This window comes from Pseudoalteromonas sp. SWN29, from assembly GCF_015864465.1.
Taxonomy (GTDB): domain Bacteria; phylum Pseudomonadota; class Gammaproteobacteria; order Enterobacterales; family Alteromonadaceae; genus Pseudoalteromonas.
Map to the genome: position 1 here is coordinate 1 of NZ_JADYXE010000036.1, position 49,945 is coordinate 49,945.

Annotated in this window: 46 protein-coding genes; 15 read left to right on the forward strand and 31 right to left on the reverse strand. The window is 39.7% G+C overall.

What is annotated here, in order from left to right:
- Positions 1 to 118 precede the first annotated feature (118 nt).
- The 8 genes from I6F53_RS13945 to I6F53_RS13980 form a co-directional block, all read right to left on the reverse strand.
- Positions 119 to 2,383: a xanthine dehydrogenase family protein molybdopterin-binding subunit gene (locus tag I6F53_RS13945; protein ID WP_197239943.1), complete on the reverse strand. Its 2,265-nt coding sequence runs from the start codon at positions 2,381 to 2,383 to the stop codon at positions 119 to 121.
- The gene (locus tag I6F53_RS13950; RefSeq protein WP_197239944.1) at positions 2,380 to 2,877 is read right to left on the reverse strand and encodes a (2Fe-2S)-binding protein; all 498 of its coding nucleotides are present in this window, start codon (positions 2,875 to 2,877) and stop codon (positions 2,380 to 2,382) included. Before I6F53_RS13950 ends, I6F53_RS13945 begins: the two co-directional genes overlap by 4 nt.
- Before the next feature lie 175 nt (positions 2,878 to 3,052).
- Entirely contained in the window at positions 3,053 to 3,808 is a 756-nt protein-coding gene (locus I6F53_RS13955; RefSeq protein ID WP_197239945.1) for a hypothetical protein, read from the reverse strand.
- Between the two features lie 55 nt (positions 3,809 to 3,863).
- On the reverse strand, positions 3,864 to 4,730 hold the full coding sequence (locus tag I6F53_RS13960; RefSeq protein ID WP_197239946.1) for a hypothetical protein: 867 nt from the start codon (positions 4,728 to 4,730) through the stop codon (positions 3,864 to 3,866).
- A 225-nt stretch (positions 4,731 to 4,955) separates the two neighbouring features.
- On the reverse strand, positions 4,956 to 7,586 hold the full coding sequence (gene metH / locus I6F53_RS13965; RefSeq protein ID WP_197239947.1) for a methionine synthase: 2,631 nt from the start codon (positions 7,584 to 7,586) through the stop codon (positions 4,956 to 4,958).
- A 9-nt stretch (positions 7,587 to 7,595) separates the two neighbouring features.
- Entirely contained in the window at positions 7,596 to 8,666 is a 1,071-nt protein-coding gene (locus I6F53_RS13970) for a homocysteine S-methyltransferase family protein (RefSeq protein WP_197239948.1), read from the reverse strand.
- Positions 8,656 to 9,603, reverse strand: a complete 948-nt coding sequence (locus tag I6F53_RS13975; protein ID WP_197239949.1) for a homoserine O-succinyltransferase — start codon at positions 9,601 to 9,603, stop codon at positions 8,656 to 8,658. The genes I6F53_RS13970 and I6F53_RS13975 overlap by 11 nt, the downstream gene beginning before the upstream one ends.
- A gap of 210 nt (positions 9,604 to 9,813) precedes the next feature.
- Positions 9,814 to 10,464, reverse strand: coding sequence for a porin family protein (locus I6F53_RS13980; protein ID WP_197239950.1), 651 nt, complete (start codon positions 10,462 to 10,464; stop codon positions 9,814 to 9,816).
- 329 nt (positions 10,465 to 10,793) lie between these two features.
- Between I6F53_RS13980 and ettA the strand changes: the two genes are divergently transcribed.
- The 5 genes from ettA (at position 10,794) to I6F53_RS14005 (ending at position 15,241) form a co-directional block, all read left to right on the forward strand.
- Positions 10,794 to 12,467, forward strand: a complete 1,674-nt coding sequence (gene ettA, locus I6F53_RS13985) for an energy-dependent translational throttle protein EttA (protein ID WP_197239951.1) — start codon at positions 10,794 to 10,796, stop codon at positions 12,465 to 12,467.
- Positions 12,468 to 12,602: 135 nt separating this feature from the next.
- Positions 12,603 to 12,968, forward strand: coding sequence for a PilZ domain-containing protein (locus I6F53_RS13990; protein WP_197239952.1), 366 nt, complete (start codon positions 12,603 to 12,605; stop codon positions 12,966 to 12,968).
- Between the two features lie 56 nt (positions 12,969 to 13,024).
- Positions 13,025 to 13,933 carry a histone deacetylase family protein gene (locus I6F53_RS13995; RefSeq protein WP_197239953.1) on the forward strand — a complete coding sequence of 303 codons (909 nt, stop codon included), beginning with the start codon at positions 13,025 to 13,027 and terminating at the stop codon, positions 13,931 to 13,933.
- A gap of 62 nt (positions 13,934 to 13,995) precedes the next feature.
- Positions 13,996 to 14,490, forward strand: a complete 495-nt coding sequence (locus tag I6F53_RS14000) for a TlpA family protein disulfide reductase (protein ID WP_197239954.1) — start codon at positions 13,996 to 13,998, stop codon at positions 14,488 to 14,490.
- An 85-nt stretch (positions 14,491 to 14,575) separates the two neighbouring features.
- A complete protein-coding gene (locus I6F53_RS14005; protein WP_197239955.1) occupies positions 14,576 to 15,241 on the forward strand; it encodes a hypothetical protein in 666 nt (221 codons plus the stop codon).
- 99 nt (positions 15,242 to 15,340) lie between these two features.
- Here I6F53_RS14005 and cyoE read toward each other — a convergent pair whose 3' ends face one another.
- The 17 genes from cyoE to I6F53_RS14090 all read right to left on the reverse strand — a co-directional run bounded on the left by cyoE (position 15,341) and on the right by I6F53_RS14090 (position 31,950).
- Positions 15,341 to 16,225 carry a heme o synthase gene (cyoE, locus tag I6F53_RS14010; RefSeq protein ID WP_165728490.1) on the reverse strand — a complete coding sequence of 295 codons (885 nt, stop codon included), beginning with the start codon at positions 16,223 to 16,225 and terminating at the stop codon, positions 15,341 to 15,343.
- Positions 16,226 to 16,234: 9 nt separating this feature from the next.
- Positions 16,235 to 16,573: a cytochrome o ubiquinol oxidase subunit IV gene (gene cyoD / locus I6F53_RS14015; protein ID WP_165728489.1), complete on the reverse strand. Its 339-nt coding sequence runs from the start codon at positions 16,571 to 16,573 to the stop codon at positions 16,235 to 16,237.
- On the reverse strand, positions 16,573 to 17,214 hold the full coding sequence (cyoC, locus tag I6F53_RS14020) for a cytochrome o ubiquinol oxidase subunit III (protein WP_165728488.1): 642 nt from the start codon (positions 17,212 to 17,214) through the stop codon (positions 16,573 to 16,575). The genes cyoD and cyoC overlap by 1 nt, the downstream gene beginning before the upstream one ends.
- Positions 17,211 to 19,199: a cytochrome o ubiquinol oxidase subunit I gene (gene cyoB, locus I6F53_RS14025; protein WP_197239956.1), complete on the reverse strand. Its 1,989-nt coding sequence runs from the start codon at positions 19,197 to 19,199 to the stop codon at positions 17,211 to 17,213. Before cyoB ends, cyoC begins: the two co-directional genes overlap by 4 nt.
- A 2-nt stretch (positions 19,200 to 19,201) precedes the next feature.
- A complete protein-coding gene (cyoA, locus tag I6F53_RS14030; protein WP_165728486.1) occupies positions 19,202 to 20,161 on the reverse strand; it encodes a ubiquinol oxidase subunit II in 960 nt (319 codons plus the stop codon).
- 318 nt (positions 20,162 to 20,479) lie between these two features.
- Positions 20,480 to 20,899: a hypothetical protein gene (locus I6F53_RS14035; RefSeq protein WP_197239968.1), complete on the reverse strand. Its 420-nt coding sequence runs from the start codon at positions 20,897 to 20,899 to the stop codon at positions 20,480 to 20,482.
- A gap of 1,162 nt (positions 20,900 to 22,061) precedes the next feature.
- Positions 22,062 to 22,274, reverse strand: a complete 213-nt coding sequence (nqrM, locus tag I6F53_RS14040) for a (Na+)-NQR maturation NqrM (protein ID WP_007376137.1) — start codon at positions 22,272 to 22,274, stop codon at positions 22,062 to 22,064.
- A 101-nt stretch (positions 22,275 to 22,375) separates the two neighbouring features.
- Entirely contained in the window at positions 22,376 to 23,407 is a 1,032-nt protein-coding gene (locus I6F53_RS14045) for an FAD:protein FMN transferase (RefSeq protein WP_197239957.1), read from the reverse strand.
- Between the two features lie 108 nt (positions 23,408 to 23,515).
- Positions 23,516 to 24,745, reverse strand: a complete 1,230-nt coding sequence (gene nqrF / locus I6F53_RS14050; RefSeq protein WP_166420124.1) for an NADH:ubiquinone reductase (Na(+)-transporting) subunit F — start codon at positions 24,743 to 24,745, stop codon at positions 23,516 to 23,518.
- A gap of 19 nt (positions 24,746 to 24,764) precedes the next feature.
- A complete protein-coding gene (gene nqrE, locus I6F53_RS14055; protein WP_002958896.1) occupies positions 24,765 to 25,373 on the reverse strand; it encodes an NADH:ubiquinone reductase (Na(+)-transporting) subunit E in 609 nt (202 codons plus the stop codon).
- Between the two features lie 10 nt (positions 25,374 to 25,383).
- Positions 25,384 to 26,016, reverse strand: a complete 633-nt coding sequence (locus tag I6F53_RS14060) for an NADH:ubiquinone reductase (Na(+)-transporting) subunit D (RefSeq protein WP_007584891.1) — start codon at positions 26,014 to 26,016, stop codon at positions 25,384 to 25,386.
- The gene (locus tag I6F53_RS14065; protein ID WP_165728484.1) at positions 26,016 to 26,768 is read right to left on the reverse strand and encodes a Na(+)-translocating NADH-quinone reductase subunit C; all 753 of its coding nucleotides are present in this window, start codon (positions 26,766 to 26,768) and stop codon (positions 26,016 to 26,018) included. Before I6F53_RS14065 ends, I6F53_RS14060 begins: the two co-directional genes overlap by 1 nt.
- Positions 26,761 to 27,963, reverse strand: a complete 1,203-nt coding sequence (locus tag I6F53_RS14070) for an NADH:ubiquinone reductase (Na(+)-transporting) subunit B (RefSeq protein WP_197239958.1) — start codon at positions 27,961 to 27,963, stop codon at positions 26,761 to 26,763. Before I6F53_RS14070 ends, I6F53_RS14065 begins: the two co-directional genes overlap by 8 nt.
- A 4-nt stretch (positions 27,964 to 27,967) precedes the next feature.
- A complete protein-coding gene (locus tag I6F53_RS14075) occupies positions 27,968 to 29,311 on the reverse strand; it encodes a Na(+)-translocating NADH-quinone reductase subunit A (protein ID WP_197181311.1) in 1,344 nt (447 codons plus the stop codon).
- Between the two features lie 363 nt (positions 29,312 to 29,674).
- Positions 29,675 to 30,868 carry an enoyl-ACP reductase FabV gene (gene fabV, locus I6F53_RS14080; RefSeq protein ID WP_197239959.1) on the reverse strand — a complete coding sequence of 398 codons (1,194 nt, stop codon included), beginning with the start codon at positions 30,866 to 30,868 and terminating at the stop codon, positions 29,675 to 29,677.
- A 104-nt stretch (positions 30,869 to 30,972) separates the two neighbouring features.
- Positions 30,973 to 31,284 (reverse strand): BolA family protein, encoded by a 312-nt coding sequence (locus tag I6F53_RS14085; RefSeq protein WP_165728481.1) that lies wholly within the window; start codon positions 31,282 to 31,284, stop codon positions 30,973 to 30,975.
- Positions 31,285 to 31,338: 54 nt separating this feature from the next.
- Positions 31,339 to 31,950, reverse strand: coding sequence for an alpha-ketoglutarate-dependent dioxygenase AlkB family protein (locus I6F53_RS14090; RefSeq protein WP_197239960.1), 612 nt, complete (start codon positions 31,948 to 31,950; stop codon positions 31,339 to 31,341).
- Between the two features lie 42 nt (positions 31,951 to 31,992).
- Between I6F53_RS14090 and I6F53_RS14095 the strand changes: the two genes are divergently transcribed.
- Genes I6F53_RS14095 through I6F53_RS14110 form a run of 4 tightly spaced genes read left to right on the forward strand, consistent with a single transcriptional unit; the run spans position 31,993 to position 35,749 of the window.
- Positions 31,993 to 33,135, forward strand: coding sequence for a methyltransferase (locus I6F53_RS14095; protein WP_197239961.1), 1,143 nt, complete (start codon positions 31,993 to 31,995; stop codon positions 33,133 to 33,135).
- Positions 33,136 to 33,696: a YajG family lipoprotein gene (locus tag I6F53_RS14100; protein WP_166420132.1), complete on the forward strand. Its 561-nt coding sequence runs from the start codon at positions 33,136 to 33,138 to the stop codon at positions 33,694 to 33,696. It abuts the gene before it with no gap.
- A gap of 2 nt (positions 33,697 to 33,698) precedes the next feature.
- Entirely contained in the window at positions 33,699 to 34,319 is a 621-nt protein-coding gene (locus I6F53_RS14105; RefSeq protein ID WP_166420133.1) for a peptidylprolyl isomerase, read from the forward strand.
- Positions 34,320 to 34,369: 50 nt separating this feature from the next.
- Positions 34,370 to 35,749, forward strand: coding sequence for an AmpG family muropeptide MFS transporter (locus I6F53_RS14110; protein WP_197239962.1), 1,380 nt, complete (start codon positions 34,370 to 34,372; stop codon positions 35,747 to 35,749).
- A 70-nt stretch (positions 35,750 to 35,819) separates the two neighbouring features.
- Here I6F53_RS14110 and I6F53_RS14115 read toward each other — a convergent pair whose 3' ends face one another.
- Entirely contained in the window at positions 35,820 to 36,059 is a 240-nt protein-coding gene (locus I6F53_RS14115; protein WP_007584874.1) for a helix-turn-helix domain-containing protein, read from the reverse strand.
- Between the two features lie 452 nt (positions 36,060 to 36,511).
- Between I6F53_RS14115 and I6F53_RS14120 the strand changes: the two genes are divergently transcribed.
- Positions 36,512 to 36,700 (forward strand): hypothetical protein, encoded by a 189-nt coding sequence (locus I6F53_RS14120; RefSeq protein WP_197239963.1) that lies wholly within the window; start codon positions 36,512 to 36,514, stop codon positions 36,698 to 36,700.
- Between the two features lie 49 nt (positions 36,701 to 36,749).
- On the opposite strand, the gene erpA is transcribed toward I6F53_RS14120, so the two are convergent.
- The gene (erpA, locus tag I6F53_RS14125) at positions 36,750 to 37,088 is read right to left on the reverse strand and encodes an iron-sulfur cluster insertion protein ErpA (RefSeq protein ID WP_002958911.1); all 339 of its coding nucleotides are present in this window, start codon (positions 37,086 to 37,088) and stop codon (positions 36,750 to 36,752) included.
- A gap of 321 nt (positions 37,089 to 37,409) precedes the next feature.
- Between erpA and I6F53_RS14130 the strand changes: the two genes are divergently transcribed.
- The 5 genes from I6F53_RS14130 to I6F53_RS14150 all read left to right on the forward strand — a co-directional run bounded on the left by I6F53_RS14130 (position 37,410) and on the right by I6F53_RS14150 (position 44,007).
- Complete coding sequence (locus I6F53_RS14130) at positions 37,410 to 39,092, forward strand: chloride channel protein (protein WP_166420136.1); 1,683 nt, start codon at positions 37,410 to 37,412, stop codon at positions 39,090 to 39,092.
- Positions 39,093 to 39,107: 15 nt separating this feature from the next.
- Entirely contained in the window at positions 39,108 to 39,542 is a 435-nt protein-coding gene (locus I6F53_RS14135) for a CopD family protein (protein WP_197239964.1), read from the forward strand.
- A gap of 114 nt (positions 39,543 to 39,656) precedes the next feature.
- Positions 39,657 to 40,673: an aspartate carbamoyltransferase gene (locus tag I6F53_RS14140; RefSeq protein WP_197239965.1), complete on the forward strand. Its 1,017-nt coding sequence runs from the start codon at positions 39,657 to 39,659 to the stop codon at positions 40,671 to 40,673.
- 33 nt (positions 40,674 to 40,706) lie between these two features.
- A complete protein-coding gene (gene hemL / locus I6F53_RS14145; protein WP_024589288.1) occupies positions 40,707 to 41,987 on the forward strand; it encodes a glutamate-1-semialdehyde 2,1-aminomutase in 1,281 nt (426 codons plus the stop codon).
- Between the two features lie 178 nt (positions 41,988 to 42,165).
- The gene (locus tag I6F53_RS14150) at positions 42,166 to 44,007 is read left to right on the forward strand and encodes a methyl-accepting chemotaxis protein (protein WP_166420139.1); all 1,842 of its coding nucleotides are present in this window, start codon (positions 42,166 to 42,168) and stop codon (positions 44,005 to 44,007) included.
- Between the two features lie 69 nt (positions 44,008 to 44,076).
- On the opposite strand, the gene mrcB is transcribed toward I6F53_RS14150, so the two are convergent.
- The 4 genes from mrcB to I6F53_RS14170 form a co-directional block, all read right to left on the reverse strand.
- Entirely contained in the window at positions 44,077 to 46,419 is a 2,343-nt protein-coding gene (gene mrcB / locus I6F53_RS14155) for a penicillin-binding protein 1B (protein ID WP_197239966.1), read from the reverse strand.
- 148 nt (positions 46,420 to 46,567) lie between these two features.
- Positions 46,568 to 47,797 carry an ammonium transporter gene (locus I6F53_RS14160; RefSeq protein WP_197181671.1) on the reverse strand — a complete coding sequence of 410 codons (1,230 nt, stop codon included), beginning with the start codon at positions 47,795 to 47,797 and terminating at the stop codon, positions 46,568 to 46,570.
- Between the two features lie 9 nt (positions 47,798 to 47,806).
- A complete protein-coding gene (locus I6F53_RS14165) occupies positions 47,807 to 48,145 on the reverse strand; it encodes a P-II family nitrogen regulator (protein ID WP_004587162.1) in 339 nt (112 codons plus the stop codon).
- A gap of 220 nt (positions 48,146 to 48,365) precedes the next feature.
- The gene (locus I6F53_RS14170) at positions 48,366 to 49,589 is read right to left on the reverse strand and encodes a response regulator (RefSeq protein ID WP_197239967.1); all 1,224 of its coding nucleotides are present in this window, start codon (positions 49,587 to 49,589) and stop codon (positions 48,366 to 48,368) included.
- Between the last annotated feature and the right edge of the window lie 356 nt (positions 49,590 to 49,945).

The window sequence follows — 49,945 nt, forward strand, 5'->3', positions numbered from 1 at the left end:
CAAAAGATGATAAGGGTATTGTGAAGCAACCAAAAGATCGGTCAACCGATCAAAAATACCTTAACTGATCGGTGTTAGCCATTTGGCGGTTTTTTTGTTTAAGCTGTAGGTTATTTAGCTACGCTTTTAATTGGTTACCAATCGGTAACTGCCTAATACGCTTTCCGCACGCTGCAAAAATAGCATTACATAATGCTGGCGCATAAACTGGTGTAGACGGCTCGCCTACTCCTGCTGGTGGTGCATCACTTTGTACAATTTCAACTTCAATCTCAAGAGGTGCGTCGCTCATACGCGGTACGCGATAATCATGAAAGTTACTTTGCTGTACGCGCCCTTTATCAAAGGTAATACCATCGCTGATTGCAGTTGTAATACCGTAAATAGAGCCACCTTGGGTTTGGTTTTTAACAGTGTCGGTGTTTACAACCGTACCCGCATCAATGGCAACCCACGATTTAATTACTTTTAAATCGCCAGCATCCGACACTTCTACTTCAACTACCGTAGCTACGTAAGTTAGAAAGCTTCTGTGTGCTGCTATGCCTAAACCTCGACCTTTAGGAAGCTCTCGCCCCCATTTACTCATGTCAGCCACTTTTTCAATAACATGGCGCAGTCTGCCAATATCTAGAGGATAAACCGCTTTATCGCCACCGTAATTATCGTATGTGGCATTTTGCTCAGTTACATCAACAATGCGACTCGGACCTATAGTGTCTAGTAAATAGTCTTTTTGGTCGCGACCGGCTTTGTGCGCAGCTTCGCCAATAAATGACTGAATAGCAAAGGCATGAAAAATATTTGATACAGAGCGCATCCAACCAATTCGTGCTTTGGCTTGCGCATCACCGTTTTCTAACTTCATATTAGGCGTGTTAATAGGGTTATCGGTAAATCCTAAGCGCAGTTCAAAGCTTCCCGGCGTAGTCGCCCCTTCTGAAAAGGTAGAGGTAATTGGTGAAAACGCGGTGCGATGTAAATACGATTCTATTGCGCCATTTTTATCTAGCGATGCTTCAATGTGCTGAGCCGAAACTGCATGGTAAAAACCATGTTGTATGTCGTCTTCACGCGTCCATTGCACGCGAATAGGCTTGCCTACTTTCATTGAAAGGTAAGCTGCTTCTGCTGAAAAGTCAGGTTTTGATTTACGCCCAAAACCGCCTCCCAACATGGTAACGTGAACATTAATTTTGCTCTCATCCATGCCAAGCATTGCCGCCACTGTTTTCATATCGGCTTGTGGATTTTGCGTAGCAGCCCATATATCAACACTGTCTTTGTTGTACATAGCTGTTGCACAAGGCGGCTCCATTGGTGCTTGAGCAAGATGCGGCGCATAATAATCAGCTACGAGTTTATTGCTCGATTTAGCCAATACGCCCATGGCATCGCCTTTATCACGTATGTTTGCCTGTGGAGTTTGTACTGTTTGTAATAATGACTTTTTAAATTCTTTTGAATTGTAATCGCCATTTTTGCCATCATCCCACACCACTTTTAATGCTTTACGCCCTTGCCATGCAGCCCATGTGTTTTTAGCTATAATCGCAATGCCGCCTTTTGGCTGAAACTGCGGCGCGCCTTTTGGTGCAGGTATTTCAATAACATCTATAACGCCATTTATCGCTTTTGTAGCACTGGCATCAAACGACTTAACAACGCCGCCTACGACTGGCGGGCGTTCAATTATAGCCACCAGCGCTTGTGGTTCGCGTACATCGGCTGCAAATATTGCTTTGCCTGTTACTAAATCGGCTAAATCTATGTGCGCCATGCCAGTATTAATATAACGCCATTCTTTGCGTGTTTTAAGCGTTAGTTTGTCAACTTCTGGTGGCGTTATTGTAAGCGCTAAGTCGATTAAATCTTTATAAGTAAGCGACTTACCTGAGCTGTGTGTAACAACGTGTTGATTAGCTGTACAGGTGTGTGGATCAACTTTCCAATATTTAGCAGCTGCGTGCTGCATCATGTAACGTACACTTGCGCCCATTTCACGCAGGCGCTGCATGTTATAGCGAATACTGCGCGAGCCATCGGTATTTTGATCGCCGTATTTAGGGTCGCCCTTACCCTGAATAACAATAACCTTATCCCATGCGGCTTCCATTTCATCGGCAACAATTTGTGCAATAGCGGTGCGAATTTGCTGACCCATTTCAGAGCGATGGCAGGTTATTTCAACCATGCCGTCTGGGCGCAGTGCAATAAATAAGTTTGCGCGTTTTGCCAGCTCAGATGGCTGCTCTAACACGCCAGCAAATGCTCTTGGCGCACTGCCAACAAAATAAGTACCCAGCACTAGCGCACCTAGGGCACTAGTTTTTAAAAACTTACGGCGGGTTAAATCAAAGTATGTATTATTTGCTTCGCTCATACTTCTTCCCCTAGTTCATTTGGGTCAAAATACTGCACGCCCGCAATAGTTTTAGCAGCCGATTTAATCGCTTTATGAATACGCGGATAAGTACCACAACGGCAAATATTGCCCGACATATTACTTACTATTTCATCGTCGGTTGGGTTTGGATTAGCCGCTAATAAACTCGCCGCTTGCATCATTTGGCCGCACTGGCAAAAACCACACTGCGGTACTTTATGCTCTATCCATGCTTGTTGCACGGGATGGTCGCCCTGCTCGCTTAGCCCTTCAATTGTAGTAATTGAACGCCCTGCTGCTGCCGCTACCGGTAATACACACGAGCGCTGAGCTACCCCATCAATATGCACAGTACACGCACCGCATTGAGCCATACCGCAGCCAAACTTAGGCCCTGTTAAATTCAATTCGTCTCGGAGATACCATAATACTGGCGTTGACGGATCGCCAGAAAACTCATGTTTATTACCATTAATGGTAAGCGTGATCATACTAAACTCCTTGGCAAAGCGCTTTTAAAGGACGGTTCCTTGTTGCGCGAGAACTATTTTAATTACTTACTACTTTTTAGCCTACCACTTAGATCTATTTTATAAAAATACTAATTATTAGAACGCTTAATTGTTAAAAACAGATCCACATTGTTTAATACACTAAAAATATACATTAATTAGCACTTACCACAGGCTCGTTTAACAACCGCTCATCGTCTTTATAAACTTCAAGCCAACCCGGTGGTGATGTATCGCAGCCAATAATAGTTACTTGTAGCACATAACTATAGCGACCATTTTTAAAGGTATAGTGATGATTCCCGCCGCTACCCTCAAATGTAATATCGCCATTTAGTAAAACCATATCAGGCTTGTCGCTTGGTTTTTTATTAATACCCCACACTGCATACCGATAATTATGAGCCCCTAAATCATCAACACGAATATGGTAGTTAGCTGTTTTCCAATCGAGTACTGGTTTTTCAAAATTATTGATACTTGCGTGCAAGGATTGCTTACCTTGTTCGATTAAGCTTTTAACAAGTGCCTGCTCTTTAGTATTTTGGGTATTTACAGCAATAATTTTACCGTCAGTATCTATCCACATAACGCCGTTATTTAGCATAATGCCGCGCCAACCAACTTTATCCCAATCGGTGTCAATGTTTGAGGCGGCAATCGCTGCCACTAACTCATCATTAAACACTTCATCAAAACGGTTAATAAACTCAGCTTCATTTTTAATGTCAGGTATCGGGTATAGTCGTTTAAGTGGGTAATAAACAAGCGAAACAATAGCTGCTTTATCGTTACCTTCAAAGGCAGCAATAACAGGCAAAACGCTCTCGTGATACTTTTGATCAAGAGCGAATGTGTTTGATGTAAAAAGTAAGGATAGGCACAGTAGAATGTGGCTTAGATATTTCATTTATAGTCCTTCAATTTGGGCTTTTATTATATTTCTAATACTTTGACCTAAAATCTTAGAACATACCTTTCTGCTGAGGCGCTTCTTTATGATCTGTAACTTTCGTAATGAGTTTTTCAATCTTCAAACCTTGCGGCGTTTTAGTCTGAATTATTTCCATTTCAACTATTAATAGATCCCCTTTACCAAACCGCTCTCCTTTATCTACAGTCTCAATAAATTCTCTATCAGTAATCTCTGCATAGAAACTGGATTGTCCATCAAATAATTTCCACTTATTTCCATCTTTAAAGGATGGTGATTCAATAGTTAAACCTGTTGTAATTGTATTTTTTGAAATTGGTAAATCGAAATCTAGAGGTTTAAAAAATTCAGCATCATTAGCCGAAGCTTTAGTTTGGATGTCAAACTTTGAAGATTTTAACTTTACTTCGCTTAACCCTTTAAGCAAAGGCTCTCTAATAAATGTATCCAATGAATTAGCTGCTTTTGGGTCAGAAAGAACATTTAGCGTTTGAATATGAAATACTTGAGTATGACCATTAGAGTTTTCAATATTAACTGTATTCGCATTACTATCTGGTGTGCACTGCTTCGGTTGATTGCCAGCTAAATGAATACACAACTTAATTGAGTCAGTAGCCAGAGTAATAAGGTCTTTGGGGGAGCTGGTGCAAAATAGTGCTCCAGAGGATAAACCTACAACCTGAAGTAAAAAATCAATATCAAATGATTGTCCTCTAAAACCTGATACATCCATACATAGCGATGCATCTTTACCATAAGCTTCTGTTGTAATAACGTTCATAAATTCATCTAATGCCAAAATATAGCGAGCAACATCTTTCGCTTTTAGTTGCCCTTTTTCAACTGCTGCACCGTAATATTCAAGAGATAGCTGATCTTCCGTAATTATCTGCATTATAATTCCTTAGTTAGAGTAACTAAAACTTAGTATCCTTTATGCTTAGTCCAAAACTAATACATAGACTACATGTTCAATCCATTTAATAGTCACATCTAATACCTATTATGTAAACAACTGAGTTATCGATATTTATTGTCATAACAAATATAAAGATACAAAATAAAAACGAGCCTAATTAGGCTCGTTTTTGTTTTAACTTATAGCTTACCGTTTATCTATTTACTCCGGATCATATCCTAAATTAGGCGATAGCCATCTTTCAGCTTCTGCTAGCGTCATATTGGTTCGTTTAGCGTAGTCTTCAACCTGATCCTTTTGTACCGCTGCTACTGCGTAGTACTTAGCTTCGGGGTGTGAGAAATACCAACCCGAAACAGCAGCACCTGGCCACATGGCGTATGAGCTAGTTAGCTGCATGCCAATGCGTTTTTCGGTATCGAGCAACTGCCAAATTTTCTTTTTCTCGGTGTGCTCTGGGCACGCAGGGTAACCTGGCGCTGGGCGAATACCTTGGTAGTTTTCGCGTATTAGCTCATCGTTTGCTAGGTTTTCGTCTGGTGCAAAACCCCAATACTCTTTACGTACTTTTTCGTGTAGGTATTCTGCAAACGCTTCTGCGAGCCTGTCGGCAACCGCTTTAATCATTATTTTGTTGTAGTCGTCTTGCTGTGCGTCAAACGCATTTGCTAAGTCGTCTTCTTCTAAACCGCCTGTTACTGCAAACGCGCCAAAATAGTCTGGTGTGCCTTTAGGTGCTATGTAATCGGCTAGGCAGTAGTTAGCAAAGTCGGTTTTTTCGGTTTGCTGACGTAAATGGCATGAGGTCGTTAATAACTCTTTGCGTGTTTCGTCTGTGTATATTTCTATGTCGTCCCCAACGCGGTTTGCAGGGAATAAACCTATTACGCCAAGTGGTTGCAAACTGCCTGCTTTTTCAAGGTCGTCTAACATGTCGTTAGCGTCTTTAAATAAGCTTTGGGCTTGCTCGCCTACGACTTCATCGGTCATTATGCGCGGGTATTTACCGGCGATTGACCACGTCATAAAGTATGGCGTCCAATCTATGTATTTACGCAAAGTAGCGATTGATACGTTTTTAAACTCGATCACGCCAAGCTTTTTAGGCACTGGTGGCGTGTAGTTATCCCAATCGAGTTGTGCTGCGTTATCGCGTGCGCGCTGGATTGTAACGGGCTTAGAACGTGGTTTTTTACGCGCTTGTTGCTCGCGTACTTTTACATATTCCGCTTGGGTTTTAGCTAAAAAGGCAGGTTTTAGCTCTTTAGATAACAAGCTTGATACCACACCTACTGCACGGCTGGCGTTACTTACGTACACTACGCCCTTGTCGTACTGTGGCTCAATTTTAACGGCAGTATGCGCTTTAGAAGTAGTAGCGCCACCAATCATTAATGGGAGCTCAAAGCCACGGCGTTTCATTTCTTTTGCTACGTGTACCATTTCGTCAAGCGATGGGGTAATTAAGCCCGATAATCCAATAATATCGGCTTTTTCGTCGATTGCGGTTTGCAGTATTTTATCGGCAGGCACCATTACGCCTAAGTCGATTACTTCGTAGTTATTACATTGCAGTACAACACCCACAATATTTTTACCTATGTCGTGTACGTCACCTTTTACGGTCGCCATCACTATTTTACCGTTAGTTGAGCCTTCTTCTTTTTCAAGCTCAATGTATGGGTCTAGGTAGGCTACGGCTCGCTTCATTACGCGCGCCGATTTAACAACTTGTGGTAAAAACATTTTACCTGCGCCAAATAAGTCGCCTACTACGTTCATGCCGTCCATTAGCGGCCCTTCAATTACGTGAATAGGTTTAGCTGCTGCGGCGCGGCATTCTTCGGTATCTTCATCTATAAAGGTAGTAATACCTTTAACAAGCGCGTGCTCAAGGCGTTTTGCAACAGGCCATGTGCGCCACTCTAAATCTTCTACTCGCTCAGCTTGCGCCATACCCGAGTATTTTGGTGCAAGCTCTACTAAACGCTCGCCTGCGCCTGAGTCGGTGTTAAGTATTACGTCTGTAACGGCTTTGCGTAACTCATCTGGTATGTCGTCGTAAACAGCAAGTTGGCCTGCGTTTACAATGCCCATATCCATACCCGCTTGAATAGCGTGATATAAAAACACCGAGTGAATAGCCTCACGTACTGGGTTATTACCTCTAAACGAAAACGATACGTTTGACACCCCGCCCGACACTTTACAGTGCGGTAAGTTTTGCTTAATACGGCGCGTGCCTTCAATAAATTCTACGGCGTAGTTGTCGTGCTCTTCAATACCGGTGGCTACGGCAAATATATTAGGGTCGAATATAATATCTTCTGGCGCAAAGCCAATGTCTTCTACCAATATTTTATAACTGCGCGCACATATTGCGAACTTACGGTCAGCGGTATCTGCTTGTCCGTCGGTATCAAACGCCATTACAACAGCGGCTGCACCAAAGCGTTTTATTATTTTAGCTTGGCGAATAAACGGCTCTTCACCCTCTTTTAGCGATATTGAGTTAACAATTGCCTTACCTTGAATACACTTTAAGCCTGCTTCTATTACTTCCCATTTTGAGGAGTCGACCATAATTGGTACGCGAGAAATATCAGGCTCTGAGGCTATTAAGTTTAAAAACTTAACCATGGCGGCTTTTGAGTCCAACATGGCTTCGTCCATGTTTATATCAATAACCTGTGCGCCGTTTTCTACTTGTTCGCGTGCAACTGTTAGTGCGGCTTCAAAGTCTTCTTCCATGATTAAACGTTTAAACATGGCCGAACCAGTTACGTTGGTACGCTCACCAACATTAGTAAATACTGCTATTTGCTGTGTCATGTTGGCTCCTTAGTTTAAGTTACAGGCTTCAAGGCCTGATAAACGCATACGTACTTCAAGCTCAGGTAAAGGGCGAGGTTTAACGCCTTCAAGCCCTTTTGCAAACGCGCGAATATGCGCAGGCGTTGTACCGCAGCACCCGCCTACTATATTAATAAAGCCCGATTTACCCCAATCGATAATTTCGGCTGCCATTTCAGGCGCTTCTAAATCGTATTCACCAAACTCATTAGGCAAGCCCGCATTAGGATGTACTGAGGTAAATGTTTCGCATACACGCGATAGCTCTTGCACATATTGGCGCAATAAATCAGGGCCAAGCGCGCAGTTTAGGCCGATTGATATAGGCTTAATGTGGCGAATAGAGTTATAAAATGCTTCGGTTGTTTGCCCCGAAAGCGTACGCCCAGAGGCATCGGTAATAGTCCCTGAAATCATTACAGGTAATTTACGCCCTGCTTGCTCAAAGGCTTCTTCTACTGCAAACGATGCGGCTTTTGCGTTAAGCGTGTCGAATATAGTTTCGATTAGTATTAAATCGGCGCCGCCTTCCATTAATGCAAGCGTTGACTCAACGTACGCAGTAACGAGTTTATCAAAGGTAACATTTCGGTAACCCGGATCGTTTACATCTGGCGAGATTGAACACGTTTTAGAAGTCGGCCCTAAAACACCCGCTACATAACGGGGCTTTTGTGGCGTTTTAGCACTAAATTCGTCGCACATTGCGCGTGCTAATTTAGCCGACTCTACGTTTATTTCACGGCTTAGGTTTGCCATGTCGTAATCGTCCATCGAAATGGTGGTCGAGTTAAATGTGTTGGTTTCGATAATATCGGCGCCCGCTGATAAAAACCCACGATGAATATCTGCAATTAACTCAGGCTTTGTGAGACTTAATAAATCGTTATTGCCTTTAATAAGTACATGCCAATCTTTAAAACGCTCGCCGCGATAGTCTTCTTCCTCTAGCTTATGATCTTGGATCATGGTGCCCATTGCGCCATCTAAAATTAAAATGCGCTCTTTTAGCGCAGCACTTATTTCGGCGTGTTTATTATTTAAAGCATTATTCGGCATAGTTGTTAGTCCTCACATCTTGGCTAACTAAATTAATATCATACGGTGTGGTTTGGTACACGTAGTAATTTAACCAATTCGAAAAAAGTAAAAAAGCATGGCTTTGCCACGTTTTTGAAGGTTGTTTGGTTGCGTCGTCGTCCGGGAAGTAATTTTCGGGTTTTGGTGCATCAGGGCTTTTTTTACAATCGCGTTCGTACTCAGCTTTTAAGCTATCTGCGTCGTACTCAGGGTGGCCAGTTATAAATACTTGGCTACCCGATTTATTTTTAAGTAAGTAAGCCCCTACTCGCTTGGAGCCCGCCAGCACTACTAGCTCATCACAGGCATTTATTTTATTTATATCAATGTGGCCATAACGTGAATGCGGTACTAGAAAGGTGTCGTCGAATCCGCGAGTTAATGCACCATGATCAAAATAACATTGGTGGGTAAACACACCACATAGCTTATCGTCTTTTAAATCACGCTTTAAATTATAACGGTGATATAAGGCTGCATGCGCAGCCCAGCACGAAAATAACGTAGAGGTGACATGTTGCTCAGCCCAATCAATAATAACTTTTAGCTCGTCCCAATACGCTACATCGTCGTACTCCAAATGAGCAAGTGGCGCACCGGTTACAATTAACGCGTCGTAATTGTTGTCTTTCACTTCAGAGAAATAACGGTAAAAGGTATCAAGGTGCTCTTCTGAATTACTGCTACTGCGATGAGTATCGAGTCGCAGTAGCTCTACATTTACTTGCAAAGGCGAGTTGGCAAGCAAACGAATAAACTGTACTTCGGTTTCTACTTTATTAGGCATTAAGTTTAAAATAGCCAAACGCATTGGGCGTATTTCTTGCGTTTTTGCACGAGTTTTTGGCATTACAAATACGTTTTCTTTACGTAAGCGTGCAATAGCGGGTAACTCGTCTTTTACTGTAATTGGCATATTTTTACTCCTGCTCATAAAAACCGAAAGTTAATTATGAACTGAAAGTAAAAAATATCAACCTCTAGATGTATAGATGTCTAAATGAAATTTATTCATTCTATTTAAATTGAAAAATATTAGGTGTTATGCAAAAGAGGTTCTACATATGGAGTGATTTGTTTTGATACTTTTGAAATAGCGCTACCAAACTTAGTAGCGCATACGTATTTAAAACCGATAGTTTACAGATAAATTAAGTGCGTAAATATCGCCTTCGTCTGTATCAAAATATTGATATTCAGCGCTTACCTGCCAGCGTTGAGTTAATCGATAGTCAATCCCAGTCCCGTACGTTACGCCGCCTTCGTCATAGTTTTGCTCAGTTATTAGCGTAGAATTTGTATCTGTACCTGTTATTGATTCTGCCAGGTTTTTTACGTCGTCTTCATTGTAACTTAATTTATTTCTACCATAGCCACCAAATAAAAACACATCAGCTCGAGATGAAATTGGATAATTAGCTTTTACAAATAGACTTGTTTGCAAATCAAGGCTTGAATCAATTTGGCTCTGAATCGGTTCTGAGGTTAACGAACCGTCCTGGGGGTTTTGAGTAAAAACAATTCCATTTAAAGGTGCTGATTCATCATTTAAACCAAAACCTACACGCCCTTCTAATGCAAAATATCGCGAAAACTGATAACCAAACCGTCCGTAAAGCGTTGTAAATTGTAGGCTATCACTTTCATGAACATCAATCTGTGTTGAGCCCATACCTACTCCATGGTAGTAGCCGTTTACGTGGAGTATTTCGGCTTGGCTTGAAAATGTATATAGCCCTAAAAGTAACGCGCTTAACTTTATAACTGTTGTTTTCATGTTCACTCCCTAAACGTTATTAATTTTAAATAATGTTGATGTTTTAAAAAGACTTGAGCTAGTCGCTTTTATAGTTCGCTTGTAGCTTATCACTTGTAAACATCTTGTTCCTTTTTTGTTTAAATTGAAATATATTTGAACAATATAAAACAATAGATTACAGAATCTTACATAATAGACATTCTGCAATCTCGGTATTTTTAACAACCGATAAAAGAGAATAACGTTAGCACAAACGAATAGTTCTACGCGTCATTCGTTGACTGTTTCACCTGTGAGCCACTACAATACAACATTGAAATTTTTATTATTATTTGAAGGCTCCTTTAATGGTTTTACCTGATAAATTTATATTCTCGATGAGTCGAGTATCTAAGGTTGTGCCTCCTAAGCGCACTATCTTAAAAGATATTTCGTTGCACTTTTTCCCTGGCGCAAAAATTGGTGTACTTGGTTTAAACGGTTCTGGTAAATCTACGTTACTACGTATTATGGCCGGTGTTGACCAAGATTTTGAAGGTGATGCACATCCTCAGCCTGGTACTAAAATTGGTTATTTACCGCAAGAACCAGTATTAGACGAAAGTAAAACAGTGCGTGAAATTGTTGAAGAAGCCGTTGGCGAAGTTAAACATGCACTTAGCCGCTTAGACGAAGTGTACAACGAGTACGCAATGGAAGGCGCTGACTTTGACGCACTTGCAAAAGAGCAAGGCGAACTTGAAGCAGTTATTCAGGCGCACGATGGTCATAACATTGACAACGTTTTAGAGCGCGCAGCTGATGCACTTCGCCTGCCAGAATGGGATGCTAAAATTGAGCACCTTTCAGGTGGTGAACGCCGCCGTGTTGCTATATGTCGATTATTGCTTGAAAAACCAGACATGCTTATTCTTGATGAACCAACTAACCACTTGGATGCTGAGTCGGTTGCATGGTTAGAGCGCTTCTTACACGATTACGAAGGCACTGTTGTGGCGGTAACGCATGACCGTTACTTCCTTGATAATGTAGCTGGTTGGATATTAGAGCTTGACCGTGGTGAAGGTATTCCATGGGAAGGTAACTATTCTTCTTGGCTTGAACAAAAAGATGCGCGCTTACAGCAAGAACAAAAATCTGAAAAAGCACGTCAAAAATCAATTGCGCAAGAGCTTGAATGGGTTCGTTCAAACCCTAAAGGTCGTCAAGCTAAGTCAAAAGCACGTATGGCTCAGTTTACTGAAATGCAGCAGTCTGATTACCAAAAACGTAACGAAACTAACGAGATGTTTATTCCACCTGGTCCGCGCTTAGGGGATCAAGTACTTGAAGTAACGAATCTTCGTAAGAGTTTTGGTGATCGCGTTTTAATTGACGACTTAAGCTTTAGCATGCCAAAAGGTGCCATTGTGGGTATTATTGGCGCGAATGGCGCAGGTAAATCAACGCTATTTAAAATGATCAGTGGTGAGCAAAAGCAAGACAGCGGTAGTATCAGTGTTGGTGAAACTGTTCACCTTGCGACCGTTGATCAGTTCCGTGATGGTATGGACGAAAGCAAAACTGTTTTCCAAGAAATATCAGACGGACAAGACGTTCTAAAAATTGGTAACTTTGAGTTCCCAAGCCGTGCATACGTTAGTCGCTTTAACTTTAAAGGTAACGATCAGCAAAAGTTTGTTAAAGACCTATCTGGTGGAGAGCGTAACCGCTTACACCTTGCTAAGTTATTAAAAGCTGGCGGCAACGTGTTACTACTCGATGAGCCAACCAATGACTTGGACGTTGAAACACTACGTGCTCTAGAGAACGCTATTTTAGAGTTCCCTGGTTGTGTAATGTGTATATCGCATGACCGTTGGTTCCTTGACCGTATTGCTACACACATTTTAGATTACCGCGACGAAGGTCAAATTAACTTTTTTGATGGTAACTACACTGAATACGAAGAGTGGCTTAAAAAGACACTAGGTGCAGCTGCAGCTCAACCTAAACGTATTAAGTACAAAAAAATTGGCTAATATTTATTAATGCTAATTTGAGCCCTGCATTTATGCGGGGCTTTTTTATGCCACCAGCATTGTCTGCACATATATTGTTAGCATGTAGTCAATTATCCGCTATGCTAAATTTATTAAAAACAATAAAGTTAAATTATGCAAAACCGTCGTCAATTTTCTCGCGTGTTATTTTCAACTACTGCCCAACTTGATTTTAATAACCATGAATACCCCTGTAAATTGCTTGATGTATCATTACATGGCGCGTTAATTACTAATTGTGATGCCTTTATTGGCAGCAAAAAAAGCCAAGCCGTTCTGTGCTTTACCTTGCCTCAAAGCGATATAGAAATTAAAATGGAAGTAGTCATCTGCCATATTGAAGCCGATCATATTGGCTTAAAATGTCATCACATTGATATAGACAGCATTACCTATTTAAAGCGTTTAATAGAGCTAAACTTAGCTGATGACGAGCTACTCCATCGCGAGCTCGCTATGTTAATTCACGAGACACAATAATAGACTCAATTGAATTAGTTGATTACCATAGGGCAAACTTTTTAACTTGTGAAAACATGATTTTAAATCCACATTTACCTTTGGTGTATCACCCTAACTACTCGTTTAGTTTCGATCCAAAGCATCGTTTTGCAATGAGTAAGTTTGCACATTTATATGCGCATGTTGCCGAGCTTGGTTTAATCGGCAGTAACCTGGTTGAGCCAATACTCGGTACGCCAGAGCCGCTTGAGCTAATACACTGCGAAAACTATATACATGACTTGTGGAATAATCGCCTAGATGAAAAAGCCATGCGCCGCATTGGTTTGCCTTGGTCAAAAGAGCTTATGGCACGTACTTTTACAGCTCCTCAAGGGACGCTTCAAACAGCTCGTTTAGCACTTAAACATGGTATAGCGTGTCACCTTGCTGGTGGTACACACCATGCACATACCGATTTTGGCTCAGGCTACTGCATGGTTAACGATTTAGCCTTTACCACGCAAACTTTAATTGAATCGGGTGAAGTAACTAACGTACTTATTTTTGATTTAGACGTGCACCAAGGTGATGGCACTGCGGCCATGTTAGAGCATCAGGCATATGCTTATACTTGTTCTATCCATTGTGAAAAAAACTTCCCCTTTAGAAAGTCCGCTAGCGATCTAGATGTTGGCTTAGCCGATAATATGAAAGACGATGAGTATTTAGGCATAGTTGACGACACACTGCAATTTTTGCTCAAAGAGTTAAATCCCGATTTAGTGCTTTACGATGCAGGCGTTGATATTTGGCAAGGTGATGGTTTAGGTAAACTCGACATTAGCTGGGATGGCATAGTTAAACGCGATCATTTAGTACTAAAACGTTGCCTTGAACACAACACCCCCGTAGCTACAGTAATTGGTGGCGGCTACGATAAAGATCACCTTCGCCTTGCTAAGCGCCATGGTATTGTTATTGAGCAAGCCGCTCGTTTTTAATGTGAAATAAAAATGTTAAATACTCGTTCTTATTTAATACATACAATAAAAACGAAAACACTATGAAACAACTCTTTTTTGCCATCACACTCACTTTATTAAGCTTTATAGTTAGCGCACAAGAGCAAGACGCTGAAGCAACATACCCTAAATTACCTGCATTAAATCTACAAATGGCCGATGGGTCTGCTCTCAGTACTCAAGATTTATTAGGTCAACCTTACATTTTACATTTTTGGGCAACGTGGTGCCCATACTGTAAAAAGCTACAGCCAGCACTTCAAAAAATTGATGATATGGGCTTAAAAGTTATTGCCGTGAGCTTTAAAGAAGATGACGATGCTACTCCCGCTAAAGCGCTTAGCGATAGAGGTTATACTTTTAAAACAGCCGTAAAAGCCGATGCAATAGCACAGCAATTAGGTATACGAGGCACACCTACTACATTGTTTGTAAATAAAGAAGGTAATGTAATTTGGCTGACTAATACGTCAAACCCAGAGGACGCAAACCTACATTTGAAGGCACGAACATTATTACACTCCATATCTGAGTAATAATATAGGTCTAAATTTAGTTTAAAAATATAAGTAATATAAACTTTATACTACAATTTAAGCTCATAAATTAATTGAGATTATAATGCGCCTACTACTTACTCTATTGCTCATTGCCATAAGTGGTTTTGCTACAGCGGAAGAAGAAAAGATAGAACTTCCACCGGTAGACCCCGCATACAATGCTGAGCACCCTATGGCTTTGCTAAATCAGGGTTCTAGTATTTTTGCTATTAATTTGCCAACGTATAAAGCACCACACGATGTGCAAGTAGTGTATAAAATAGAAAACCCTGATGTCGCTTTTTTAGAGCTGATACGTAATGCTGAACTTATAACTATGAAACCCCATCCATTTGATATTCAAAACTTAGTGGATGGGGCCGAGATAACTATTATCGCAGATGTATACGAGGGTGATTATAGGCAAGGTGGCAGTTTAATTTACTCAAATAGAGAAATAATAATGAGTGAAAAACTCTACTCTAGAAAGCTAAAAGATTTAACTGAGTCATCACAATGGCAAGACTACGACATGATTAAACTAAGCGGTACTGAGCGTATTTATATTCATAGAATTCAACAAGCGCCGAGCTATAACCATCTTATTTTTGTCGATTTAGTCAATGCTTGTATGCAAAAACTTCGTACATCAAAACGTGTACCGGCTGAAAACGAGCTTACTTATAAGTTTATTAACTGCGGTACGCTTAAACCACTTTATTACAATGCTGATGATTTTAAAAAGTAAAATAGCGAGTATACGAATGCTAAATCATTTCAATATTCAGGCATAAAAAAAGGCTCTTTCGAGCCTTTGGATTAACTTTGGAATGTTAAAGCTTTTAAATTAGGTAAGTGTTAATAGCTGTGGAGCAACGCTATGATAGTCAACAGCCATAGCAATACTTAACGCTGTAATATTAATGATAGAAAACGCGAACACTTTACGTGCCCAACTGGTTACATCAATATTTCGACGATACCCTCTTAGTGCCATTAATAACCACCAAAAACTGGTAATACAGGCAACAGCCATAAAAGCAGCGCCGGTGTATCCACTAATTGGCAGCAGCATTACAACTAAAGCGTATACAGCAATATAAAGTACGATATGGCGTTTTGCTTTGTCTATACCCTGCGCCACAGGTAATACTGGAATACCTGCAGCTTGGTAATCTTTAAAGCGGAAAATAGCGATGGCGTAAGAGTGCGGCATTTGCCACAAGCTAAACATAACCAGCAGTATTAACGCGCCCATATCGAACTGGCCTGTTACGGCGCAGTAACCGACTACTGGTGGTACTGCGCCCGAAAGGCTACCTACAAAAGTGCCATATACTGAGTTACGCTTCATGTAGAGGCTATAAACCCCTACATAAATTACGTAGCCAAAGGCTGCAAAAAATACCGCGGCTTGAGTGGTATAGGCGATAAGTAAACCAAAGCCCACAACACCCAATAAAATACCGTGACTAAGTGCAGCAAAGGCCGACATTTCGCCTGTTACTGTTACTCGCGTACGAGTACGCGCCATGGCTACATCTATGTCTCTATCTATAACATTATTGATAGCACAACCTGATGCAACCACTAGCGACAAACCAATTAATGTAGCAATCATTAACCATGGGTTTATATCACCGCGCGAGGCAAGTAAAAACCCGCCCGCTACGCTGATCAAATTGCCCATAATAATACCCGGCTTTGTCACTGATAAATAACGACGAAACATCTTCAACTCCTAGTACATCATCATTGCGTTAGATTCATAAATGATCCAAACAGATAACCCAACCACCATTACGATGATCAGAGCACTGAATAGGAATGAGAAAGTACTTGCACGGCCATCTTCGGTCGTAAAATTAAGGTGTAAAAAGTATTTTAAATGCACCCAAATTTGTACGATTGCTAAAGTAACAATGCTCCAAAGCGTTGTTGCCTTTGTGAAGTCGCCTTCCATTACCATCCAAAATGGAATGGCTGTCAAAATTACTGATAACACAAAGCCAATTAAGTAAGTTTTAACACTGCCATGAGATTCATCATGGTGCTCAGCATGTGTTTCGCTGTGGCTCATTACATTGCTCCCATTAAATAAACAACGGTAAATACACAAATCCAAACAATGTCTAAGAAGTGCCAAAATAGGCTTAAGCAGCTTAAACGCGTTACGGTTGCTTTACCTAGACCGCGTTTAGCAACTTCTATCATCATTATGGTCATCCAAATTAAACCGGCTGTTACATGTAAACCATGTAAGCCAACTAATGAGAAAAACGATGTTAAAAAAGCACTATGTTGCGGACCATGCCCGTTCACTATTAGGTGATGAAATTCGTATATTTCCATACCAATAAACACAGCACCTAAACAAAACGTAATAAATAACCAAGTAAGTGTGAGCGCCTTTTTTTGCCCTTGAGCGGCAATCATGGCAAAACCAAAGGTAATACTACTAATAAGTAGTGCAGCTGTTTCTACTGCTACAAAGTCGAGTTCAAAAATATCTTTACCCGATACACCACCGGCTGTGTTCATAAATAACACGGCGTAGGTTGCAAAAAATGAGGCAAATAATAAGCAATCGGTCATTAGGTATAACCAAAAACCGAATACGGTATCGCCCGATGTATCGTGATGATCATGCTCGTGCGCATGATCATCGTGAGATACAGACTCTAAATTTGCAGATTCTAAATTTGCAGAAAGTGTACTCACGCTTTTAGCTCCTTATTCCCACTTGAATTATATGCAGCTTCAATTTTTGCAATTTCATCAGGTTGTATATAGTAATCAACATCGCTGGCGTAACAACGTTTGATAAATAAAGCAATTGCGCCAATAAAACCAACAGCTGCTAACCACCAAATATGCCAGATCATCGCAAAACAAAATGCGGTTAAACTTGCTGCCATTAGCACGCCTGCTGATGTATTTTTAGGCATATGAATAGGGCTGTAGCTTGCCTTATCTTGGTAAGCTTGACCTTTTTCTTTCATGTCGGTCCATGCATCAATATCATCAATGTGCGGAATGGTAGCAAAGTTATACACTTGTGGAGGTGAGCTTGTTGCCCACTCAAGTGTGTGTCCGTTCCACGGATCGCCTGTTGTATCGTCAAGCGCTTCACGGTCTCTAAAGCTCACATATAATTGAACTGCTTGGCTAATAATACCAAACATAATAATGACAGCACCGCCTGCAGCAATGTATAGCCAAATGTTCCAATCAGGATTATTAGTGTGGTTTAAACGACGTGTCATACCTAAGAAACCAAGTACATACAACGGCATAAATGCAACGAAGAAACCGATAATCCAACACCAAAATGATGCCTTGCCCCATTTTTCGTTAAGCTTGAAGCCCATCGCTTTAGGGAACCAAAATACAAAACCAGCTAGGTAGCCAAATACAGCACCACCGATAATTGTGTTATGGAAATGTGCAATTAAGAATAAGCTGTTATGCAGTACGTAATCGGCACCAGGAATAGCAAGTAACACACCAGTCATGCCGCCTACGGTAAAGGTAACCATAAAACCAAGTGTCCAAAGTACCGGAACGGTTATACGTAAACGACCTCGGTAAATAGTAAATAGCCAGTTAAACAACTTAACGCCTGTTGGTACGGCAATAACCATGGTCATTACCCCAAAGAACGCGTTAACGTTAGCACTTGAGCCCATTGTGAAGAAGTGATGTAACCAAACAATAAACCCTAAAATAGAGATTGCACCGCTGGCGTAAACCATCGATTTATAACCAAATAAACGCTTACCTGCAAATGTCGAAATAATCTCAGAAAAAACACCAAACGCCGGTAATACTAAAATATATACCTCAGGATGACCCCATGCCCAAAACAGGTTGATGTACATCATGGCGTTACCGCCCAATTCATTGGTAAAGAAATGGAAATCGAGATAACGGTCAAGCGTTAACATAGTAAGCATTGCGGTTAAAATTGGGAATGATGCTGCAATTAAGATGTTTGCCCACGTACATGTCCATGTGAAAATTGGCATTTTCATTAAGGTCATGCCTGGTGCACGCATTTTGATAACGGTCGCTAAAAAGTTTACTGCAGTTAAGAGTGTTCCAAGACCGGATATTTGCAAAGCCCAAATATAATAGTCGACCCCCACCCCAGGGCTAAAGGTCAGCTCCGAAAGTGGCGGATACGCCACCCAACCTGTTTTAGCAAACTCACCAAAAACCAGCGACATATTAATTAAAATAGCACCACCGGTAGTTAACCAAAAACTTAAATTGTTTAAAAATGGAAAGGCAACATCGCGAGCACCAATTTGCAGTGGTAGTACAATGTTCATTAAACCAATCATAAATGGCATCGCCATAAATATGATCATAATTACGCCGTGAGCTGTAAATATTTGGTCGTAGTGCTCTGGTGGTAAATAACCGGGCGCGCCACTAGTAGCAAGTGCTAACTGAGTACGCATCATTATTGCATCAGAAAACCCACGAAACAGCATTACTAAAGCTAAAATAATATACATTACGCCTAAGCGCTTATGATCCACAGATGTGATCCAGTCGCGCCAAAGCACGCCCCATTTTTTATGCTTTGTAATTAGCGCAGTAATAACAATTGCAGCTATTAAAATAGCTGCCATCGTAAACACAAGAATCGGCTCGTGAAACGGTATTGCATCGAGTGAAAGTTTACCTAAAAACGACATTATTATTCCTCGTCCTGGCTGTGTGATGGTTTCGCTGAATGTTTGTCCATTGCGTGATGTTGCATACCCATCTCGCCATGTTCGCTCATCGCATTGTGCTTTTTATTCATATCGCCATGCGCCTGCATATATTTCATGATAATGGTATGAAATAAGCTGTCTTCAACTTTACCGTAATAAGCAACAGGATTATTTTCGCTCGCTTTTGCAAGCTCAACATAATTTGCATGAGTCAGATTATTAGCGCTTGAATTCGCTTTTACATCACTCACCCACTTATCAAAACCAGCTTGAGTAGGGGTAGCAATGGCATTAAACTTCATACCAGTAAAACCTGCACCACTGTAATTTGCTGAGAAACCTTTAAACGTACCTGGCTCATTTGCAATTAAGTGAAGCTTGGTTTCCATCCCAGCCATTGAGTATATTTGACTACCCAATTGCGGAATAAAAAATGAATTCATTGTGCTCTCTGACGTGATTTTATATTCAACAGGTACATTTGCCGGAAACACTAATTCATTAACCGTAGCAATACCTTGCTCAGGATAAATAAATAGCCACTTCCAATTTAATGACACCACTTCAACAGTAAGATGCTTACCTTTACCTTCAATGGGTTTGTAAGGGTCTAGCTCTTGGGTAGACACCCAGGTAATAACACCTAAAATAATCACAATAACAATAGGAACAGCCCAAACTGCGGCTTCAATTTTATTTGAATGAGCCCATTTTGGAGCGTAAATTTCATGAGTTTGCGTGTCTCTATATTTCCATGCGAAATACAAAGTCATCACAATAACGGGAACGACTACAAGCAACATAAGCACGGTTGCGATGATAATTAAATTTTTCTCATCTATGCCTATCTGCCCTTTTGGATCGAGTATCCCGCCTTTACAGCCTGACAACGCCAGCACGGTACTAGCTAAAGCAATATTACAAAGGTTACGAATTAACAAGGGAGTATCCTACAAACCTAGAGTTTCAGTTTGCTGCTTTGCATAAAAACCAAAGCAACGATTTTTCAATAAAAACCCAAGTTAACTAGAATTAAATTATAAAAATAAGGGGGCTATTCAAAACCTAAAGCTCATGCCATTAATGACCTAGCAACAAACCCAGCTTTCTAAACGCATTTATATAACGTAATAAAAGTTAACTTGGGTGAGTGGTGGTTGGCTGAAGTGTGCTTAAAAAACACAGAGCTACTTTGTTTTAGCTAACCTTAATTATTTACAGCAAGAACAAATAATTAAAACCAGCAACAAGATGCAGCCTTACAGACAACCTGTAAAGCTAGGTGGAGCACGACAACCATGTGCAACATGCACAGGCTGAAGAACTTTAGCCTCGCTAAAAGCAAAGGCTGCTTTACGGAGGATAATTCCAGCACGACGCGCTGGAAAAATATGGAACAATAACCAACAAAGGCCAATAAGTAACTGACTTGAAATGATTGGATGAGCTAAAAATCCGGCAATAGTAAGTAACAGTGGCTCTACAATAAACCCATCACTTAATAGCGCCTCAAGCTTGAAGGCATCCTCTAGTGCACCGCTTAACAACATGATCGTATTAAACACTAATAAAGTTATAGCTACACACACGCCCTTACCCGCTTTATTCAAGCGTTCACACGTAACTGGCTCGCTTGGGGCGAGATCAGTATTGGTATGATGTAAAGAAAGTGTGTTCAAAGACATTAACCTACTTAAATGACTATAACAAAATTAGAGTAATACAGTTTGCAATGGAAAAACTTAAAAAACATTGCTGCTGTAAGCCCAAAAATCAGGTGCTGAATACGATCAAATCCGGTTAGCACAAATTCCCCTTGTGAAAATTGATCCGTATCAATCAAACTTTCAAAACTTACTGAAAGTTCGAACGTGAGTATAACAAAGAGAATTTTCTGTTCAACTAAAAAACAATAAATTTGAGTTAAGCTTTCGAAGCTATTTTGTTAATAAAAAATAACACGATAAAAAACATAGGGTTGCTTAAAATAAAAAACGATTTAAAGAGAAATATTTAATAGAATTGTAGGCTTTTAGGAGGGAGTAATAATTGTGTCGCACAAATAAAAACAGCCCAAATTCAGTCACCACCGAAATTGAGCCGCTTTTCACACTGACAACATCTTCACACACAATATAAAGATTTTTTGTTTACACTGCGTGGCATTGTAGGGAAATAAAAACAACTCAAATACAGTCACCACCGAATTTGAGTTGCCTTTCACACTGACAACATCTTCACACACAATATAAAGATTCTTGGTATACATTACGTGGCATTGTAGGGAAATAAAAACAACTCAAATGCAGTCACCACCGAATTTGAGTTGCCTTTCACACTGACAACATCTTCACACACAATATAAAGATTCTTGGTATACATTACGTGGCATTGTAGGGGAAATAAAACAACTCAAATACAGTCACCACCGAATTTGAGTTGCCTTTCACACTGACAACATCTTCACACACAATATAAAGATTCTTGGTTTACATTACGTGGCATTGTAGGGAAATAAAAACAACTCAAATGCAGTCACCACCGAATTTGAGTTGCCTTTCACACTGACAACATCTTCACACACAATATAAAGATTCTTTTAAGCGAGGCCAACTTTGCCTAAAGCTTATGACTAGAGCCTTGCTCTGTGTCTATGGTTAAACTTTAGAGTGTTAGCTCCAATTTGACAAACGAGAAAAATAAACCTAATAGGTGAAAAAAACTAAACTATAGACGTTTGTCTAATACATTAAGATTGGGTTGGTTTGAGAACAAAGGATTTAAAGAGTTTTACAGACACAAAAAAAGCGCTGTAAAGCGCTTTTTAATATTTAAGAGAACTTAAATAATTTGATTTTCTTTCCAGGCTTGTTCTTTAGCTAAACGGTTTTTGCGTTTATCACATGGATCATCGCAATCACAGGCTTTATCAATACCAACCGAACCTAAACCACCACAGCTACTTGCCATAGATTTTTTTTGCACAATCATACCAACGGCCATAGCCGAAACTATCAAAATTAGTAAGCCAAAAGTAAGAAGAAAAAGTGACATTGCTTAGCCCCTATTGATCAGCAATTAATTAAACTCAAACATTTTTGAGCAACTGCTATTATATACCCAAATAACGTGGAAATAAACAAGCCAGCACCATACTATAAATAAGGTTTAAATGCAGGGCTTGAATAAGTAACTAAACCCTCATTTGATTTACCTATTAAATACACCGGCAAATCATGCTGCTGTGCATATACCTGCGCTTTTTCCATACCCATCACAGTAAGAGCAGTCGCTAAACCATCTGCCGTCATAGCGCTTGGATGAAGCACGGTTACCGACACTAAGTCGTGCTTAATAGGCATACCGGTTGCAGGGTCAATTAAATGAGTATAGATCTCGCCATCCATTTTATAAAAAATACGGTAATCGCCCGAGGTTGCGATCCCGCTTGTACCTGGCGATAAAACACGGTGTACTTTACGTTCTCCAGGTTGTGCATCTGGTTGCTCTATCGCAATTTTCCAATCATGGCTATTTGGTTTTTCACCCGCTATACGTAGCTCACCACCAATCTCAACCATGTAGTTAGTAATACTGTGGCTTTCTAATAGCTGCGCTACTTTGTCGATACCGTAGCCTTTAGCCGTTGCTGAAAACGAAAGCTCTAGCCCATTAACTGTTTTAGCTAAACCCTGTTCATTTAAAATAAGCTTATCAATACCTATTTTTTCAACCATTTTAGTAAGCTCTTCATCGCTTGGGCGATTGGTTGGCTTTTTATCAGGACCAAAGCCCCATAAGTCAATTAAAGGTCCCATAGTTACATCAAGTGTTTTAGTTGATTCACCTAAGCGGATTGATTCGCTTATAACAGCCCTAAAATCGTCGCTAATTGGCATCACTTGATTTGCAGGTAATCTGTTAAATGTATTTATTTCAGAGTCTTCTATGTAAGTAGACATAGATTGATTTACATCTTTTAAAACAGCGTCTATTTGCAGTTGTAATTGTGAGGCCGATAACTGGGCTTGCTCATCATAATATTTAATATGATAAGTGGTTCCCATAGTCTTACCTTCTAAAAAGGTCTCTTTTGACTCTGGCTTTTCACCACACCCAGACAATAATAAAGTCAGCGTAATTAGTAAAAAGGCCATTATGCCTTGTGAAGTACTTACTCGATTCATAACAGCTCTACTTAATAGATTGAAAAATTAAAGAATAAAAAAAGCCTCGTAACACAAGTGCTACGAGGCTGGTATTTTAACCAAAACTAAACTGTTTTGGTATTAGTGTTAGCCACCGAAATCATCTAATAAGATATTTTCGTCTTCAACACCTAAATCTTTAAGCATAGTGATAACTGCCGCGTTCATCATTGGAGGACCACACATGTAGTACTCACAATCTTCTGGCGCTTCGTGATCTTTAAGATAGTTCTCAAATAACACGTTATGGATAAAGCCAGTGTAGCCTTCCCAGTTATCTTCAGGTTGTGGATCTGAAAGCGCTGTATGCCATACGAAGTTAGGATTTTCAGCCGCTAGGCCGTCAAAATCTTCTACGTAGAACATTTCACGTTCAGAACGTGCACCATACCAAAAGCTCATCTTACGTTTAGAGTGCAAACGTTTAAGTTGGTCAAAGATATGTGAACGCATTGGCGCCATACCAGCACCACCACCAACAAAGATCATTTCTGCATCTGTGTCTTTAGCAAAGAACTCACCAAATGGACCTGAAATAGTTACCTTGTCGCCTTTTGTAAGTGACCAAATGTACGAAGACATTTTACCACATGGCAAGCTTAGGTTTCTCGGAGGCGGAGCAGCAATACGCACGTTAAGCATAATGATGCCTTCTTCTTCTGGGTAGTTAGCCATTGAGTATGCACGAATAGTTTCTTCGTCTACTTTTGACTCCAGATCGAAGAAACCAAAATGATTCCAGTCGCCACGATATTCTTCAGGAACATCAAAATCTGCATATTTAACATGATGAGGTGGCGCTTCGATTTGGATGTAACCACCCGCACGGAAAGGCACTGACTCATCACCAGGGATTTGCAGTTTAAGTTCTTTAATGAACGTTGCTTTGTTATCGTTAGAGATAACTTCACAATCCCATTTTTTAACACCAAAAATTGACTCTTCAAGTTCAATTTCCATGTCGTTTTTAACATTTACCTGACACGCTAAACGACAGCCTTCACGGGCTTCACCTTTAGATATGTGATCAAGTTCAGTTGGCAGGATATCGCCGCCACCTTCTTTAATGTGAACACGACACTGACCACAAGAGCCACCGCCGCCACAAGCAGATGATACGAAAATACCTGACTCAGATAATGCACTTAAAAGCTTATTACCTGCTGATGTAGTAATGGCTTTGTCTTTATCGCCATTAATACCGATGATGATGTCACCGCTTGCAACTAACTGAGATTTAGCACCAATGATCACTAAAACTAGTAGTACAACGATAGCGATGAAAACACCAACGCCTAAGAAAATCTGATAATCCATGATTTATCCTCGCTACCCTTTACAGTGAAATACCAGAGAATGACATAAAGCCAAGTCCCATTAAACCAACAGTGATGAAGGTAATACCTAAACCACGTAAGCCGTCTGGCACGTCTGAATATTTCAGTTTCTCACGGATACCTGCAAGTAATGTAATTGCAAGTGCCCAACCAACACCAGCGCCAATACCATAGACAACAGACTCGCCGAAGTTATAGTTACGCTCAACCATGAATGATACCGCACCAAATATTGCACAGTTAACTGTGATAAGTGGTAAGAAGATACCTAACGCGTTGTATAGTGCAGGGAAAAACTTATCTAATGCCATTTCAAGAATTTGCACTAGTGCTGCAATAACACCAATGAAAGTTAAGAAACGTAAAAAGCTAAGATCTGCATCTGGGTAACCTAACCAAGTAAGTGAACCGGGTGCAAGTACCGCATGGTAAACCAAGTTGTTAACAGGTACAGAAATACCCAATACAACTATAACCGCTATACCTAGGCCAATTGATGTAGTTACTTTTTTAGATACTGCTAAAAAAGTACACATGCCTAAGAAGAATGACAACGCTAAGTTCTCAATAAAAACGGCTTTTACAAATAAACTAATATAATGTTCCACTATTTGCCCCTTACGCTTTAGCTTCTACTTGGTCTTTCTTATAAGTACGAAGTACCCATATGAATAAACCAATGATGAAGAATGCACTCGGTGGTAAGATCAATAGACCCATAGGCTGATACCAACCGCCATCTTGTACTAATGGGATAATATCAACACCGAATAGTGAACCCTTACCGAATAGCTCACGAATGAAACCAACAGTAAGTAGTACTACAGAATAGCCTAAGCCATTACCAATACCGTCAAGGAAAGACATAATTGGTGGCGACTTCATCGCATATGCTTCAGCACGACCCATTACGATACAGTTAGTAATGATTAGACCAACGAATACAGAAAGCTCTTTTGCCGTAGCGTAAGAGAATGCCTGTAATACTTGGTCAACAACGATTACCAATGATGCAATAATTGTCATTTGTACGATGATACGTACAGATGATGGGATCTGGTTACGAATAAGCGAGATAAAGAAGCTCGAAAATGCAGTTACTAATGTCAATGCGATTGACATGATTAACGCATTTTTTAAGCTAGACGTTACCGCTAGCGCAGAACAAATACCAAGTACTTGTAATGCGATTGGGTTGTTAGCTAAAACCGGACCAAATAGGACCGCCTTCATTTCTTTAGTATCAGCCATTATTTCAATGCTCCTTTACGTACTTTCGCAAGGAAAGGGCCAAAGCCATTTTCGCCAGTCCAAAAGTCAACTGCATGATCAACACCGTTAGACGTTAATGTAGCACCTGAAAGACCATCGATCTTATGCTCATCATTGCCCGCAGTACCTTTAACAATTTGAATTGGAAGTTCTTTACCTTCCCATGTAGCAGTCCACTGTGGATTTTGGATTTCGCCACCTAGACCAGGGGTTTCATTATGCTTGTAAAAGATAATGCTCTTAACAGTTTCAGCATCGCTTTCAAGCGAGATAAAACCATACATTAAGCCCCATAAGCCGTAGCCTTGGATAGGAAGAATGATTGCATCAACTGAGCCATCTTCTTTTTTAGAGATATACACCGGCGACTCTTTAGTCACACGTTGAATACCAGCAATATCTTTAACGCCTTTCTCTTTAAGAGAAACACTTAGCGCTGCATCATATTTGCTTTTTTCAAAGTCAAAGATTGTTGGGTCTGTATCTACAAACTCACCTGTAGTCATGTTTACAACGCGCGCTTCGATTTTTGCATCAAATGTTTCTAAAACATTTTCAACTTTATCGATACCCGCAGCAGCCAAGATATTACTTTGAATATCTTTTTCTTTATTAGCTTGCTGTAAAGGACGAAGCTGTACAGAAGCAAACGATACGATGATTGCACACACTAAACATAGTGCGACAACAACTGATAACGTTTTGCCGATTGATTCGTTATTACTAGACATTACGTGCCAACCTCCGCTTAATATTAGCCTGCACTACAAAGTGATCGAACAGTGGAGCGAATAAGTTAGCAAATAAGATCGCTAGCATCATACCTTCTGGGAAAGCAGGATTCACAACACGTATCATAACCACCATAAAGCCAATTAATAGACCATATGCTAATTTACCTTTGTCAGTAAATGCAGCTGATACAGGGTCAGTAGCCATAAAGAACATACCGAACGCAAAGCCACCAAGTACTAAATGCCAATACCAAGGCATTGCAAATACAGGGTTAGTTTCTGAGCCAACAGCATTTAATATAAACGCAGTTGCTACCATACCTAGGAATACACCTAGTACAATACGCCAAGAAGCGATACGAACGTAAATTAAGAACAAACCACCTACTAATAATGCAAGTGTAGATGTTTCACCTACAGAACCTTGAATGAAACCGTAAAACGCATTCCACCATAATTCCATGTTTGCAAAATCAAGTGTGCCAGCAAATGCTTGGCCTAGCATAGTTGCACCAGAGAACGAATCTACTGCTGTCCATACTGTGTCACCTGAGATTTGAGCTGGGTATGCAAAGAACAAAAATGCACGGCCGGCTAAAGCAGGGTTTAAGAAGTTACGGCCAGTACCACCAAAGATTTCTTTAGCGATTACTACACCAAACGTAATACCTAACGCAACTTGCCATAAAGGAATCGTTGCTGGCAAAATAAGTGCAAATAACACTGAAGTAACGAAGAAACCTTCGTTAATTTCATGCTTACGCACAGAAGCAAATATTACTTCCCAAAAGCCACCAACTGCAAATGTTACCGCGTAGATAGGTAGGAAGAAACATGCTCCATAGAACATCTTAGCGCCCCAGCCTGCATCAGCGGTTAATTGACCGCCTAACAGTTGAAACAAATCAACTTGCCATATATTAGCTAGTTCAAAACCATTACCAAGTGCAATTGCAGCTTGATCACCGATATTGAACATACCAAAAAACATAGCTGGGAACGTCGCCATCCACACTAAAATCATCATGCGTTTTAGGTCGATGTTATCGCGTACGTGTGTCGCGCCTTTATTTACGTAGCCTGGTGTATAAAAAATAGTTGCAGCTGCTTCATACAGAGCATAAAACTTTTCATATTTACCACCGGCTTCAAAATTCGGCTCGATATCTTCTAGATATTTTTTTAAACCCATCTCTCTAGCCTTCCTTCTCGATCGTAGTTAAGCAATCGCGTAGGATAGAACCATACTCGTATTTGCCAGGACAAACGAAGGTACATAACGCTAAATCTTCTTCATCAAGTTCAAGCGCACCTAATGAAATTGCACTGTCTAAATCACGCGCAATTAAGTCACGTAATAATAGAGTAGGCAAAATATCCAGCGGCATTACGCGCTCGTAGCTACCAATTGGTACCATGGCACGTTTTGAACCACCTGTTGACGTTGTCATTTTAAATAAACGACTCGGCGCAAGGTGAGAAAGGAATGTACGCGTTACAGAGAATTTATCACTACCTGGTGCAATCCAGCCAAACAATTCTTTTTCGCGACCTTCAAGTAAAACAGATACTTGAACGTGGTAACGACCTAAGAATGCATGAACACCGTTTGAAATAGAACCTGATAGAACAGAACCAGAAATAACGCGGTTATCTCCGTCTTCTAGCTCACCAGCCACTAAATCATCCAATGAAGCACCTAGTTGTGTTTTCACTAAACGTGGATTTTTAACGCGAGGACCTGCAAGCGAAATAACACGATTTGTGTAAATTTCACCAGTAAGGAATAAGTGACCATACGCGATAACGTCTTGGTAACCAATATGCCAAACTTGTTTGCTAACAGAAACTGCATCAAGATGATGGATATGAGTGCCAACGAGGCCAGCCGGATGCACACCACCAAACTCATGTACTTCTACTTGAGCTATAGATGAGCTAGGAACTTGGCTACCTGCTTTTTTACACACAAATACTTTGCCATCGGTCAAACGCGAAATAACAGCAAGACCCGCTTCAAATGCTTGCGCATTTTCGGCAATTATTACTGCAGGATCTGCAGCTAATGGGTTTGTGTCAGTTGCGGTCACAAAAATAGAACTAGGATTTGCATCCACAGCCGCTACTTTGCTAAATGGGCGAGCACGAAGTGCTGTCCATTGACCAGACTGGATAAGTACTTCTTTGGCTTTTTCACGCTCTAAGCTCGAAAGCTCGTCTGCTTTGAAAGAGTCAAAGGTGATTTGCTCACTGCCGTTAACTTCAATAACAACAGATTGCAGCACACGTTTAGCACCACGATTTATTTCTTTTACTGTGCCAGAAGCTGGAGCAGTAAATAGGACGCCTGGGTTCTTTTTATCTTCAAAAAGTACCTGGCCTTTTTTGACTTGGTCATCCACACGAACATGCATGGTTGGACGCATACCGATAAACTCTTCACCAAGCACAGCTACACGTTTGACAGCAGAACCGTCATGTATAACTTGCTGTGGTGAGCCCTCTAAGGGTAAATCCAGACCTTTTTTTATATTGATCATACGCACTTGCATTACATTAAAGGAAAGAAACTGAAAAATCGTATCAACCACGTCGCCATTTGAGTTATTCCAAGCTATATCAAGGTACAAAAGAGCAGCTTGCTAGATATATCAAACAAGCAACGTAGTAAAACTCATCACATATTGTCGAGATTTTAACATCATTTTAGATGACTATGCGAGTGTATTTATGAAAATTATACGACAGAAACGCTTATTTGGTTTTGTTAAGTGATTTTAATAAAAATCAAGTTAGACCAAAGTGGTAGCCTAAGCAATTATTGTTCCTGATTTCATCGTAAATTAAACAAATCGCATAATATAAAAAAAGCCGCTATAGCGGCTTTTAATAACTAAGTTCTGTTAGTCAATCATATTAGCAATTGGCTTAACTGAATCGATATCTTGCTCGTAGTCAACACCGTCTATACCAAAACCAAATAAGCGTAAAAACTCGTTATGGTAACCAACATAGTCTGTTAGCTCATCAATACTGCTTGTATCAACACTATCCCATACAGCTTGTACGCGTGCTTGCACATCGTCCTCTAGCTCTTTGTAGTTTTGGAATAAATGTCCGCCGTCGTCAAAGCGAGGCGATGCACCATACAGGTTTTCACTAAATAATGCGTGAATTTGCTCAATAGTGCCTTCGTATGTGCCATCTGCTTTCATAACTTTAAATAAAGCAGAAATATATAACGGCATTATAGGAATAGCAGAACTTGCTTGGGTTACTACTGCATTAAGTGATGAAACATACGCCTCACCCTTTAAATTTTTTGTTGATTCTTTAATAGCAGCCGTTGCACGGTCTAAGTCTTCTTTAGCCTTACCAATAGTCGCGTGTCCGTATATTGGCCATGTTAACTCTTTACCAATATAAGTGTACGCAGTCGTTTTAAAGTTATCGGCTAATACATCTGCTTCTTTTAATGCGTCAATCCACATTTCCCAATCTTCACCACCCATTACTTTAATGGTGTTGTCGATATCGTCTTGATTTGCAGCTTCAACCGTAATTTCATCAATTTCACGCTTTGATGTATTTAAATTTTTTGTTGTTACAGCATTTCCAATTGGTTTAAGTGTAGAAGAAAACACTTCACCAGTGTTTGGATCAGTACGACGAGGAGACGCTAAGCTGTAAATAATACAATCTACTTTGCCCAAATCAGCTTTAATAGTGTCGATTGCTTTTTGCTTGATTTCGTTAGAAAACGCATCGCCATTAATATTTTTAGACCAAAGGCCCGCTTCGTCTGCTGCATCTTGAAAAGCAGCGGTATTGTACCAACCAGCAGAACCTGTTTTACGCTCTGTACCTTCTTTTTCAAAGAAAATACCTAATGTTTTAGCACCACCACCAAACGCAGCAGTAATGCGCGATGCTAAGCCGTAGCCTGTTGATGCGCCAATAACTAATACATTTTTTGGTGTACTTTTTAATGCACCCTGTTGTTTTACATAGTTAATTTGTTCTTGAACATGCTCTGCACAACCAGCTGGGTGTGCGTTTGTGCAGATAAATCCACGAATTTTAGGCTTAATGACCATTGATCATCCTATATCTTTTACAATAAAAATTAGCGCTAGTTTAAAGGCTAATACTAAAAACACTGATCTGATCAGTTAAACACCGACCAAATTCCCTATTTATTTTAGTTAAGCTTTGAGCCGCCCATACAATTAGGAGAATCAGGCGCTTCACCGCCCTGCTCTGTATACTCGTCTGGTGTATATGTATGAATAGCGAGTGCATGAATATGATTTGCTAATTCATCTTTTAAAATTTCGTTAATTTCACGATGGCGTTGTAATAAGCGCTTACCCGCGAACTCTTCGCTAACCACTATAACTTTAAAATGCGACTCAGTACCGGCACTGTGCATATGACTTTCATTGATTACGTTTAAATGTTTACACGCAATGGCGCTGCTTATTTTTTCTTGGATCTGTTGCTGCATTGACATAAAAGACCATTTTAATTAGCTAATTTATAGGCTTACTATAACAAGTTAAATTAACTAACTAAATTGCTTTTGCTTAATGTGCTTAATAAATCGGTAAGTTAAACTTATTCGCGGGTGCGCAAGCGTTGTTTGCTTGGGTATTGCATGTTGATAATCTCGTTGACTATCTCCATTCATTATTAGGCAACTACCGCTTTGTAGCTTTAAGTCAGTCACTTTATTACTCGCTTTGTGCTTTAACTTTAAAACCCTATCAGCTCCTAGCGACACACACACAATTGTTGGTTTATCACCAAGCTCTATTTCATCATCACTGTGCCACCCCATCGTATCATTGCCGTCTCGGTAATAATTAACCAGTAGTGAGTTTAGAGGCTGATTTAAATGTGCTTCTAATCGCTTTCGCATATTAAGTAGCAACTCATCCCACGGTTCTACTATTTGCTTACTACTTGAATAGCCGTATTCAATATTTAAATCGCTCATGAAGCATTGTAGTCGTGGAATGGGCCCTGTTTTGCCATAAACGGTTACATCGGGCTGTTGCCAATGTAGGTTTTTCTGCAAATAATAAAACAGATCGAGGCTTTTTTGCGCACTAAGTGCCCTACTTTGATAAGAAAAGCTATTTGGTAACTGTTGGGGGTTGGCGTTTTGCCGTTGCATGTTAGAATTTACCTACATTAGATTACTGATCAACGAACCATTATGACGACGCAAGCCCAGCTAGGCGATAAAACCTTTACTCTTGAACGCTTTCCATTGGATCAAAAAAACCGCAGCTTACAAGCGTGGGATTCGGCAGATGAGTACCTTATCAATTATGTTAACGAACATCACCCTGATTGTCGCTCATTGCTTATTCTAAACGATAGCTTTGGTGCACTTGCTTGTTATTTTAATAAGTTAACGGTTTGTTCAGTTAATGATTCTTATATTAGCCACCAAGCTGCGGCTTATAACTTACAAGAAAACAAATTGCCTACTACAGATTTTACACAGGTAGATAGTTTGTCGGCATTACCTGAGGATGTAGATTTAGTACTTATTAAAATCCCTCGTAATGTGGGTTTTTTACAGTTCCAATTAAGTGAACTTAGTGAAGTACTTGCGCCTGGAACACCAGTAATTGCGGCAGGTAAAACAAAAGAAATTCATAATTCAACAATAAAATCATTTGAACAATTTATTGGTAAAACAACAACAAGCCTAGCAGTTAAAAAGTCTCGCCTTATTTTAAGCACAGCTAAAGGCGGATATAAAGCAGCAGACTTCCCTATAACGTGGGAGCTTGAAGGCACAGAGTTTAATATAACAAACCATGCAAATGTGTTTTCGCGTGATTCGTTAGATATTGGCGCACGCTTCTTTTTTAACTACTTACCAGAAACGCCAAAAGCTAAAAGTATTATTGATTTGGGCTGTGGTAACGGCGTTGTTGGATTAATGACACTTGCTCAGTGTCCTAATGCATCAATTACCTTTGTTGATGAGTCTTACATGGCAGTAGAATCGGCTCGGTTAAATGTAGAAATTAACCTAGGCGATAAGTTTGATAACTGTGAATTTATCGAAAATGACTGTTTAACGGGCTTTGAAAGAGACAGTGTAGATATGGTGCTTTGTAATCCTCCATTTCACCAAGCTCAAGCGGTTACCGATCACATTGCTTGGCAAATGTTTAAACAAGCAAAAGATACATTAAAAGAAGGCGGCGAACTGCGTATTATTGGTAATCGTCATTTAGATTATCATGATAAGTTAAATCGTATGTTCGGTAACTGTAAACTGCTAGGTTCAAACAAAAAGTTTGTCGTTTTAAGCGCAACTAAAAATAGTGGAATGCTATAAATGAAATTAACAAACATTATAATTGGGTGTTGTGTATTACTAATACTTGGTGGCTGCGCTAATCAGCCTAGCCAAGTAATACTCAATCCTGTTTATAAAAGCGGTCAGATAAGCACTATAAATAGTAGCTTAAGCACCAGTGTAATTGATTTACGGGGCGATACATCAACACTTAAACTTATTGAGTCAGACAAAACTAAAACCTTTGCAAGCCAAGGTCTTACTGAATCAGTTAAAAGTGTTTTAGACAGCGCCCTTAGCCGCAATGGTGCCAGCATTTCTAACTTAGCGACTGTGCGCTTTGAAGTAGATATTCATGCACTGCAAGCGGTAGTAACCGAAAAACTAGTGAGCCATACCAGCGAAGCTCATATAGAGCTTGGTGTAAGAGTTATTCGCGCTTCAAGCAACTTTAGTAAAGTGTATAGAGGCAGTGCTAATTTAGAAGGCCCATTTAGCCACGAGCGCGCTAAAATAGAAGGTCAGCTCAATAAGTTGACTGAGCAAATTATTACCCGCATTGTATCTGATCCTGAATTAATAGAATTTTTAGAAGGTTAACCATGAAACGACTTTTTTTAATCTGCTTAAGCTTATTTGTGAGTGTAAGTAGCTTTGCAGCCCAAGAAGGCCGCTTTGTTCAAAAAGATAATATTTTCCCGCGCGTCGAAATTGTAACGACTATGGGTAGTATTGTTGTTGAACTGGACCGTTCGAGAGCGCCTATTACGGTCAATAACTTTTTAACTTACGTGTCAGATAAAAGCTATCAAGGTAGTGTTTTTCATCGCATAGAACGTGATGTAGAAAATGACCGCGACTTTGTTATTCAAGGTGGTGGCTACGATAAAGATTACGACGGCCTACACGAAAACGATCCTATTTTTAATGAAAGCGGTAACGGTATGAAAAACGATATGTATAGCATTGCTATGGCGTATCAGGACCGTGAACCTCACTCTGGTACTCGTCAGTTCTTTTTTAATATGGATAACAACGATCACTTAAACCCAGGTAAAGATTGGGGTTTTGCCGTTTTTGGTAATGTGATGGAAGGCTACGAAACACTAGATAAAATTATGGCCGTAGAAACAGGCTTTAATGAAAAAATTGGTTACGATTTTGTACCTGTAAAACCAGTGGTTATTTTAAATATAAAAATGCTTGAGCAAGTCCCACTATAACTTTTTTAAGAGCAGCTTAGCTGCTCTGCATCAAAGCCAATGAAGGCCCTATGAGTAAATCTCTCTCTGTTAGCGAATATTTTTCTTATTTTAAAGACAAACGCTTAATCAATATTTTTATATTTGGTATGAGTAGCGGTTTTCCGTGGGTACTAATTGGCTCTGTAATGTCGGCTTGGTTAAAAGATGAAGGACTAAGTCGCAGTATGATTGGCCTATTCGGCATTGTATTTGGCGCTTACAGTATCAACTTTTTATGGTCGCCTTTAATCGATCGTACAAAACTCCCTATTTTATATAAATGGCTAGGTCAACGCCGCAGTTGGATACTATTTTGCCAAAGCTTTATTTTTATTGGCACCTTGTTACTAGCAGGGCTTGATTTAAAAGCTAATTTGGCACTTGTTGCTGCAATTTGTTTGTTAATCGCCATTGCTTCTGCCACGCAAGACATTGCAATTGACGCATTTAGAATAGACACCCTAAGCGAGAAAGAATCACACAAAGCAACCGCAGCGGCCGCGATGGCAACATCTGGTTGGTGGACAGGTTACGCACTTTTGGGCGCCATTCCATTTTACATGGCTGATATTCCGTCGCTCGACTGGCCACAAATTTATTACTTTTTAGCAGCCGTAATGCTGCTGCTAATGAGTGGAGCATTGTTTGCTAAAGAGCCTGAATCAAATCGCGAAGCCGTACATGCCGAACTTGAACGTGTATACCTTGAAAAGATCTCTTCAACAACGCAAACGCCGCTTACCAAAACGGTTGCCTGGCTTGCAGTAACCGTTATTGACCCCTTTAGAGCTTTTTTTACTAAAAACGGCGTTAAAACAGCCTTGGCATTACTTGCGTTTATTTTCTTATTTAAGATAGGCGAAGCGTTTTTAGGGCGTATGTCGATTGTGTTTTATAAAGAAATTGGTTTTAGTAATAGCGACATAGCAACATTCTCAAAGGTAGGTACAGCGGTACTTACAATCATATTTACCTTTGTTGGCAGTTTATTTAATCAAAAATATGGCATTGTTAGAGGTTTATTTATAAGTGGCATTGCGATGGCGGCCTCAAACTTAGCCTTTTCGTGGATTGCTTTAGTTGGCCCTGATTTAAGGCTATATGCCTTTGCTATTGTTATTGATGGGTTTACACAAGCATGGTCGTTAGTGGCTATGGTGGCCTTTATATCAATGCTATGCGACAGAGCATTTAGTGCAACACACTATGCATTACTAGCATCATTAGGGAATTTAGGACGAACGTTACTTTCAAGCTACAGCGGTGTAGTGATTGATGATTGGTTAATGGGGAATTGGTCGCTGTTCTTTATTTTAACAGCTTTAATGGTTATACCTTCGCTAGTGTTTTTATATCTAATTAGGCATAAATTATATGAGCTTGAGAGGAATTATCATCAAAATATTTAATGCATCCCTGCATTAACATATTGCTTAGCACTATCAAGTGCCCCTTAAAGTGTACTAAGCAATTTTTGAGTTAATCTACTTTTAGCAAGCTAAGTGCTTCATGTGGATCAACTTCAAGAGCTGTACAATAGCGAACAAACTCAATTACATCTAAACGGCGTTCTTGATTTTCAATCTTGCCGATAAACGAATGAGGCGTTCCAAGCACTTGTGCTAGGCTTCGCATTGTATGACCCTTTTCGTGGCGCTTACTTTTAAGCCACTTTGTTAGCTTTGCATTTTCTTCAGAAGAAACTGTTTTGCCCATCATTTTACATCTCCTACTAGATGATTTGACGTACCTATTAAAGCAGTAGTCTCTATCAATAGCTGTAGGCAAGTAAGCAGTCATACTTACATTCAATAGCAAGCTATTGCTTAACAAAGCATGTGTTGCTACTCACTCCACCAATATAGCTAAAAGTACTACGCTAATAATGTGGTAAAGATTTATTTTTATTGAGAATGAAATTTTGCCCGTCTCATTCTTGGATACATTATATACTATTAACACTTTGGTTAAATAACTAATTACATACTCGGTACAAATATGAACACGAGTGAATATTTATAAACGCTGAATATTCACCTAAGTACTCAAAAAGTATTAATAAATTAACTATTGGCTATAAAAAATTAAAATGAATTTTTATAACAATTTTGTTCCAATTTATCGTCACATGTTTATGATTAAGCAATAATTAGCACCAAAAAGGCCGAATAATGTTCAGACTTCTTTTTTTATTACCTATTGTATTGTGCTTAGGTTGGTACTTTTTTTTGCACAATAACGGCGTACCGATTAAACAAGGCAAAAAAGGATTTATATACATTTTAGCGTTTTCTGCATTTGTACTTGGCTTTTTTGTATTAATAATGCAAATAACCGAATATGCACCAAGCGATTTGTAGGCATTAAAAAAGCCGCAAAAGCGGCTTTATTCTAATTAGCTTTTAGCTGTTAAACGCTAAAGCTTGCACCACAACCACAGGTTGTTGTTGCATTAGGATTAGATACAAAAAAGCGTGCACCTTCTAATCCTTCAGTGTAGTCAACTTCACCGTCAACTAAATATTGAATGCTCATTGGATCGATAACTAGCGTTACACCATTTTTTACAATTTCTAAATCGCCAGGATTCGCTTTTTCATCAAAAGTAAAACCATATTGGAAACCCGAACAACCACCACCTGTTACGTAAACACGCAGTTTTAAATCTGGATTTTCTTCTTCGTCGATTAACTGTTTAACACGAACAGCAGCTGCATCGCTGAACTTAATTGGTAATTCTTCAGACATTCTAAAACCCTCAATATCGCAATGGCGTGATTATCTAATACCCGAGTGTTTTAATCAAGTATAGTAAAACAACTCTTTACTCTAAGTTATACCTATAAATTAGTAAAAAATGGCTAAACATTAGCTCACTAAAATAATACTTAAGCAAACTAAAAGCGACCCTTGTAAGCTATAAGTTCATTAAAAATTTTAGTTATAAATAATAGGTCTTAAACTTTACTGCAAATTGTTAATATAAGTTACGAAAAATTCAAAATCACAACGACTTAGCTAAACTCTTTTGCTAAAATGCTGCTGAAAAATGCGGCGAGGAAATAATGCATGTGGCTTGAGCAACTCAGACGTCGACTGGCAAAACCTAAAACATCTGTACAATTATGCTTACTAGGCGTAGTTGCCGGACTAATTGCTGCATTTTTTATTATTTTATTCCGCTTAACTATTTTATTTTTCCAAAGCTTATTTTTAGAAACACCTGACGACTTTACGACCCTACCAACACTTGAACGTGTGCTAATGCCTTTAGTTGCTGCATTACTAATAGCCACGTTTGCTGCTTTTACAGGCTTTAAACATTACCGTTTAGGTATCCCTTTTGTTATACACAGAATTAAACGCCATTATGGGCAAATGCCTTTATATAATACGGTTAATCAATTTGTTGGTGGCGCACTTGCACTCATTAGCGGTTTTTCGGTTGGTCGAGAAGGGCCTTCCGTACATATGGGCGCAACGGGCGCGAGTATTTTAGCTGATAAACTACATTTACCGCATAACGCCATGCGTACTTTAAGTGGTTGCGGCGTTGCAGCAGGCATAGCCGCTTCATTTAACACCCCACTTGCCGCCGTTATTTTTGTAATGGAAGTGGTACTTCGTGAATATAAAGTACACATATTTGTGCCTATCATGCTTGCTGCTGTTACTGGTGCACTGGCTACACAGTTTGTATTTGGTGAAGGCTCTGAGCTTGCACTTATAACCATAGCGCCACTGAGTGGCTGGCATTATCCTTATTTAATACTATGCGGTATGGCACTGGGCGCTATTGCATTTAGTTTTAATCAAAATTTAATGTTAATTATTAAAACATTTAAACCTTTAAGTATGTTCCCTCGTTTATTAATTGCGGGCTGTATTGCCAGCTTAATAGCTTACGCGGTACCACATGCTATGGGCTCTGGTATGAGTGCAATTACTATCGCGGTTGAATCCCCTGATAACGTAAAACTGCTTACCACTATATTAATCGCTAAATTGCTTGCAACATTATTTGCTATTGGCTTAGGTATTCCGGGTGGTTTAATTGGCCCTGTTATTGGACTTGGCGTATTAATTGGTACATTAATGGCCTTTTTTGCTCAATATATTAGCCCTGGTACAGATATAGCCGGTACATACGGAGTTTTGGGCATGGCGGGGTTATTGGCAGCAACACTGCATGCACCACTTGCTGCATTAACAACAGTAATGGAGCTTACATCGTCACCGGAAATAATCGTTCCTGCGATGATAGTTATAACCACAGCCTATGTTACTGCCTTACAGTTTTTTGGAAATCGTTCCATATTTTTACAGCAATTAGATTTTCAAGGTTTGCCGTACCATGTGTCCCCTGCTACCGAAGCACTGCAAAAAGTGGGAATAATGGATGACATGGATGAAGACTTTAAATTACTTTACTCAGATGACAAAGAACAAATAAAAAACACGCTAGATGCGATGGATAGTCAAACCCCGTTAATTGTTTTTGACGAAGAAAATGGCTACCGCCTCGCTGAATACGATTTAACGCTAATGTCTGATGAAACAATAAATATAAACTACATTAGTTTGCAGGGCATCAGCAGCCAAGCCACTCTAGCCGATGCATTCGATATACTAAAAGATAAAAGAAGTGGCGCACTTTACGTTTATAACCTTTTAGATAATCAACAAATTATGGGGCTATTACGCTGGGATCAAATTCATCATATTTTAACCATTCGTAACAGCTTACTTTAAGTAATAAGGACTAGTATGAGCGCATTATTGATTTATAAAACACTCCACGTATTTTTTATGATTGCGTGGTTTGCCGGTATTTTTTACTTACCACGGTTATTTGTATATCACGCAATGAGCGAAGAAAGGGCATGTAACTCTATGCTTAAAGTTATGGAGCGCAGATTACTTTATTTCGTAACCCCATTTGCTGTTTTAACGGCTGTATTTGGTGTATTAACCATTGTTGAATATGGTCGTGATTGGTTTAGATACAGTATGTGGCTACATTACAAACTTGTACTAGTAATTATTTTATACGTATACCACGGCTACTGTTTTAAGTTATTAAGTGACTTTAAACATGACCGAAATACTAAAACAGACCGCTTTTACCGTATTTTTAATGAGCTTCCCGTTATTGCGCTGCTTATCATAGTGGCACTTGCTGTAATAAAACCTAATTTATAAGCGTTTCGGTGCATGTTAAACTGCGCCGCAATTTACAATACTTGTTATAACACGCGCGATTGCGTGCCCCATTTATGGATTATCGCGCCCATTTGATTGATTAGGAATAACCCCATGTTAAGTTTCCAAGGCGAACATATACTGTCAGTAAATCAGCTAGACAGAGACTGCATTGAACGTATTTTTGCAGTAGCTAAAAAAATGGAGCCTTATGCTAAAAAGCAAAAGCAAACAACGGTGCTTAAAGGCGCTATTTTAGCTAATTTGTTTTTTGAACCAAGCACTCGTACACGGGTTAGTTTTGGTACCGCCTTTAACTTACTCGGCGGTGGTGTACGTGAAACTACAGGTATGCAAAGCTCAGCCCTTGCAAAAGGTGAGTCACTTTACGATACTGCTCGAGTTATTTCAGCTTACGCTGATGCCGTAGCTATGCGCCACCCTGATGCAGGCTCAGTAAGTGAATTTGCTGACGGTTGTACTGTGCCGGTTATTAATGGCGGTGACGGTCCAAATGAGCACCCTACTCAAGCCTTACTTGACTTATTAACCATTGAGCGTGAATTACACCGTTTTGATCAAAATATTGATGGCATGCATATAGCGCTTGTTGGCGATTTAAAATATGGCCGTACAGTGCATTCTTTATCAAAACTATTGTGCCATTACAAAAACGTAAAGTTTTCGATGGTCGCGCCAGACGGCCTACAAATGCCAACGAGCATTTTAGATGCCGTAGAAAATGCAGGACACAAAATTGAGCTAGTAAACAAGATGGAAGGTAATTTAGCAGCCGATATTGTTTACCAAACACGTATTCAAGAAGAGCGTTTTCCTTCACAAGAAGAAGCAAATAAATACCGTGGCGGTTTTAGAATTAGCCAATCTATTTACAGTGCTCACTGCAAACCTAACTCAATATTAATGCACCCGTTACCACGCGATAGTCGCTTAGAGGCCAACGAGCTTGATAACGACTTAAACAGTAACGACAATTTAGCAATATTCCGCCAAGTACAAAATGGCGTATTAATTCGTATGGCACTGTTTGCTTTAACACTCGGCGTAGAAAACAAAGTCGATAAGTATGAAGTGGACGTACCTTGGTTTAGCCGCAAACGCGATAGCTAAACCCCTTTTTAGTAATAATTTATAGGATTTTTCATGACAATTAGCCAAGACTTATTTGAACGCGCTCAAGCTTCTATTCCTGGTGGCGTAAACTCGCCAGTACGTGCTTTTAATGGCGTAGGCGGTACACCGCTTTTTATTACAAAAGCAGAAGGTGCGTTTACATTTGATGCCGACGGTAATCGTTACATTGATTATGTTGGCTCTTGGGGGCCTATGATCATGGGCCATAATCACCCTGCAATTAAACAAGCCGTACACGAAGCTGTAGAAAATGGCCTTAGTTATGGCGCGCCTACTGAAGCCGAAATATTAATGGCTGAAAAAGTAAAAGAACTGGTTCCATCAATCGAAAAAGTACGCATGGTTAGCTCAGGCACTGAAGCGACTATGAGTGCAATTCGTTTAGCACGTGGCTTTACCGGCCGCGATAAAATATTAAAATTTGAAGGTTGTTACCACGGCCATGCTGACTCGTTATTAGTTAAGGCAGGCTCTGGTGCACTAACAATGGGCGTACCTAACTCTCCAGGTATTCCAGAGGACTTTGCTAAGCATACACTTACGGTATCGTTTAATAACCTAGATGAAGTAAAAGCTATTTTTGCAAAATACGCTGACGAAATTGCCTGTATTATTGTAGAGCCAGTAGCCGGTAACATGAACTGCATTCCACCAGTGCCAGGCTTTTTAGAAGGTTTGCGGGATGTGTGTGACGAATATAAATCAGTACTTATTTTTGATGAAGTAATGACGGGGTTTCGTGTTGCACTTGGCGGCGCACAAGCGTATTACAACATTAAACCAGACCTTACGTGTTTAGGTAAAGTCATTGGCGGCGGCATGCCTGTTGGCGCATTTGGTGGTAAAACCGAAATAATGGATTACATTGCGCCTGTGGGTCCTGTTTACCAAGCGGGTACTCTTTCTGGTAACCCTATTGCGATGGCTGCAGGTTTAAAATCACTTGAGCTATTATGTGAGCCAGGTCTACACGATAAGTTAGAAGCAACGTCTAAAGCAATTTGTGAAGGCTTTGAAGCTGGCGCTAAAAAAGCAGGCATTGCATTAACAACTAATTATGCTGGCGGCATGTATGGATTCTTTTTTACTGATGCTGAAAAAGTAACAACCTACAAACAAGCTACTGAATGCGACCTAGAGCGCTTCAAACGTTTTTTCCACCTTATGCTTGAAGAAGGTGTGTACCTTGCTCCATCAGCATTTGAAGCTGGTTTTGTATGTGCTGCGCATACTGAGCAAGAAGTAAAAGAAACAATAGCGGCAGCAGAACGCTCGTTTGCTAAACTTTAAGTTAAAATTACTTTTTATATTTTATAAGCGCTTGTTTTTACAGTGTGTAATTAATACTAAAGATTGAAAAAAGCCCGAAAGGGCTTTTTTTATTTGTAATGTACTATAAATGAATGATAATTAAGCATAACAAGGTCTATTCACCTTTACCCTAATTACAAAAATACAAGAGAGCCTTATGTCAGGATTACGTCAATTTTCTTTTCCCGCTATCCAGCTAATGGCAAATTTAAAATACAAAACTAAAATCAGCTTAATGTTTGGAATTTTACTCGTTCCTCTTGCACTTAGTTTGTTTTTTTTAGTCTCATTATTAAGTGACAGTATTACTGTTTCAAAAATGCAGCAACAAGGCTTAAAAGGCTACAGACCTATACTTTCAAACTTGATGCAAGGTGATATAAATCAAAATATAAAAATAGCCCGCTCACTCGGTTTTGATATAAAAAACGATCAAGAAAATGAAGTACTCGAACTTGTTTCTATTCAGTCAAACCTAGCCTTAGACAGTCAATTAGCAAGCGCTTATGTAAACCGCTCTTTAGTTACCCCAATTCCTGCACTTATAATGCAAATAAACTCGACAGCGCAAAGCGCAAACACTGTTTTGGCAAGTAATCGTTTTACGCCAGATACATTTATAGCACTTTCAAATTTTAGTAAGTCACTTCCTTTATACGAAAAACAACTCGATAAAATACTTAATGTAGCCACCAATGCAGATAAATCAGTAAATAAAGCGCTCATGCCTTCGTTAACTAATTTACACAGTGCTGTTGGTGCATTCAAAAAAGCGATAGATGAAAAACTACTTGAGCCGGACGATATCCTATTAACTCAAGCAGAGTTTACTAAGCTAACAAGCAACGTTCACAGTAGTATTAATCAACTTGTTAGTAAGAGCATTCCAACACTTGAGAGCCTTATTGAAGCAAAACTGCAAACTCAACAGTGGACACGAAACCTTGTTTTAGCCGCTTCATTGATCAGTTTGTTATTTGCATTTTATTTGATGATTGGTTTTTATTTTGCAGTTGTTGATACCATTAATCGCTTTGCTGATGCAGCGAATAGAGCCGCGAATGGTGACTTAAATGCAACTATCGATTCGAGCACTAATGATGAAATGGGAATTATTGCATCGCGCTACAACGCATTACTTAACGCATTTTCACATTTATTATTTGATGTTAAAGCAAGTACAGAAGAGCTATGTGGTGCAACTAAATCGCTATCACATGCGAGTAGCCAAACAAGTAATGATGTTTCAAAACAGCAAATCCGAGTAAACGCTATTTATAATGCTTTAAGTGAAATGGCTCAAAACGCACTTGCAGTTGAAGAATCAGCGCACCAAGCAACACTTACCGCGCAAGATGCTGCAATGCATGTAAAACAAGGTTCAGACAATACAATGGAGCTTGCTAAATATATGCAAGACCTACAGATTGAATTTGCAGAAAGCCAGCAAGCGCTTGATAAGCTAGCGCAAGATAGCCAAGAAATTAGCAAAGTTAGCAAAGGGATCAGTGAAATAGCCGATCAAACAAACTTGCTTGCACTTAATGCCGCTATTGAAGCTGCACGCGCTGGCGAACATGGTCGAGGCTTTGCCGTTGTAGCTGATGAAGTAAGAACTCTTGCTCAGCGTACACAAACACAAACCCAAGAAATACATCAAATTATTAGCTCCTTACAACAAGCATCTGACGACACTCAGCAAAAAATGCGCTCAAGTGTTGAAAAAATGGAGCAATCGGTAAAAGCAGCCAACCAAACTAATGATGTATTGCAAAGCGCAGAGCAAAGTATGGGCGACATTAAACATCAGGGTGAAGTTATTGCAGAGCGTGTTAAACAGCAGTCAAATGCGACAACACAAGCATTGAATGATTCGCAAGAGGTGAGTAATTTAGCAGATCAAACGCTAACATCAGCACAATCAACACTACAAGATGCGCAGCAATTAAGTCGCTTATCCGATGATTTAACTAAATCGATGCAGTTTTTTAAATCTTAATTACGTTAACTATACTTTAAACAACAAAGCCGCTAAATAAGCGGCTTTGTTGTTTAAAGTAATCTTAAATTAACGAATACACTGTGGTCTTGGCTTAAACTCACTCGCTCTAAGTGGTAGCTGAATCACCTTGCCACATCCTGGTGGTGCCTGCTTACCCGTTTGCTCATTTACAAATGCCCAACGTATTGATGGTGGACGAGTATCAGCTATTGCTTGTGGGTTAAGCGGCTTTAAGTAACGAATATACGCTTCTAATGCGCCTACGCTGCCTGTTAAACCCGTGCTTTTGTTGTCGTCTCGACCAAGCCACGCAACAGTCACTGTATTTTGATCAAAGCCTGCAAACCAGCTATCACGTAAATCGTTACTAGTTCCTGTTTTACCTGCTAGTTGGATTGATGGGAAGTGTAAATTTAAGCGTTTAGCAGTGCCGTCTTTCGTTACGCGCTTCATTGCATATTTAGTCATATACATTGCTGACTTGTCAAAACGAGGCTCTGCATTTACTTTATGCTTATAAAGTACTTTACCAACAGAGTCGGTTAATGCCGAAATTGCAGTGAGCTTTTTATATTCGCCATCTGCAGCAATTGTCGTATAAAGCTGAGCAACTTCAAAACTCGACATTTCAACAGCCCCTAAAAGCAGCGATGGGTATTCGTCTATCGCCCCTGTAGCACCTAACCCTTTTAGTGTGTTAACTACCTTATCAACACCTACATCAAGACCTAAATTAACCGCAGGAATATTAATACTGTTACTAAATGCTTTATACAAAGGAATTGCACCACGGTATTGATGATCAAAGTTCTCTGGTTGCCACACTTTACCTTGCTCGTTTGTGACCTGTACTGGTGAGTCATCAAGCAAAGTAGCTAAATTATAATGCGGTAATTGCAGTGCAGTTAAATACACGGCAGGCTTTACCAGCGAGCCGATATTACGCTTTGTATCTAAAACACGATTAAACCCTGAGTAACGAACATCGCGCCCTGCAACAAGTGCAGATACACCACCCTTTTCTACATTTACCGAGATCATGGCTGCTTCTAGTTTTTCGGTTCTAGGACGATTTTCCAGGTACGGTAAGCTCTTTTCAATAGACTCTTCCATTGCTGTTTGCTTTTGCAGATCAAAATAAGTAAACACTCTTACGCCGGCATCAAGTGTGTGCTGGTCTGGCAATAACTTATTTAACTCTCTGTTTACTAGCTCTAAATAGCCCGGGTATGATTTTTGTAAACTCGCTTTCATAGGCGCAATATCAATTGGGCGATTAAGTGATGCACGATACTCTTTTGTACTAAGTAGCTTGTTTTCAACCATAAGACGAAGCACTAAATCCCTGCGCTCCATTGTGCGCTCTTTATAACGACGTGGGTTGTAATAAGATGGGCCTTTAACCATAGCCACCAACAACGCAATTTGGTCGTACTCAAGCTCGTCTACCGGCTTTGAAAAATAAAACTCAGAGGCAAGACCCATGCCGTGCACACCTTGGTTGTATGACTGCCCTAGGTATACTTCATTTAAGTAAGCTTCTAATATTTGATCTTTTGAATAACGGTAATCTAAAATAAGGGCAATAAATGCCTCATTTATTTTTCGTACTAAAGAACGCTCACGCGTGAGGTAAATATTTTTAGCTAATTGCTGAGTAAGCGTACTGCCACCTTGAACGGTGCGCCCCGCTTTAATATTTGAATAAAGCGCGCGTAAAATAGAAAACACCGACACACCATGGTGCTCATAAAAATTACGGTCTTCAACCACCAGCAGCGTATCTTTTAGCATTGCAGGAAACTTATCTAGCGGTACAAATTCTCTATCTTGTTTAGAGTCGTTACCAATTCGCGCTATTTGCACAGGCTCTAGGCGAGCAGAATTTAAACGCCTGCCAAACTTATCTTTAATGGTCGCAACTTTTTGCCCAGCAAAGCGAAGTTCAATAATATGTGATTTTTCAAGGCCATCATAAAATTCAAAATCACGACGGTAAATTTTAATGCTATCTGCTGTTTTAACAAACTGCCCTGTTCGGCTCAATCTATTAACGGATGAATAATTTAAACGCTCAAGTTCAAATACAACCTCTTGGCTTGATAAAAACTGCCCCGGATAAAACGCCATAGAACGAGCATACACTTGCGCTGGAAGCTGCCATTTATTGCCTTCAAATATACGTGTTGTTTTCGAATCCAAATAAATGAAATACATTGCCATAGCAATAAAAACAGCCAAGCTTAATTTCCAAAACACTGACCATGTTTTTCTCATAAAAGAGCGTTTAACAGTAGTTTTAACTGTTTTTTTACTGCCCTTTGAGGTACTTTTTTTTGTTGTGCTTGATGATTTACTTGCACGTTTAGCGACAGGTTTGCTGGTAGGTGTTTTTTTATTATCGGCCATTTAATTGTAATTTATTCCAAGGGTTATTCACGAGAGTGAGCTTAGCATATTGGGCATATCCTAACATCCGAAAAGTTAACCCCCCCTGAAACAAAAAAAGCTCTACCGAAGTAGAGCTTTGTGTAAACACACTATTATTTAAAAACTATTAGCTGTTTCGAACAGAAACAAACTCTGGGTAGGCTTCAATACCACAATCGTGTTGATCCATACCGTTTAGCTCTTCCTCTTCGGTTACTCGTATGCCCATTGTTTTGTTTAGCACAGTCCAAACAATGAATGACGTTATAAAAACAAAGCCAACAATACAAAGTAAACCAATTAACTGATTAACAAAGCTTGCATCACCGTTGGTTAGTGGTACTAACATAATACCTAATGCGCCACACGAACCGTGAACAGAGATAGCACCCACTGGATCGTCAATCTTAACTTTATCAAGTGCTATGATGCTAAATATAACAAGTGCACCACCAAGTAGACCAAGTAAACATGCCATTAATGGTGAAGGCGAAAGTGGGTCTGCTGTTATAACAACTAAGCCAGCTAATGCACCATTTAATACCATGGTTAAATCTGATTTACCCCAAAGTACTTTACATACAAACAGTGCAGCAATAGCACCCATTGCAGCAGCAGCGTTGGTATTAAGTAATATTTGACCTACCGCAGTGGCGTTTTCTTTATCAGAAAGTAGTAATTGAGAGCCACCGTTAAAGCCAAACCAACCCATCCATAAAATAAATGTGCCTAGTGTAGCAAGTGGTAAGTTTGAACCTGGAATTGGGTATATTTCACCGTTTTTACCGTATTTACCTTTACGAGCACCTAGGATTAATACACCTGCTAATGCTGCGGCTGCACCTGCGCCATGTACAATTGCAGAACCTGCAAAATCAACAAAGCCCATTTCAGATAAGAAGCCACCACCCCATGTCCAATAACCTTCAATAGGGTAAATAAAACCAGTTAGTATTACAGCAAAACCAAGGAAAGCCCATAGCTTCATACGCTCAGCAACTGCACCCGATACAATCGACATAGCCGTTGCAACAAATACTACTTGGAAGAAAAAGTCAGATTCTAAAGAATGGTCAGCATCAGCAGCTTGTGTGCCAATTAAAGCGCCTATTGAAGGAATAAAACCACCTTCGGCATTGTCTACATACATAATGTTGTAGCCAACTAATAAAAACATCGTACATGCAATTGAATACAGCGCGACATTTTTAGTTAAAATTTCAGCTGTGTTTTTAGAGCGAACTAAACCCGCTTCTAACATGGCAAAACCTGCTGCCATCCACATTACTAATATACCTGATATTAAAAAATAGAAGGTATCGAGTGAAAACTTTAGTTCTATTATTGTATTTTCCATGAGACCCCCTTAAATTGCTTCTTCGTCAAGTTCGCCAGTACGGATACGAACAATTTGATCTAAGTCGTATACGAAAATTTTACCGTCACCAATTTTACCCGTTGATGCAATTTTAGTGATTGCTTCAACAACGCGTTGACAGTTTTCAGTACGCGTTGCAATTTCAAGTTTGATCTTAGGAATAAAATCGACTTGGTATTCTGCACCACGATATAACTCAGTATGACCTCGTTGACGTCCAAACCCTTTAACATCAACTACTGTCATCCCCTCAATTCCTAAATCAGCGAGTGCTTCACGCACGTCATCTAATTTAAATGGTTTTATGATTGCACTAATCATTTTCATAGCGGCCCCCTCGGACTCTTTATTGTTATCCTGTTGGGTTAAACAATCCAACCTTTGTGCCACTATTTTTATATTTTTAAAAACAATAAGTTAGTACAAATCATAAACTCAACAACAAAAAAAACGCACCAATTAGGTGCGTTAATTTAACAAGTCAGCTACATTGGTGCGTGTAATATATTTATATCTTTATTACGCCCTTAGCTTTATATAATAGAGCTTATACCACGCAGTTTCTGCCTTGGCTTTTAGCTTCGTATAATGCTTTATCAGCAACACGCATTGCCTGCGTTAAACTGGTGTTTTGAAAGCCTGCGAGGCCTATACTTGCGGTAATTTTAATTGATTTATCGCTTATAGAAAAATCGTAACTAGCCAACTTTTTCCTAAATGCTTCAAAGTATTCTCGACCGCGTTCTAGCTCTATTTCAGGTAAGATTATCGCAAACTCTTCTCCGCCAACGCGTGCGACCGTAAATTTTGAAAATGTAGAGCGTATTAAAGATCCAACCTGTTTTAAAGCCTGATCGCCGCCTTCATGACCGAACGTATCGTTAATATTTTTGAATAAATCGATATCAAGTAACGCGAGAGTGTTTTTCTGATTTTTACTTTTAAGAAGCTTTTCTGCATATTGATAAAAATAGCGTCGGTTATGAAGCCCTGTTAAATGATCCCTATGCGCGCTTTCTTTAATATCAGAAATCAGCGACAGCTGCTCCATTGTTTGAAGTACTCGACAATGAAACTCCTCATTCATAAATGGCTTTGTTAAAAAGTCATTGGCACCATATTTAATAAATCGTGCTGATAGACCATGTTTCCCCGCGCCCGACAAGCCAATAATCGCTAAGTCGTCTCGGCCTCTAAAGTTACGCACAGCTTTAACCAGCTCAAAGCCATCCATAGAGGGCATAGCGTAGTCGGTCATAAGTAGTTTTATATCTGGATTAGCTTTTAATATTTCGAGTGCTTGTTGCCCGTCGTGGGCATCTGTTACATCGAACAATTGTTTTTCAAGCATTTGCTTCATTAACGAGCGACTCAGCATGGAATCATCAGCTATTAATGCCTTACAGCCTTGATTTCTTAGTAATTGCGCAACGAGTTTTACAGCGTAGTGGTAAGAATCGCGATTATCTTTAATAACATAATCAACAACACCTAATTCAAGCATTTGTTGGCGTTTGTATTCATCTATTTTTGAAGTTAAAACAACCGTAGGAATTTTTTTAGATAAAGTATATTTTGCAACTTCACCGTGCGGAGCATCAGGTAGAGTTAGATCGACTAACGCAAGCGTATAATCGTGCTTTTCTACATAAGTTGCGCATTCAGCTAAAGACCAGGCAAAATCAATGGCTACATCAAGGTATTGTGCAGTTAAGTGTCGAAGTACCTGCTGCACAACTTTACTGTCTTCAACCACTAATACTCTTTGCATAAAGCTTCTCTTTACCTTTAATTAATTTAGTAACAAAACAATAAATACAACGCTATTACGGTAATAGCATTTGTCTATAAACATCCGGTGTAGAGTGCACTGATGTGCTTGAAAGCGTAATCCATTAGATTTTCTTGGTGATAGCCTGTATATAAAATCAATACAAGCAGGCTCGCAATATACCTGATTTTTGTAATTAACTAAATAAAGAAACCAAATCCAAAATAACTATAAAAGTGATAAATGCGCGTCTCTAAGTGCATTTATATTTTACTTAACTAGGGGCTGTTGATCTTTGTAGTACATATATTAATCAGCCCACATTGGTAGCCACATCATAGTGAATGCTAAAGCGA

Excerpts from the sequence above, each read along its gene's own strand:
- I6F53_RS13945 (WP_197239943.1), bottom strand. The coding sequence starts at position 2,383 with ATGAGCGAAGCAAATAATACATACTTTGATTTAACCCGCCGTAAGTTT.
- I6F53_RS13950 (WP_197239944.1), bottom strand. The coding sequence starts at position 2,877 with ATGATCACGCTTACCATTAATGGTAATAAACATGAGTTTTCTGGCGAT.
- I6F53_RS13955 (WP_197239945.1), bottom strand. The coding sequence starts at position 3,808 with ATGAAATATCTAAGCCACATTCTACTGTGCCTATCCTTACTTTTTACA.
- I6F53_RS13960 (WP_197239946.1), bottom strand. The coding sequence starts at position 4,730 with ATGCAGATAATTACGGAAGATCAGCTATCTCTTGAATATTACGGTGCA.
- metH (WP_197239947.1), bottom strand. The coding sequence starts at position 7,586 with ATGACACAGCAAATAGCAGTATTTACTAATGTTGGTGAGCGTACCAAC.
- I6F53_RS13970 (WP_197239948.1), bottom strand. The coding sequence starts at position 8,666 with ATGCCGAATAATGCTTTAAATAATAAACACGCCGAAATAAGTGCTGCG.
- I6F53_RS13975 (WP_197239949.1), bottom strand. The coding sequence starts at position 9,603 with ATGCCAATTACAGTAAAAGACGAGTTACCCGCTATTGCACGCTTACGT.
- I6F53_RS13980 (WP_197239950.1), bottom strand. The coding sequence starts at position 10,464 with ATGAAAACAACAGTTATAAAGTTAAGCGCGTTACTTTTAGGGCTATAT.
- ettA (WP_197239951.1), top strand. The coding sequence starts at position 10,794 with ATGGTTTTACCTGATAAATTTATATTCTCGATGAGTCGAGTATCTAAG.
- I6F53_RS13990 (WP_197239952.1), top strand. The coding sequence starts at position 12,603 with ATGCAAAACCGTCGTCAATTTTCTCGCGTGTTATTTTCAACTACTGCC.
- I6F53_RS13995 (WP_197239953.1), top strand. The coding sequence starts at position 13,025 with ATGATTTTAAATCCACATTTACCTTTGGTGTATCACCCTAACTACTCG.
- I6F53_RS14000 (WP_197239954.1), top strand. The coding sequence starts at position 13,996 with ATGAAACAACTCTTTTTTGCCATCACACTCACTTTATTAAGCTTTATA.
- I6F53_RS14005 (WP_197239955.1), top strand. The coding sequence starts at position 14,576 with ATGCGCCTACTACTTACTCTATTGCTCATTGCCATAAGTGGTTTTGCT.
- cyoE (WP_165728490.1), bottom strand. The coding sequence starts at position 16,225 with ATGTTTCGTCGTTATTTATCAGTGACAAAGCCGGGTATTATTATGGGC.
- cyoD (WP_165728489.1), bottom strand. The coding sequence starts at position 16,573 with ATGAGCCACAGCGAAACACATGCTGAGCACCATGATGAATCTCATGGC.
- cyoB (WP_197239956.1), bottom strand. The coding sequence starts at position 19,199 with ATGTCGTTTTTAGGTAAACTTTCACTCGATGCAATACCGTTTCACGAG.
- nqrM (WP_007376137.1), bottom strand. The coding sequence starts at position 22,274 with ATGTCACTTTTTCTTCTTACTTTTGGCTTACTAATTTTGATAGTTTCG.
- I6F53_RS14045 (WP_197239957.1), bottom strand. The coding sequence starts at position 23,407 with ATGAATCGAGTAAGTACTTCACAAGGCATAATGGCCTTTTTACTAATT.
- nqrF (WP_166420124.1), bottom strand. The coding sequence starts at position 24,745 with ATGGATTATCAGATTTTCTTAGGCGTTGGTGTTTTCATCGCTATCGTT.
- I6F53_RS14060 (WP_007584891.1), bottom strand. The coding sequence starts at position 26,016 with ATGGCTGATACTAAAGAAATGAAGGCGGTCCTATTTGGTCCGGTTTTA.
- I6F53_RS14065 (WP_165728484.1), bottom strand. The coding sequence starts at position 26,768 with ATGTCTAGTAATAACGAATCAATCGGCAAAACGTTATCAGTTGTTGTC.
- I6F53_RS14070 (WP_197239958.1), bottom strand. The coding sequence starts at position 27,963 with ATGGGTTTAAAAAAATATCTAGAAGATATCGAGCCGAATTTTGAAGCC.
- I6F53_RS14075 (WP_197181311.1), bottom strand. The coding sequence starts at position 29,311 with ATGATCAATATAAAAAAAGGTCTGGATTTACCCTTAGAGGGCTCACCA.
- fabV (WP_197239959.1), bottom strand. The coding sequence starts at position 30,868 with ATGGTCATTAAGCCTAAAATTCGTGGATTTATCTGCACAAACGCACAC.
- I6F53_RS14085 (WP_165728481.1), bottom strand. The coding sequence starts at position 31,284 with ATGTCAATGCAGCAACAGATCCAAGAAAAAATAAGCAGCGCCATTGCG.
- I6F53_RS14090 (WP_197239960.1), bottom strand. The coding sequence starts at position 31,950 with ATGCAACGGCAAAACGCCAACCCCCAACAGTTACCAAATAGCTTTTCT.
- I6F53_RS14095 (WP_197239961.1), top strand. The coding sequence starts at position 31,993 with ATGACGACGCAAGCCCAGCTAGGCGATAAAACCTTTACTCTTGAACGC.
- I6F53_RS14100 (WP_166420132.1), top strand. The coding sequence starts at position 33,136 with ATGAAATTAACAAACATTATAATTGGGTGTTGTGTATTACTAATACTT.
- I6F53_RS14105 (WP_166420133.1), top strand. The coding sequence starts at position 33,699 with ATGAAACGACTTTTTTTAATCTGCTTAAGCTTATTTGTGAGTGTAAGT.
- I6F53_RS14110 (WP_197239962.1), top strand. The coding sequence starts at position 34,370 with ATGAGTAAATCTCTCTCTGTTAGCGAATATTTTTCTTATTTTAAAGAC.
- I6F53_RS14115 (WP_007584874.1), bottom strand. The coding sequence starts at position 36,059 with ATGATGGGCAAAACAGTTTCTTCTGAAGAAAATGCAAAGCTAACAAAG.
- I6F53_RS14120 (WP_197239963.1), top strand. The coding sequence starts at position 36,512 with ATGTTCAGACTTCTTTTTTTATTACCTATTGTATTGTGCTTAGGTTGG.
- erpA (WP_002958911.1), bottom strand. The coding sequence starts at position 37,088 with ATGTCTGAAGAATTACCAATTAAGTTCAGCGATGCAGCTGCTGTTCGT.
- I6F53_RS14130 (WP_166420136.1), top strand. The coding sequence starts at position 37,410 with ATGTGGCTTGAGCAACTCAGACGTCGACTGGCAAAACCTAAAACATCT.
- I6F53_RS14135 (WP_197239964.1), top strand. The coding sequence starts at position 39,108 with ATGAGCGCATTATTGATTTATAAAACACTCCACGTATTTTTTATGATT.
- I6F53_RS14140 (WP_197239965.1), top strand. The coding sequence starts at position 39,657 with ATGTTAAGTTTCCAAGGCGAACATATACTGTCAGTAAATCAGCTAGAC.
- hemL (WP_024589288.1), top strand. The coding sequence starts at position 40,707 with ATGACAATTAGCCAAGACTTATTTGAACGCGCTCAAGCTTCTATTCCT.
- I6F53_RS14150 (WP_166420139.1), top strand. The coding sequence starts at position 42,166 with ATGTCAGGATTACGTCAATTTTCTTTTCCCGCTATCCAGCTAATGGCA.
- mrcB (WP_197239966.1), bottom strand. The coding sequence starts at position 46,419 with ATGGCCGATAATAAAAAAACACCTACCAGCAAACCTGTCGCTAAACGT.
- I6F53_RS14160 (WP_197181671.1), bottom strand. The coding sequence starts at position 47,797 with ATGGAAAATACAATAATAGAACTAAAGTTTTCACTCGATACCTTCTAT.
- I6F53_RS14165 (WP_004587162.1), bottom strand. The coding sequence starts at position 48,145 with ATGAAAATGATTAGTGCAATCATAAAACCATTTAAATTAGATGACGTG.
- I6F53_RS14170 (WP_197239967.1), bottom strand. The coding sequence starts at position 49,589 with ATGCAAAGAGTATTAGTGGTTGAAGACAGTAAAGTTGTGCAGCAGGTA.